This is a genomic window from Marinobacter sp. DUT-3 (genome assembly GCF_050379435.1).
Taxonomy (GTDB): Bacteria; Pseudomonadota; Gammaproteobacteria; order Pseudomonadales; family Oleiphilaceae; genus Marinobacter.
This window is the reverse complement of record NZ_JBNRMG010000004.1, coordinates 112197-169335: the sequence shown is the minus strand read 5'-3', so window position 1 is coordinate 169335 and position 57139 is coordinate 112197. Positions and strand designations below refer to the sequence as shown.

Annotated in this window: 49 protein-coding genes (2 of these 49 only partly in view); 28 read left to right on the top strand and 21 right to left on the bottom strand. The window is 59.1% G+C overall.

The window, feature by feature from the left end:
* The 3 genes from ACQUWM_RS09110 to ACQUWM_RS09100 form a co-directional block, all read left to right on the top strand.
* A protein-coding gene (locus ACQUWM_RS09110; protein ID WP_428921907.1) for a lysophospholipid acyltransferase family protein crosses the window boundary here: on the top strand, positions 1 to 322 show its final stretch. 380 nt of this gene lie to the left of the window's left edge; only the last 322 of its 702 coding nucleotides appear in the window; the start codon falls outside the window, past its left edge; it ends in the stop codon at positions 320 to 322.
* 96 nt (positions 323 to 418) lie between these two features.
* A complete protein-coding gene (locus ACQUWM_RS09105; protein WP_213477575.1) occupies positions 419 to 661 on the top strand; it encodes a GlsB/YeaQ/YmgE family stress response membrane protein in 243 nt (80 codons plus the stop codon).
* 2 nt (positions 662 to 663) lie between these two features.
* Positions 664 to 1065, top strand: a complete 402-nt coding sequence (locus ACQUWM_RS09100) for an MAPEG family protein (RefSeq protein WP_428921906.1) — start codon at positions 664 to 666, stop codon at positions 1063 to 1065.
* 60 nt (positions 1066 to 1125) lie between these two features.
* Here the strand turns inward: ACQUWM_RS09100 and ACQUWM_RS09095 are convergent, their stop codons facing one another.
* Positions 1126 to 1569, bottom strand: a complete 444-nt coding sequence (locus ACQUWM_RS09095) for an OmpA family protein (RefSeq protein WP_428921905.1) — start codon at positions 1567 to 1569, stop codon at positions 1126 to 1128.
* A 297-nt stretch (positions 1570 to 1866) separates the two neighbouring features.
* On the opposite strand from ACQUWM_RS09095, the gene ACQUWM_RS09090 reads away from it, so the two are divergent.
* A complete protein-coding gene (locus ACQUWM_RS09090; protein ID WP_428921904.1) occupies positions 1867 to 3315 on the top strand; it encodes a rhomboid family intramembrane serine protease in 1449 nt (482 codons plus the stop codon).
* A gap of 145 nt (positions 3316 to 3460) precedes the next feature.
* Here ACQUWM_RS09090 and ACQUWM_RS09085 read toward each other — a convergent pair whose 3' ends face one another.
* Positions 3461 to 4915 (bottom strand): hypothetical protein, encoded by a 1455-nt coding sequence (locus ACQUWM_RS09085; protein WP_428921903.1) that lies wholly within the window; start codon positions 4913 to 4915, stop codon positions 3461 to 3463.
* A 300-nt stretch (positions 4916 to 5215) separates the two neighbouring features.
* On the opposite strand from ACQUWM_RS09085, the gene acnA reads away from it, so the two are divergent.
* From acnA to ACQUWM_RS09065, 4 genes are all read left to right on the top strand, one after another.
* A complete protein-coding gene (gene acnA / locus ACQUWM_RS09080) occupies positions 5216 to 7972 on the top strand; it encodes an aconitate hydratase AcnA (protein WP_428921902.1) in 2757 nt (918 codons plus the stop codon).
* Positions 7973 to 8113: 141 nt separating this feature from the next.
* Entirely contained in the window at positions 8114 to 8440 is a 327-nt protein-coding gene (locus ACQUWM_RS09075) for a DUF2288 domain-containing protein (protein WP_428921901.1), read from the top strand.
* Between the two features lie 18 nt (positions 8441 to 8458).
* Positions 8459 to 8830 carry a hypothetical protein gene (locus ACQUWM_RS09070; protein ID WP_428921900.1) on the top strand — a complete coding sequence of 124 codons (372 nt, stop codon included), beginning with the start codon at positions 8459 to 8461 and terminating at the stop codon, positions 8828 to 8830.
* 31 nt (positions 8831 to 8861) lie between these two features.
* Positions 8862 to 9767 (top strand): lysine exporter LysO family protein, encoded by a 906-nt coding sequence (locus tag ACQUWM_RS09065; protein WP_428921899.1) that lies wholly within the window; start codon positions 8862 to 8864, stop codon positions 9765 to 9767.
* A 22-nt stretch (positions 9768 to 9789) separates the two neighbouring features.
* Here the strand turns inward: ACQUWM_RS09065 and ACQUWM_RS09060 are convergent, their stop codons facing one another.
* Complete coding sequence (locus ACQUWM_RS09060; RefSeq protein ID WP_428921898.1) at positions 9790 to 10599, bottom strand: TatD family hydrolase; 810 nt, start codon at positions 10597 to 10599, stop codon at positions 9790 to 9792.
* Positions 10600 to 10760: 161 nt separating this feature from the next.
* On the opposite strand from ACQUWM_RS09060, the gene ACQUWM_RS09055 reads away from it, so the two are divergent.
* Both ACQUWM_RS09055 and ACQUWM_RS09050 read left to right on the top strand, forming a co-directional pair.
* Positions 10761 to 12032: a D-amino acid dehydrogenase gene (locus ACQUWM_RS09055; protein ID WP_407002946.1), complete on the top strand. Its 1272-nt coding sequence runs from the start codon at positions 10761 to 10763 to the stop codon at positions 12030 to 12032.
* A complete protein-coding gene (locus ACQUWM_RS09050; protein WP_428921897.1) occupies positions 12029 to 13312 on the top strand; it encodes a methyltransferase in 1284 nt (427 codons plus the stop codon). The genes ACQUWM_RS09055 and ACQUWM_RS09050 overlap by 4 nt, the downstream gene beginning before the upstream one ends.
* Here the strand turns inward: ACQUWM_RS09050 and ACQUWM_RS09045 are convergent.
* From ACQUWM_RS09045 to ACQUWM_RS09035, 3 genes are all read right to left on the bottom strand, one after another.
* Positions 13269 to 13748, bottom strand: coding sequence for a DUF4124 domain-containing protein (locus ACQUWM_RS09045; protein WP_428921896.1), 480 nt, complete (start codon positions 13746 to 13748; stop codon positions 13269 to 13271). The genes ACQUWM_RS09050 and ACQUWM_RS09045 overlap by 44 nt on opposite strands.
* 70 nt (positions 13749 to 13818) lie before the next feature.
* Positions 13819 to 15012 (bottom strand): OmpA family protein, encoded by a 1194-nt coding sequence (locus ACQUWM_RS09040; protein WP_407002943.1) that lies wholly within the window; start codon positions 15010 to 15012, stop codon positions 13819 to 13821.
* A 152-nt stretch (positions 15013 to 15164) separates the two neighbouring features.
* Positions 15165 to 17438, bottom strand: a complete 2274-nt coding sequence (locus ACQUWM_RS09035; RefSeq protein WP_428921895.1) for an ATP-dependent helicase — start codon at positions 17436 to 17438, stop codon at positions 15165 to 15167.
* A 116-nt stretch (positions 17439 to 17554) separates the two neighbouring features.
* On the opposite strand from ACQUWM_RS09035, the gene ACQUWM_RS09030 reads away from it, so the two are divergent.
* The 3 genes from ACQUWM_RS09030 (at position 17555) to ACQUWM_RS09020 (ending at position 21150) form a co-directional block, all read left to right on the top strand.
* Positions 17555 to 18415 carry a patatin-like phospholipase family protein gene (locus ACQUWM_RS09030; protein WP_407002941.1) on the top strand — a complete coding sequence of 287 codons (861 nt, stop codon included), beginning with the start codon at positions 17555 to 17557 and terminating at the stop codon, positions 18413 to 18415.
* Positions 18406 to 20565 carry a tRNA(Met) cytidine acetyltransferase TmcA gene (locus tag ACQUWM_RS09025; protein ID WP_428921894.1) on the top strand — a complete coding sequence of 720 codons (2160 nt, stop codon included), beginning with the start codon at positions 18406 to 18408 and terminating at the stop codon, positions 20563 to 20565. The genes ACQUWM_RS09030 and ACQUWM_RS09025 overlap by 10 nt, the downstream gene beginning before the upstream one ends.
* Before the next feature lie 69 nt (positions 20566 to 20634).
* Positions 20635 to 21150, top strand: a complete 516-nt coding sequence (locus ACQUWM_RS09020) for an ankyrin repeat domain-containing protein (RefSeq protein WP_407002939.1) — start codon at positions 20635 to 20637, stop codon at positions 21148 to 21150.
* Between the two features lie 26 nt (positions 21151 to 21176).
* Here the strand turns inward: ACQUWM_RS09020 and ACQUWM_RS09015 are convergent, their stop codons facing one another.
* Together ACQUWM_RS09015 and ACQUWM_RS09010 are read right to left on the bottom strand one after the other, a co-directional pair.
* Positions 21177 to 22868: a SulP family inorganic anion transporter gene (locus ACQUWM_RS09015; protein WP_428921893.1), complete on the bottom strand. Its 1692-nt coding sequence runs from the start codon at positions 22866 to 22868 to the stop codon at positions 21177 to 21179.
* 47 nt (positions 22869 to 22915) lie between these two features.
* Complete coding sequence (locus ACQUWM_RS09010) at positions 22916 to 24019, bottom strand: enoyl-CoA hydratase/isomerase family protein (RefSeq protein WP_428921892.1); 1104 nt, start codon at positions 24017 to 24019, stop codon at positions 22916 to 22918.
* A 121-nt stretch (positions 24020 to 24140) separates the two neighbouring features.
* On the opposite strand from ACQUWM_RS09010, the gene ACQUWM_RS09005 reads away from it, so the two are divergent.
* Positions 24141 to 24473 (top strand): c-type cytochrome, encoded by a 333-nt coding sequence (locus ACQUWM_RS09005; protein WP_428921891.1) that lies wholly within the window; start codon positions 24141 to 24143, stop codon positions 24471 to 24473.
* A gap of 36 nt (positions 24474 to 24509) precedes the next feature.
* Here ACQUWM_RS09005 and ppnN read toward each other — a convergent pair whose 3' ends face one another.
* Positions 24510 to 25892, bottom strand: a complete 1383-nt coding sequence (ppnN, locus tag ACQUWM_RS09000; RefSeq protein ID WP_407002935.1) for a nucleotide 5'-monophosphate nucleosidase PpnN — start codon at positions 25890 to 25892, stop codon at positions 24510 to 24512.
* Positions 25893 to 26052: 160 nt separating this feature from the next.
* Here ppnN and thiI point away from each other — a divergent pair, with 160 nt between their 5' ends.
* Positions 26053 to 27507 carry a tRNA uracil 4-sulfurtransferase ThiI gene (thiI, locus tag ACQUWM_RS08995; RefSeq protein ID WP_407002934.1) on the top strand — a complete coding sequence of 485 codons (1455 nt, stop codon included), beginning with the start codon at positions 26053 to 26055 and terminating at the stop codon, positions 27505 to 27507.
* A gap of 3 nt (positions 27508 to 27510) precedes the next feature.
* Here the strand turns inward: thiI and ACQUWM_RS08990 are convergent, their stop codons facing one another.
* Entirely contained in the window at positions 27511 to 28527 is a 1017-nt protein-coding gene (locus ACQUWM_RS08990; RefSeq protein WP_428921890.1) for a histone deacetylase family protein, read from the bottom strand.
* 181 nt (positions 28528 to 28708) lie between these two features.
* Between ACQUWM_RS08990 and ACQUWM_RS08985 the strand changes: the two genes are divergently transcribed.
* Positions 28709 to 30163: an NAD-dependent succinate-semialdehyde dehydrogenase gene (locus tag ACQUWM_RS08985; RefSeq protein WP_407002932.1), complete on the top strand. Its 1455-nt coding sequence runs from the start codon at positions 28709 to 28711 to the stop codon at positions 30161 to 30163.
* Between the two features lie 65 nt (positions 30164 to 30228).
* On the opposite strand, the gene ACQUWM_RS08980 is transcribed toward ACQUWM_RS08985, so the two are convergent.
* From ACQUWM_RS08980 to ACQUWM_RS08970, 3 genes are read right to left on the bottom strand one after another with little or no spacing between them, the layout of a single operon-like run.
* Positions 30229 to 30642, bottom strand: a complete 414-nt coding sequence (locus tag ACQUWM_RS08980; RefSeq protein ID WP_407002931.1) for a phosphate ABC transporter substrate-binding protein — start codon at positions 30640 to 30642, stop codon at positions 30229 to 30231.
* A 9-nt stretch (positions 30643 to 30651) separates the two neighbouring features.
* Positions 30652 to 31860, bottom strand: a complete 1209-nt coding sequence (locus ACQUWM_RS08975; protein ID WP_428921889.1) for a hypothetical protein — start codon at positions 31858 to 31860, stop codon at positions 30652 to 30654.
* Positions 31861 to 31881: 21 nt separating this feature from the next.
* The gene (locus ACQUWM_RS08970; RefSeq protein ID WP_428921888.1) at positions 31882 to 33495 is read right to left on the bottom strand and encodes a methyl-accepting chemotaxis protein; all 1614 of its coding nucleotides are present in this window, start codon (positions 33493 to 33495) and stop codon (positions 31882 to 31884) included.
* 266 nt (positions 33496 to 33761) lie between these two features.
* On the opposite strand from ACQUWM_RS08970, the gene uvrD reads away from it, so the two are divergent.
* Positions 33762 to 35927 carry a DNA helicase II gene (gene uvrD / locus ACQUWM_RS08965; RefSeq protein ID WP_407002928.1) on the top strand — a complete coding sequence of 722 codons (2166 nt, stop codon included), beginning with the start codon at positions 33762 to 33764 and terminating at the stop codon, positions 35925 to 35927.
* Here uvrD and modA read toward each other — a convergent pair.
* Both modA and arsB read right to left on the bottom strand, forming a co-directional pair.
* Entirely contained in the window at positions 35924 to 36673 is a 750-nt protein-coding gene (gene modA / locus ACQUWM_RS08960) for a molybdate ABC transporter substrate-binding protein (protein ID WP_407002927.1), read from the bottom strand. The two genes, uvrD and modA, sit on opposite strands and share 4 nt — an antisense overlap.
* 124 nt (positions 36674 to 36797) lie before the next feature.
* On the bottom strand, positions 36798 to 37868 hold the full coding sequence (gene arsB, locus ACQUWM_RS08955) for an ACR3 family arsenite efflux transporter (protein WP_428921887.1): 1071 nt from the start codon (positions 37866 to 37868) through the stop codon (positions 36798 to 36800).
* Positions 37869 to 38086: 218 nt separating this feature from the next.
* On the opposite strand from arsB, the gene ACQUWM_RS08950 reads away from it, so the two are divergent.
* The 3 genes from ACQUWM_RS08950 to arsJ are packed head-to-tail and all read left to right on the top strand — an operon-like array spanning position 38087 to position 41099.
* Positions 38087 to 38851, top strand: coding sequence for a metalloregulator ArsR/SmtB family transcription factor (locus ACQUWM_RS08950; RefSeq protein ID WP_428921886.1), 765 nt, complete (start codon positions 38087 to 38089; stop codon positions 38849 to 38851).
* Positions 38852 to 38896: 45 nt separating this feature from the next.
* On the top strand, positions 38897 to 39901 hold the full coding sequence (locus ACQUWM_RS08945; protein ID WP_428921885.1) for an ArsJ-associated glyceraldehyde-3-phosphate dehydrogenase: 1005 nt from the start codon (positions 38897 to 38899) through the stop codon (positions 39899 to 39901).
* 1 nt (position 39902) lies between these two features.
* Complete coding sequence (gene arsJ / locus ACQUWM_RS08940) at positions 39903 to 41099, top strand: organoarsenical effux MFS transporter ArsJ (RefSeq protein ID WP_428921884.1); 1197 nt, start codon at positions 39903 to 39905, stop codon at positions 41097 to 41099.
* Between the two features lie 63 nt (positions 41100 to 41162).
* Here arsJ and ACQUWM_RS08935 read toward each other — a convergent pair whose 3' ends face one another.
* Complete coding sequence (locus tag ACQUWM_RS08935) at positions 41163 to 41567, bottom strand: acyl-CoA thioesterase (RefSeq protein ID WP_407002922.1); 405 nt, start codon at positions 41565 to 41567, stop codon at positions 41163 to 41165.
* Positions 41568 to 41761: 194 nt separating this feature from the next.
* Here ACQUWM_RS08935 and ACQUWM_RS08930 point away from each other — a divergent pair, with 194 nt between their 5' ends.
* The 5 genes from ACQUWM_RS08930 to phoU all read left to right on the top strand — a co-directional run bounded on the left by ACQUWM_RS08930 (position 41762) and on the right by phoU (position 47284).
* Entirely contained in the window at positions 41762 to 42811 is a 1050-nt protein-coding gene (locus ACQUWM_RS08930) for a substrate-binding domain-containing protein (protein WP_407002921.1), read from the top strand.
* A gap of 150 nt (positions 42812 to 42961) precedes the next feature.
* Positions 42962 to 44350: a phosphate ABC transporter permease subunit PstC gene (pstC, locus tag ACQUWM_RS08925; protein ID WP_428921883.1), complete on the top strand. Its 1389-nt coding sequence runs from the start codon at positions 42962 to 42964 to the stop codon at positions 44348 to 44350.
* Positions 44343 to 45620 carry a phosphate ABC transporter permease PstA gene (pstA, locus tag ACQUWM_RS08920; RefSeq protein WP_428921882.1) on the top strand — a complete coding sequence of 426 codons (1278 nt, stop codon included), beginning with the start codon at positions 44343 to 44345 and terminating at the stop codon, positions 45618 to 45620. Before pstC ends, pstA begins: the two co-directional genes overlap by 8 nt.
* 17 nt (positions 45621 to 45637) lie before the next feature.
* Positions 45638 to 46528 carry a phosphate ABC transporter ATP-binding protein PstB gene (gene pstB / locus ACQUWM_RS08915; protein ID WP_428922105.1) on the top strand — a complete coding sequence of 297 codons (891 nt, stop codon included), beginning with the start codon at positions 45638 to 45640 and terminating at the stop codon, positions 46526 to 46528.
* Between the two features lie 33 nt (positions 46529 to 46561).
* A complete protein-coding gene (gene phoU, locus ACQUWM_RS08910) occupies positions 46562 to 47284 on the top strand; it encodes a phosphate signaling complex protein PhoU (protein ID WP_428921881.1) in 723 nt (240 codons plus the stop codon).
* Between the two features lie 355 nt (positions 47285 to 47639).
* Here phoU and ACQUWM_RS08905 read toward each other — a convergent pair whose 3' ends face one another.
* The 5 genes from ACQUWM_RS08905 to mnmH all read right to left on the bottom strand — a co-directional run bounded on the left by ACQUWM_RS08905 (position 47640) and on the right by mnmH (position 52134).
* The gene (locus ACQUWM_RS08905) at positions 47640 to 48005 is read right to left on the bottom strand and encodes a histidine triad nucleotide-binding protein (protein ID WP_428921880.1); all 366 of its coding nucleotides are present in this window, start codon (positions 48003 to 48005) and stop codon (positions 47640 to 47642) included.
* Positions 48006 to 48034: 29 nt separating this feature from the next.
* A complete protein-coding gene (locus ACQUWM_RS08900; RefSeq protein WP_428921879.1) occupies positions 48035 to 49330 on the bottom strand; it encodes an FAD-dependent monooxygenase in 1296 nt (431 codons plus the stop codon).
* An 80-nt stretch (positions 49331 to 49410) separates the two neighbouring features.
* A complete protein-coding gene (locus ACQUWM_RS08895; RefSeq protein ID WP_407002912.1) occupies positions 49411 to 49968 on the bottom strand; it encodes an aminoacyl-tRNA deacylase in 558 nt (185 codons plus the stop codon).
* 154 nt (positions 49969 to 50122) lie between these two features.
* Complete coding sequence (locus ACQUWM_RS08890) at positions 50123 to 50980, bottom strand: mechanosensitive ion channel family protein (protein WP_428921878.1); 858 nt, start codon at positions 50978 to 50980, stop codon at positions 50123 to 50125.
* Positions 50981 to 51042: 62 nt separating this feature from the next.
* Complete coding sequence (gene mnmH, locus ACQUWM_RS08885; RefSeq protein WP_428921877.1) at positions 51043 to 52134, bottom strand: tRNA 2-selenouridine(34) synthase MnmH; 1092 nt, start codon at positions 52132 to 52134, stop codon at positions 51043 to 51045.
* Between the two features lie 136 nt (positions 52135 to 52270).
* Between mnmH and ACQUWM_RS08880 the strand changes: the two genes are divergently transcribed.
* From ACQUWM_RS08880 to rapA, 3 genes are all read left to right on the top strand, one after another.
* Complete coding sequence (locus ACQUWM_RS08880) at positions 52271 to 52936, top strand: class I SAM-dependent methyltransferase (RefSeq protein ID WP_428921876.1); 666 nt, start codon at positions 52271 to 52273, stop codon at positions 52934 to 52936.
* 536 nt (positions 52937 to 53472) lie between these two features.
* Positions 53473 to 54231 (top strand): sulfate transporter CysZ, encoded by a 759-nt coding sequence (gene cysZ, locus ACQUWM_RS08875; protein ID WP_407002908.1) that lies wholly within the window; start codon positions 53473 to 53475, stop codon positions 54229 to 54231.
* Positions 54232 to 54291: 60 nt separating this feature from the next.
* Positions 54292 to 57139: the 5' portion of an RNA polymerase-associated protein RapA gene (rapA, locus tag ACQUWM_RS08870; RefSeq protein ID WP_428921875.1), read on the top strand. 14 nt of this gene lie beyond the right edge of the window; 2848 of the gene's 2862 nt are visible here — the first part of the coding sequence; it begins with the start codon at positions 54292 to 54294; its stop codon lies beyond the right edge, outside the window.

Here is a 57139-nt window from a genome sequence, read left to right as displayed (position 1 = left end):
GATGCAGGCGACCAGCGACGCCATCGTACAGGAACACAAGAGCCTGTGGATCTTCCCGGAAGGCACCCGCAGCCGCGGGCGCGGGCTGCAAAAACTCAAGAAAGGCGCCTTCCACGCCGCCGTGGCGTCCGGTGCCCCGATCACCATGGTGTGTGCCAGTCAGTATGAGGATGGCACCCTTGGCTGGTCCGGTCGCCGCGAGCCGGTGTCGATCCGGATTCTTCCTCCCGTTGAAACCTCAGGTCTGACCAGCGAAGACATTCCCGAGCTGATGGCGCGTTGTCACCGCGAGATGGAAGCAGCCATCGCGTCGATGGCCTGACCGCGGCCTGGAGCGGAAGTGCTTGAAGCAGAACAGAAAACAGGGCAGTCTTTCGGAGTCTGAACAATTCGTCCGAAAGGCGGGGAGAAGCGTGTTATGAATCTGATTCTGTTTCTGATTATTGGTGGTGTTGCCGGCTGGCTTGCCGGCCTGATCATGAAGGGCCGCGGCTTTGGCGTTCTGGCCAATATCGGTATTGGTATCGTTGGCTCTTTTCTCGGCGGCTTTGTCTTTCGCCTGCTGGGCCTCGCAGCCCAGGGCGCGGTGGGAGAGCTGGTGACCGCCACGGTCGGTGCGGTTCTGCTTCTGGCCATCGTCAGCGCCATCAAGAAGGCCTGAGCATGATTGTACCTGTTACTGCGGTATTCGCAGCGGTTACCGGCCTGCTGTTGCTGGTGTTGTCCACCTACGTGGTGCGTTTCCGCCTACAGTATAGAAAAGGTATGGGCGTCACCGATGACCGGGATTTTGAAGCGGCTGTGCGCGCCCATGGCAACCTGGTGGAATATGCGCCGCTGGGTCTGCTCATGCTGGCGCTCGCCGAGCTCAATGGCGTGCCCGGGTACCTGGTCTACTGGGCCGGCATGGCGCTTGTTGTCGGGCGTATTCTGCACGCCTGGGGCATGATCAATGGTCGTGGGGGCACCCACAAAGCCAGGATGGCGGGCATCGCCCTGACCTGGCTGGCCATTCTGATGACGGCAGTGCTGTTATTGTGGAATGTGTATCGGGTCTATGGCTGAGGAAAGACTCAGGGTGAATATCACGTCCTGAGCCTCCCGGCTTTCACTTGTGTTAAGTCCTCAGAGCGCCCTGGCCATTTCCTGGGTCAGATACTCCAGTTCCAGGCGGCGGTTCGCCGCCCGATCTTCCGGTCGCGCGAGGGGGCGTGTACTGCCCCAGCCGCTGACCACAATCTGGGATTCCCTTACACCTTCCTGAACAAGTTGGCGGGCGACCGCGGTGGCCCTGAGTCGGGACAGGAAGCAGTTGTAATCCTCCGCTCCGAAATTGTCTGCGTGACCGTGGATATGAATACGCACGCCAGGCTGCTGGCGCAGATAAGCGGCATGTTGGCGCAGAATCTCCACATCCTGGTTGTCCAGGGTGTGCTTGTTGAAACCATAGTGGAAGCGCATCCGGTGAGGTTTGCGCGGGCTGCTTTCCGTGGCGGCAGACATCATCAGGCCCGCCTCTACAGCGGCTCTTGCCAGCATTTCCGGGTTGTCCAGTATGAGTACGGTCATGTCAGTGTCCTTGTTTCCGGTGTCCGGTTTTTTCTTGTTGTTCCCGGCTACTATTGGCGTAGCCGGGAACAACGGCAATTGGCGAATGGTCGATAACGGGTGTTTCACGCCTTACCGGTTGCCTGGGAGCTGTTCAGCGGCTCCCCTGATTGAATGGCATTTGTGTGAACCTGATGTGACAGCCATCCAATAACGGGGTTGTGAATTACCCTGACTTCCATTTGAACGCGAAAAACTGGCCTTGCTGTGGTAAAAAGCAGACTTTCAGGGACAGATTATGATGAATTGTGACCGCCTATGCTGATTATTCCTGCCGAGAACGCCGTTAACTGGCGCCGACCGCCCTGGGTAACCCTGGGGTTGATCCTTGCCTGCCTGCTTGTCTTCCTGTTCTATCAGGGTGGTGACAACCGATTGCTGGAAGGAGCCATTGACGAATATCTGGCCTCCGACCTGATCGAGCTTGAAGCGCCGGTCTACGAGGACTACCTGCAACGGGAGATCCGCTTTGAGGGTGAGTCTGAACGGATTCTGGAGTTGCAGGATTTTCAGCAGTTGCAGGAATCCGGTGAAGACGTCTGGGTAGCCGTCAGCCTGCTGGTCAACCCCGAGTTCTATCAGTACATGCGGGAAAACCGGGAGCTGCTGTGGGCGCCTGCTGAGAGGCAGCAGTGGCTTGAGCAACGCGAGGCCATCCAGACCCGCTATATCGATCGTCTCAGCTCCAATCAACTGGGTCTGGTGCCCTCGGAACTGTCGCTGTATACCCTGATCACCTATCAGTTCCTCCACGGTGGCTGGGGCCATATCATCGGTAACCTCGTGTTCCTTTTCCTGCTGGGATTCACCGTGGAAAAGGCGCTCGGGCCGGGGCGTTACCTGCTGGCGTACCTGTTGTGTGGCGCCCTGTCGGGCCTGGTGTTCACCGCCTTTTCCCTCGGCAGTCCGGTGCCCCTGGTCGGCGCCTCCGGTTCCATTTCGGGGTTGATGGGGATGTATGTGGCCATCTACGGCTTGCAGAAAATCCGCTTTTTCTACTTTATTGGCGTCTATTTCAATTATTTTCGGGCCCCGGCGCTGGCGATTTTGCCGGTCTGGATCGGTAAGGAAATCTATGACTACTGGTTCGCCGGCGCGACCGGGATAGCCTACATGGCCCACGCTGGAGGTCTGATTGGCGGGGCGGCCCTGGTGTGGCTGCTGGGGCGAAGCGTGCTGCAGGTTCGCGAGGCGTTTTTCGAACCGGAAGAGGAAGAACAGGACGAGCGCTTTACCACGGCCTACGCCCAGGCCATGGGTAGCCTGGGCCGTATGGAGTTCGAGGTGGCCCGCCGTCAGTTTGAAGCCTTGTGGGAGCGCTATCCCGACCGACCTATTCTGCTGGAGCACCTGTATCAGCTGGCAAAACTGCGACCAGACTTACCGGAGTACCGGGATCGAACCCGCGAACTGATGAACGAAACCATCAGCCGCCGCCAGCCGGAGCGGCTGGTGGAAATCTGGCAGGAGTACCTGAGTAAAGGCGAAGGGTATTCACCATTGGCCGCGGAGGACCACAACCGTGTGCTGTTCACCAGCCTGCGCCATGATGACCTGAAGGCGGCGGAAAAGGCATTCGAGCGTCTACGGAGTACCGGTGATGAGTTGCTGACCGGCGAGGCTTGCCGGTTACTGGTGGAGGAATTCGAGAAACGCCAGATGGGGCCAAAAGCCCGGCACTACAGGCAGTTGTTGCCGGCCAGCTGAGGGTGTACGGAAAGAGCAGGGTGGGGCTCTCCAAAACACGCTGTGAATACATCCCTGTACGCTCCGCTCCGCCATCCATGGCTCCGCAGGGTTTTGGAGAGCCCCACCCTGCTCTTTCCTATATCGGCCTTGTGAACGGGCCTGTTTACTCCTCAACCACAAACGAAGCCCTCGGGCCCTTCAGTGGCTCCCGTTTTTCTGCCTGTTCGAGATAAGTCGCGACTTGGTCGTGCAGCGGGTGATTCACGCAGCGCTTCTGGACGTAGTTGAGAAACGCGGTGGCTTTTTCCCATTGGTTCAGGCCGTTGGCCAGGGCTTGGGCCACCAGGATATAGGCGGGCGCCATTTCGTCGCTCTTGGGGAAGCGTTTGTGGAAATCTTGCATAAGTTTCAGAACGGCCTTGAAGTGGCCGCGCTGGTATAGCGCCCGTCCGCACCGCACGGAGAGTTCCGGGTCATCCAGGCGGAAGCCGGGTTCCGCTCTTTCCAGGGTTTCCAGCAACCGGGCGATGTCGTCTCCGTCATTGCGGGCGGCGAGCCATCCCAGCAGTCGCGGATGATAACGATACAGCTCGGCGCTGTCGTTGCGGGCGTCCAGTAGCTGGTAGAACTGGCCCAGGCGCTGGCTGTTATGGGGATCCTTCTTCAGGGCTTCCTTCAACATGGCGTGAACCCGGTCGTAATTACCGTCCTTGAGGTTCATGTCAATGTCGGCATCCAGGCGGACGCTCCGGTCCTTCTTATGGGAAGGTGTTTCAGCTTCTGTTTCCTGAAAGTCGCTGGCGAACCCCAGTTCTTCCTGATATTGGAACAGCAGGTAGCCAAGCATGTGGAACAGGATCAGGGTAAAGGTGCTGTTCAGGAAGCCGGCCAACGGCTGGGAAAACCAGAAGGGAAAGTGGTTGACCGCAAAGTCCTGGGCGGCGCCGGAGGCCAGGGTCAGCAGTATCAGGTAGCCGTAGAGCAGGAAGTAGGGGGTGCCGATACGGGAAATCAGCACCGCCAGGTTCATCGGATTCACCGCCGCGCCTACGGAATGCTCCATGGCCAGCACCATGATGCTGGCAGGTAGAGCGAGGACGACAAACGCCAGTACCAGCATCATCAGTAGCGGCCCGCCAACCATGGCGGCCGCGCCCACCAGCCCCCCCATCAGGGCGAAAACCAGCAACTGCAGTATGACTATGTCGAAACCGCCGCCGGTAAAGGCGACCGCCAGTGGTGGGGGCTTCATGTGGCCTTCGGCGGTGTGGTTGATGACAGCATAGGTATATTTCAGCAGCGCCACGGCCAGCAGCAGGGTGATGATGATCCCCACGATGTTGGGTGTGGTCAGCAATGGCACCAGGGTGCAGATGGCGATGACCAGCAAGGGGTCGGTGTGGAACGGGTAACGGAAAAACGCACCGAGCCGGTTCCAGAATGGCACCGCTTCGGTTGATGCACCGAGGTAGCGCATGACGCGGCTACAATGTGGGCAAAGGGCGTGACGTTTGCGGCTATCGGCGTCGGGCATGCAGCGGCTGCAGTAATGAATCTGACACTCACCGCAGTGCCACTTGGCGGGGTCGCCCGGGTGGTAATGACAATCGTGTTTCACAATCAACCTGGTTCTGGTCCATCAGAGAATCGGGGCTTAATAATGACAGAAGCCTGGCCTTCGTCACAATGGAACGGGTCGACAATTGTATGTTGGCGGCCCCGGAGTATTCACCGGAGTGATCCCGAACATTCATGCAACAGAGGTTGAAGTCTCGCCAATCGCTGCAATAGTTATAGGTGACTACTCATGCGGGCGCCTTTACCCCAATCTATTCCAGACCAGTTGGAGTACATTGGGGTAAGGGCGCTTGTATAGCCTTCCGGAATGCTCGGATAACGACGAAAAAGGAGGCATCTCATGTCGACTGACAGTCCTGGTAAAGACAGCCTGAATACCTTTTCCAGCCTCAAGGCTGGCGGTAAAACCTTCCATTATTACAGCCTGCCCAAGGCAGCGGAGACGCTAGGGGATCTCAACCGTTTACCTTTCTCCCTGAAAGTATTGCTGGAGAACCTGCTGCGCAACGAAGACGACACCACGGTGGATCGCAGTCACATCGACGCCATGGTGCAGTGGATGAAAGACCGCAAATCCGACACCGAGATCCAGTTCCGTCCCGCACGGGTGCTGATGCAGGACTTTACCGGCGTTCCGGGGGTGGTGGATCTGGCCGCCATGCGTGAGGCGGTGAAAGTGGCGGGTAAGGACCCGGCGATGATCAATCCACTGTCGCCGGTGGATCTGGTTATCGACCACTCGGTGATGGTGGACAACTTTGGTGATGCGTCGTCATTTAAAGACAACGTCACCATTGAGATGGAACGTAATCAGGAGCGGTACGAGTTTCTGCGCTGGGGCCAGCAGGCCTTCGACAATTTCCGCGTGGTACCCCCGGGTACCGGCATCTGCCACCAGGTGAACCTGGAGTACCTGGGCAAGACCGTGTGGCAGAAAGAACAGAATGGTAAGCACATTGCCTATCCGGACACCCTGGTGGGTACCGACTCCCACACCACCATGATCAACGGCCTGGGGATTCTTGGCTGGGGTGTCGGGGGTATTGAAGCCGAAGCCGCGATGCTGGGGCAGCCGGTGTCCATGCTGATTCCGGAAGTGGTGGGCTTCAAGGTCACCGGTAAGTTACGGGAAGGCATCACCGCTACTGACCTGGTGCTGACGGTCACCGAAATGCTGCGCAAGAAGGGCGTCGTCGGCAAGTTCGTCGAGTTCTACGGCGATGGCCTGAAGGACATGCCCGTGGCGGATCGGGCCACGATTGCAAATATGGCGCCGGAGTACGGTGCCACCTGTGGTTTCTTCCCCGTGGACGAGCAGACCATCAAGTACATGCGTCTGACCGGCCGGGAGGAAGAGCAGCTCGAACTGGTGGAAGCCTACGCCAAGGCGCAGGGGCTTTGGCGCGAGCCGGGCCATGAGCCGGTTTATACGGATAAGCTGGAACTGGACATGGGCGAAGTCGAGGCCAGCCTTGCGGGTCCCAAACGGCCCCAGGACCGGGTTGCTCTCAAGAACATGAAGGCGTCTTTCGAGTTGTTGATGGATACCGGGGAGGGGACCGGGAGCCGCGAAGCCAACCTCGAATCCGAAGGCGGGCAGACTGCAGTCGGTGTCGAAGACAGCTACGAACACCACGCCAGTCAGCCGCTGGAGATGAACGGCGAGAAAAGCCGGCTGGACCCGGGGGCCGTGGTCATTGCTGCCATTACCTCCTGCACCAACACCTCCAACCCCAGCGTGATGATGGCCGCCGGCCTGATGGCCCAGAAAGCGGTGGCCAAGGGGCTGCAAACCAAGCCCTGGGTGAAGACCTCCCTGGCACCGGGTTCCAAGGTGGTGACCGATTACCTGAGAGTGGGCGGTTTCCAGGACGATCTGGACAAACTGGGCTTCAACCTGGTGGGTTATGGCTGCACGACCTGTATCGGCAACTCCGGCCCGCTGCCGGAGGCGGTTGAGAAAGCGATTAACGAGGGCGACCTGACGGTGGCCTCGGTGCTTTCAGGTAACCGTAACTTTGAAGGTCGGGTGCATCCGCTGGTGAAAACCAACTGGCTGGCTTCACCGCCTCTTGTGGTGGCCTATGCGCTCGCGGGTAATGTCCGTCTGGACCTGTTCAATGATCCCCTGGGTACCGACAAGGATGGCAACCCGGTGTACCTGAAAGACCTGTGGCCCAGCCAGCAGGAAATCGCCGAAGCGGTTGAGAAGGTGAAAACCGACATGTTCCGCAAGGAATACGCGGAGGTCTTTGACGGTGACGACACCTGGAAAGCCATCAAGTTTCCGGAGAGCAAGGTGTATGAGTGGTCCGACACGTCCACCTACATCCAGCACCCGCCGTTCTTTGAGGGCATGGGCCCGGAGCCGGACCCCATTGAGGACATAAAGGAGGCCAATATCCTGGCCTTGCTGGGAGATTCGGTGACTACCGACCATATCTCCCCGGCCGGTTCTTTCAAGCCGGATACACCGGCTGGCAAGTACCTGCAGGAGCACGGGGTTGAGCCCCATGATTTCAACTCCTACGGCTCCCGTCGGGGTAACCATCAGGTCATGATGCGCGGCACCTTTGCCAACGTCCGCATCAGGAATGAGATGCTCGACGACGTGGAAGGCGGGTACACCAAATTTGTTCCGACCGGCGAACAAATGGCCATCTACGATGCCGCCATGAAGTACCAGGAGCAGGGCACACCGCTGGTGGTCATCGCCGGCAAGGAATACGGCACCGGCTCCAGCCGTGACTGGGCGGCCAAAGGCACCCGCCTGCTGGGTGTGAAAGCCGTGGTGGCGGAATCCTATGAACGGATTCACCGTTCCAACCTGATTGGTATGGGCGTCATGCCGCTGCAGTTCCCGGAAGGTGTGGATCGCAAGAGCCTGAAGCTGACGGGTGAGGAAACCATCAGTATTGAGGGCCTGTCCGGTGACATCAATCCGGGTCAGAGCCTGAAAATGACGGTGAAATACAAAGATGGTTCAACCGAAAGCTGTGACCTGAAATCCCGGATCGATACGGCGAACGAAGCGGTGTACTTCAAACACGGCGGTATCCTGCACTATGTGGTGCGGGAGATGCTGAAGTCGGCCTGACAGGCGAGCGGCCACCACTGTCTTTGCGGCGTGGTGGCCGTTGTTTTCCTTTCATTTCCCCGCCGGGAGCAGATGCCTCCAATCAGGATTTCAGGTAAGCTGGAAACAACACAGAAAGTCTGAAGTTGCCGAGGCCTCGCCATGTCATCTACCCCGTCCCGGGACGAACTGCTTGCCAAACTGAACCTGGAAACCTCCCTGATAAACTGGCATGACCTGCAAACCTACTATGCCCGTGGTCATGTAGTCCGTGTCGCGTCCGACCTTGATTTGCTGGATGTTGCTGCAGAGCTTGCCGCCGACAACAAGGAACGTTTTGAACAATGGATGAACGAAGAGCGGATCGGCGATGTGCCGCCGGACATGGCCCGGGCCTGGTATGACCGCAACGCCGAGTTATGGGCGGTGGTTGTCGCACCTTGGGTACTGGTGCAGGATCAGGACCAGTCCAGCCATGCGCTCCACTGACTGGAGCGGGTGGACACAGTGAAGCTTCACTACTTTCATGGTCGCGGGCCCCTGCGGGCGTTGGTGATGGTTCGCGATGGGCGACGGGTAGAGCTGTTTATAAAGCCTGTGGGTGAGGATATATGGGCACTGGTTGCCCTGAGTGGCGCCCAGTCCGGCCAACCGGAAAAACACCGCTGCCAGGGACCCTATCGCAGTATCGGCCAGGCCGAAGCTGTATTACGGGCGGTGGCCGGGGCGTTGCTGGAAAGCGATTATCAACCGCGACCGGAGGATCATGTGGTCTGGTCGGTTCCGGCCCAGCGCCTGGCCCGCACCATTCGCACAGACAGGGCGGCCAGTGACGGCAGCTGCCTGTTTGATCCCGACCAGTACGAACCCATCGGCTGAATCTCTCCATTTCTTCTGTTTCGAGGACGTCATGCTAACCGGCGCATTGCTGATTCTTGCCCCGTTGTTTCTGGGCTTTGCCCTGGCCCTGGATAACCGCCGGTTAATGACCGCGATTCACTACACCGTGGAAGGTCTGGTGTATTTCATCCTCGCGTTGCTGGGGCTTGGCCTGGGGCAAATGGAGGGGCTTGCCCTGCAACTGGGTAACATGGCGGTCCAGGTGGCTGCTCTGGTGGTCGTGCTGTTGCTGGCGAATATGGCGGGGCTGTGGCTCTTCCATCGCTGGCAACCGATGGAAGTGGAGACAGACGATGCGCCCCGACCGGGCTATCAGCGCCTGTTCCTGGCTGGCCTCAAGCCCCTGGCTGCCGTTGCTGTGGGTGTGCTGGCGGGATACTTTGTTTTGCCCGACCTGCCGATGGCCGAAGATCTGGCGACCTGGTCACTGATGTTGCTGCTGTTTTTGATCGGGCTGCAGTTGCGCAATGCCGGGTTGTCGCTGCGCAAGTTACTGATGAACAGGCAGGGGCTGGGCATCGCCCTTGCCATGGCGGGCAGCTCTTTGTTGGCCGGGTTGGCGCTGGCGCCCTGGATGGATCTGGCCTGGCATGAGTCCCTGGCGCTGGCTTCCGGCTTTGGCTGGTATTCGCTGTCGGGCATTGTGGTGGGCGATGCCCTGGGCCCGGCCTGGGGCGGGGTGGCTTTCCTCAACGATGTGATCCGCGAAATCATCGCCCTGGCCATCATTCCACTGCTGATTGTCAGGCGACCGGCCATGGCGATTGGCTACGGTGGCGCCACCGCCATGGATTTCACCCTTCCGGTCATACGCAGCAGCGGCGGGCTGACCTGCGTGCCGGTGGCCATCGCCTCCGGCTTCGTGCTGTCCTTCCTGTCTCCGGTACTGATGGGAGTGTTCCTCTCCCTGGGCTGATATAGGGAGGGGCGCACGGTCATCAATGCCCGGGGAAGAACGTCCTCAGGCTGTTTTGATAGGTGTGGGCCAGTACCTCCGAAAGCGGCAAATCCTTCACTTCGGCGATTTTCTCCGCCACAAACGGGATATAAAACGGTGCGTTCTCCCGTCCGCGATAGGGCACCGGTGTCAGGAACGGCGCGTCGGTTTCCAGCAGGATCTGCTCAATGGGCGCCATACGTACGATGTCCCGCACATTTTCCGCCTTGTTGAAGGTGGTAATACCGTTGAATCCCAGGCACCAGCCCTGATCCAGCGCGTACTGGGCAAGCCCCGGCCCCGAGGTGAAGCTGTGAATGACGCCGCGACGAGTCAGGGTGTCCTCGAATTCGCCCAGGATGGCAATGGTGTCTTCGTCCGCTTCCCGGCTATGGATGACCACCGGCCTGTCCGTATCACAGGCGATCTGGAGCTGACGGCGGAACACCTGCCGCTGAACCTCCCGGTCGGCGTTGTCATAGAAGTAATCCAGTCCGATTTCGCCGACCGCAACGATCTTCTCGTCCCCGGCGTGGGCCCGGATTTCGGCTTCCGCCGCATCGGAGTAGCTTTCTGCATCATGTGGGTGAATGCCCTGTGTGCCATAGACCCAGGGGGCAACCTGACTGAGCTCTCGGACCCGGGCAAGGTTGTCCGGTGACACTGCAATGGTGATCACCTTCTCAATGTTGACCCGCTGCGCCTGCTCCAGGGTTTCCTCCAGGGGGCGGTCCTTGAGGTAATCCAGGTGGCAGTGGGTCTCAATGATCGGATGATCAAATACGGGAATCTCGCGACGTTTCTTACTCATTGCCAGCTACTACACTCCATCGCAACCAGGCATTTGGCTGCTATTCTGAAAGTTTGGTCAGGCAAGTTTAACAGCTTGTACGATTGTTGACCTGTATAGCATTGATAGGAAACTGCAGGGCGCCCTGGAACAGGGCTCCAAGTTAACGAAACGGAGAGCGCATGCATATTGTCGTCGTTGGTGGCGGTGTGGTGGGTATGACCACGGCTTATGAGCTGAATCGCAGGGGCCACCAGGTCACGGTGCTGGAGCGCCACGGAGTAGCGGGAAACGAAACCAGCAAGGGCAATGCAGCCCAGCGCTCCTACGGCGTGGTCTACCCCTGGGCCGATCCGGCCATGGTGTTCAAGGCGCTGCCCTGGCTGTTCAAGCAGGATGGCCCCCTGAAATTGCGGGTGCCGCCCTCTGTGGAAACACTCAAGTTCATGTTTGCGACCCTGCGTTATGCCTGGTCCCCGGGTCTGTTCGGCCTGAACCGTCGTGCGATGTTACGGCTGGGCATGCACAGCCGGGAGCGATTTCTGACCCTTGAAAAAGAGCTGGATCTGGCGTTCGATGGCGCCCACCAGGGCTTGCTCCATCTGGCCAGTACGCCGGAAGCACTGGAAGGCTACCGCGCCACGCACGAACTGCTGAATGAGTTGGGCATCCCCTCCCGTCTGCTGACACCGGAGGAAGTCCGGGAAGTCGAGCCGGGCATGGTGGGCGACGGTCCACTATACGGCGCACTGCGCTACGACACCGATGGCACCGGCGACTGCCACCTGTTCTCCCGGGAACTGGCGAAAGCCTGTGAGGAAAACGGCGTGACGATCCGCTACAACATTGAGGCGGAAGAGTTGATTGCCGGCGATAACAAAGTCAGGGCCGTCACCCTGCGAAGAGCCGGCGGCTTGCTGGAGACCCTCGAAGCTGATGCATTCGTGATCAGTGCCGGCTGCTGGTCAAACCACCTGGTGAAACCCTTGGGGCTCGACCTGCCGATATACCCGGTCAAGGGGTATAGCCTGACCGTACCTTTGAAAGATCCGGCCCGCGCTCCGGTCTCTACCATCCATGATGATAACTTCAAGGTTGTCTCCACCCGCCTTGGCAATCGCCTGCGAGCCACCGGATTCGTGGAACTGGCCGACTTCAACCGCGACATCCCCGAGGCAAGGCTGGCGACGATTCGCAAATCCGTGGAATCCAGATTCCCGGACTGCGCCGATCTCGACGCCGCCGAGAGCTGGACCGGTTTCCGCCCCATGACTCCGGACGGCCCAGCTATCATCGGCCGGGGTCCCAGAGAGAACCTGTACCTCAACACCGGCCACGGCACCTTCGGCTGGACGCTGTCGGCTGGCAGCGCGGATGTGATTGCTCAGGTGATCGACGGAAAGGAGCCAGCGGTTTGTCTGGATGCTTTCAGGCCCGGACGATTCAGGGAATGATTCGACAAGCCAGTGCCTTGGCGGCAAATTTACACGACCCGGCAGAAAGTGTTTACAGCCGGTGGCAGCGACTCAACCAGTGGTTGTCAGCGCACCAGATACTGTGGCGACCGACACCGTATACGGATCCCCGACCGGCCTGGACGGTACAACACCGTGATCTTGCCTGTGACATCGAAGGACTCAGTGACAGTGCCTGTGAAGCCTTCGACGACTCCCCCGAACAGCTGGCGGAGCGGCTGGCGAGGTTTTTGCCATCCCTCGGTGAAAGACAATCGCTGGTGGCACTGCCCGCCATGGCGGATCAGCAGGCAACCGTTGCGGCGAGCACGCTGCCGGAAACCCGCGCCACCGATATGCCGGGTCGCAAGCGCCTGCAGGCCGGCGCATTCGCTGCCGCAGTCTCACCGCTGACAGAGTCCGTCGTGGACTGGTGTTGCGGCAAGGGGCATCTGGCCCGCACACTTGCGGCGCAGTGTCCCACACCGGTTACAGGGTGGGAGTGGGATGATGCACTGGTGGCCGATGGTAATCGCCTGGCCCGCCACTTCAATGACGACGTTACCCTGCACCGGCAGGATGTCATGGCCCCGGATCTCACCCTGTCTGAGGGGGCTCACGGCGTGGCGCTTCACGCCTGTGGGGACCTGCATCGCAGGCTGATTCGCAAGGTTTGCGAGGGCGGCGCGGCCCGAGTGAGTTTCTCGCCTTGTTGCTATCACCTGACCGCCACTGCGGACTACCGGCCGCTGGCGGAGCGGGTCAACGGCTGCAAGGATACGTTGGCGCTGAGCCGCAGTGAATTGAGGCTGGCGGTTAGGGAAACGGTCACGGCGCCGGCCCGGGTAAGGGCGGAAAGATCGCGTATCAGAAGCTGGCGCCTGGGCTTTGATGGCTTGCAGCGCGCCCTGCGCGGGATCGATGATTACCTGCCTGTGCCTTCCCATCCGGCGTGGCTGGCGGGTGAGGATTTCGAGGCATTCTGTCGCTGGGCTGCGGAAAAGAAAGGGCTGGTATTGCCGGCAGGGATCGACTTTCACTATTGGCTGACCTTCGGCGAGCAGCGATTCTCTCAGGTTCGTCGCCATGAACTGGTGCGCCACCTGTTCCGCCGGCCACTGGAACTCTGGATGGTGCTGGATTACGCGCTGTTTCTGGAAGAGCAGGGATACCAGGTCAGGCTGGGTACCTTTTGTGACCGTGCGCTGACGCCCCGCAATATTCTGGTCGATGCCGTCAGGGCTTGCGGTAGTCCACCCGTTCCACACAGCCGTCCTTGAAGTACACGTAAGTCAACTCGTACAGCGCCCCGTAGTATTTGGTGTGGTACACCCAGGTTTCCTGGGGTGTCGGATAGGTTTCGGGCGGGCGTCCAAAGGCCCTCAGGACATGGTCTTTAGTCATGCCTTTCACCACCTGATTGCGGGTCAGATAGGTGCGCAGATCGGTCGAGTTGATGAAACGGCAGGTGCCTTCACTCTCCTGGCGGGCTGACTGTCTCTCCTCCTCGTCGGTTTCCGTTGGGGCCGATGCTTCTGGCAGGTTATCGCCAAAACTGCCGCCAATGCGATTGTCCCGAATGGTGACGGTTTCGGAGTTCTCTCCGCAGGGCTGATCCGAGAAGCTGGTGCCGGTGTCGGTCTTGCAGCGGTAAACCTGCGCCGGGGCAGCGATCGGCAAGGCCATCAACACCAGCAGTGACATCAGACGGATCATCACATTCCCCCGACACAGACAGAAAAGGCGCCCGAAGGCGCCTTCACGTAGAGGATAGCTTACTGGTTAATCAGCGGCTAACCTGGATACGGGCCTCAACCCGACGGTTCTGGGCGCGGCCTGCCGGCGTATCGTTGCTGGCAATCGGCTCTGCCTCACCGTACCCGGTGGCACTGACGCGGTCTTCATCCACACCCAGTGACTGGGTCAGACGATCGGCAACCGCCTCAGCACGACGCTGGGACAGGTCGCGGTTGTAGGCTGCATCACCAGTGCTGTCGGAGTGACCGGCAATTTCCACGGACGTTTCCGGATGCTCGGCCATGAAATCGGCGACCTTGCGGATTTCCGAATCGTAGGTGTTGTCGATCACCGAGCTGTTGTTGGGGAACTGAACGCGAAGCTCAATGGTTTCCACGGTTTCAGTCACGCCTTCGCAACCGGTTGAATCAACCTCGGCGCCGGCTGTGGTGCCCGGGCACTGGTCTTTACTGTCAACCACGCCATCGTTGTCGCTGTCCAGTTCGCAGCCCTTGCTGTTGACGCTGGCACCGGCCGGAGTATTCGGGCATTCGTCGCGGCTGTCCGCAACACCGTCGTTGTCACCGTCCAGTTCGCATCCGGCGCTGTCCACAGAGGCCCCTGCAGGGGTACCCGGGCACTGGTCGCGATTATCCGCTACGCCATCGTTATCGGCATCAGCAGGCTTCGGCTCCGACGTGGTGCGGTGAAAGGCCAGGCTCAGGCCCAGGGATACCTGGGTATCGAATGTACTTTCATCGATGCCGTGGAATTCGCGCAGGTCGCCGCGAATGGATACCAGATCGCTGACGTTATAACGAACGCCTGCACCCACGTTGACGCGGGTCTCGTCGTGGTCGGAACCGGCGGTTTGCACTGCGAGCACGTCATCACCGAAATCGGCGTGGCCGGCACCCAGAGAAACATATGGGTTCCAGGCTTCGTCCTGACCGGCAAAGTAGTAGGTGCCGTCGAGACGGATTTCGTCGAAGTCGGAAGAGCCGGGGCGGTATTTACGATCGGCATCGGCACGGGAGTAAACCGCTTCGACCGCCCAGTTCGGAAGGAACCGGTACTCTACACCGACACCAAAGGTGCCGGTCTCACTCAGGTCGCGCTTGTCATCAAACAGCTGGTAAGCGGCGAACGGGTTGAGATAGAGAGATTGCTGATCGTCGGCCAGAGCCGGAGTTGCAAGGGATGCAGCCAGAGTGGCCACGGCAAGTGGGCGCATGATGTTCATGCAGAACCTCCTGTTCAGTTATCGTTAACAGCGACTTGTGAGAGTTGCTTCAAGTTTCCTGACGTTGAATTTACGTGACAGGTTTCAAAAAAACAAAAAAAGTTACACGACCGTCATTGTACGCATGGCCTGCCACAAACGGATCTGGCTGATCAGGCCACGACAGTGAAGTACAGATGCGCGCTTTTTTTGCTGAAGTTCAGGGTTTCGCCGGAATCGAAGCGTACTTCAAACGCGCTGTCGTCTTCCGAGATAACCGCCCCCTCACCGAATATGGCGTGGCTCAGCCGCTCCCGGGCCCACAGTGGTGCACCACTGGCTTTGGGATCCTGCTGCGTCCCTTCGAGTGTCACCGCTTCGCGGTCCGCATAACGATTGGCAACCGGCGTCAGCGGTGAGCTCGCCCGGAAGGCATCGGTGTTGTCGTCAGACCTCTGGTCAAGCCAGGCGCCAAACGCCGCGGACAACGGGAAGCACAGTTCGTTGATGAACCGGCTGGGGCCCAGGTCGCCATCCAGGTGAGGTTGGGTGCTGGCCGGACGGGTGATCAGGTGCAGCTGTTCCCGTGTCCGGGTCATGGCTACGTACAGCAGTCTGCGTTCGCTCTCCATAAAGGCGCGGGGATCATCTTCGGCCCGGGGACTGTAGGGCAGGTATTTTTCCTGGAGTCCGGGGAGGATGACGATGGGCCACTCCAACCCCTTGGTGCGATGGATGGTGGATAGCAGTACCCCGTGGCTGGTGGTCTCGCTGGCCTGTTTTTTCAGGGCCTTGAGGTGTTGCAGGGCGCCGCTGGCATCCACGTCGAGACCTTTCAGGTAGTCGCGGAAGCCGTGGATGGTATCGATACGCTCATCCGCAGCTTCGTGGGTCAGTGCCAGGCTGCGGATGCCCTCGTACAGATCCGTGTGTTCGGCGTAGACCGCAATTGCATTGGACACCGGTCCTCGGTAGCCCTGCAGACGGGCCAGCACCTCGCCCAGTTTACGCAGTTTTTTTGCCGCCATGGGTGCCAGTGCATCGAAGTCCAGCGCCAGCAGCCGTTCGTGCCAGCCGGTGCCGAAACCGGACAGGAAGCTGGCGAGCTGCTCCAGTTCCGGCTCCTTCAGGCCAACATGGGGAAAGCGCAGGAGTTGCCGTGCCACGGTCAGGCGATCCTCCGGCGGCAGTTTTTCCAGCTTTCCGGCAATAACCGTCAGCAGTGCGCCGACCGCCTGAATTTCACGGCTGAACAGGGCGCCCTTGCCAGCGTCGATACGGTAAGGGATCTGTCGGGCCAACAGTTTCAGCTCAATGGGTACGCTCTGGCTCCAGACCCGGAACAGAATGGCGGTGTCTGCCCGTTGCTCGGCAGCCTGCTGCTGGAGGATCTCCAACACGGTGTCGATGTCACTGCCGGACTCGTGCAGGGCGATACCGGTGTCCGGCGTGGAGGGGTGGGAGTGGCAGAGCACGTCCTTGCGACCGGTATTGTGGCAGATCAGGTGGTTGGCCAGCAGGGCCACCTGATGACCGTAACGGAAGCTGTAGCTCAGGGTCTGTTCCAGCGGGCTTTCGAATTCGTCGCTGAAGCGTTTGAGGATGAACTCCGGTTTGGCGCCGCGAAATTCGTAGATGGTCTGGTCCGGGTCCCCGACCACGGTGACGCGGGCCCGTTCGCCGGCGACGTAACGCAGCAGCAGGTGTTGGATTTCGTTGGTGTCCTGGTATTCGTCCACCAGGATCAGGTCCATCTTGTTGCCCACCAGGCGTTGCAACGGCGGGTTCTGGTGAATGGCCATCACCGGTTCATACAGCATGTCAGCGTAACTGATGCGACTCTGGCCTTTGCGCCACTGCTCAAAGCTGTGGAACAGGTCGATCAGGTAGCGATGCTTGTCGGAATACCCCAGCTCCTCAAAGACCACATCCACCGGTGACAGGGTGGTTTTCACCAGATCGATGAAACTGGTGGCGGTTTCCACAAAGTCTTTCTTGTTGCGACGGATGTCATCGGCCAGGTCTTCCGGTGCCAGTCGCCGGGTCAGTTGCCAGGCCTGATAGCTGATTTCCTGCTCACTCAGGATCTTGTCGGAGAACCCCGGCAGATAGCCCTCCCGCACGAACCGCTTGTACAGTCGCAGGCCCATGGCGTGGTAGGTGCGGATTTCCGGCGTCGCCAGGCCCTGATGCCTGGTGACTTCCTGCAGCTTGTGCTCGAAATCCGCCCGCGCGCTGCGGTTGAACATCAGCACCAGCATGCGGTCGGGATCGTGGCCCTGTTCCAGCAGGTAGCGAATGCGCCAGGCCAGGGTGGAGGTCTTGCCGCTGCCGGCCACGGCGGTAATCACCGAATGCTCATAGCCTGCAGTGATGATGGCGCGCTGCTCGTCGGTGAGGAAGTCCGGCAAGCGGGTAGTTTCGGGTATGTCGGGTCGGGTTGGCATGGTGCGTATTGTACCGGCCTTTTCCTGTTCTGATAGCGTAAAGGCGGACGTTATCACGGTCATTTCTGATAAAATGCATCGCTATGATGACATCCGACCGACCTGCCACACATGCCATGAGTGAAACCGAAACATCGCCGGCTCTGGTGGTCGAAGGTGGCGCCATGCGGGGTATCTTCGCTGCCGGTGTCCTTGACGCCTTCCTCGAGCATGAATTTCAGCCCTTTGCACGGGCATATGGCGTTTCTGCGGGCTCCACCAACCTGATCAGCTACCTGTCGGGTGATCACGGCCGCAGCCGGAAAGTTATTACGGGCCATGCCTGCCAGCGCGAATTCATTGACTGGGCGCGGTTTATCCGCGGTGGGCATTTGTGCGACGTACACTGGCTGTGGCACCAGTCCTTTTCAGACGTGCCGCTGAACCTTCGGAAATATCTGGAGGGGGACACCGAGCTGTGGGTGACGACGACCTCGATCCGCACGGGCGAAGCCTGTTATTTCCGGATTGATGAACACAACCTGCACGATGTGTTCACCGCCTCCTGCTCGATACCCATTGCTTTTCGTGATTACCCAACCGTCAATGGCGAACCCATGACCGATGGCGGTCTGGCGGATTCCATTCCGGTCATCAAGGCCTACGAGGATGGTGCCAGGGACATTACCGTGGTGCTGTCCCGGCCCCTTGGCTACCGCAAGAAACCGTCCAGGTTCCCGTCTGTTTCCCAGCGGATTTTCCGTGATTATCCGGCACTGGCGGAAGCCTCACTCCATCGTGCGGAGCGATACAACGCCACCCTGACCTTCATTCTCAACCCGCCCGAAGATTGTCGTATTAGGGTGATTGCACCCCCTGAAGACTTCCCCGTGGGCCGACTGACCCGAAAGCAGGCGTACCTGGATACCGGTTACCGGCAGGGGCATGAGGCGGGCCTGAGTTATCTGGAGTCCGCTAAGCAGAGGTTGTGTCATTGATTCAGACATCAGAACCCGTGGATGGAGCTGCCTGGCTGCGTCTTCGCAAGCAGTTGATGGCGGCCGGCCACCGTCGCCTGGTATTGATTGAGGGCGACCGTCAGGCCGCCGTGGCCTGGTTGCGGGCCCTGTTTGACCGGTGGCCGGAAGGTGACGCTCTGGCTGGCGTCTGGAGCGGCCCTGCCGACGAGTCCCCCTGTAGCGAGTTGTGTGCTATCCGCCCGGTTGAAGGCCGGCAATGGCTCGGGGGGGAGCTGGATTTAGTGGTGTGGGATGGCTGGCACGGCAATCCGCCGGACAGTCTCGCCGCGCTGGCGGGCACCCTGAAAGCGGGTGGCTTGCTGTTCTGGTTGATGCCGCCCCTGGCTCAATGGGCCGGTTTTGACGATCCGGATTATCGCCGTACCGGACTGGATGGCGCGGATGATCACCCCTTTGCAGCCCGGATGTCCGAACTTCTGGCGAGCTCACCCGATGTCATCCGCGTAGATCCGCAGCAGGGTGGAGTAGTTGATTTACCGGCGGTGCCGGTGCCGCAAACCCCGTTTGAAATCATGGAATCCGGGGATCAACGACGCCTCGTTGATAATCTGGTGCAGACCGGGCAGGGGCGCCGGCGGCGCCCGCTGGTGATTACCGCGGATCGGGGGCGGGGCAAGTCTGCCGCGCTGGGCATGGCGGCCATCAAGTTATTGGAACAGGGGCGGCGTCAGGTGATGGTGACGGCGCCAACGGAGGAATCCGTGGCAACCCTGTTCCGCCATGCCCGCCTGGCTGCGGGTGATTCCGGTTATACGGACACCCCGGAAGGGGATGTTGTTCTCGCCAATGGTGGCCGGCTCAGTTACCTGACACCGGATCAATTGCTGGACGGGAAGCCAGACGCGGAATTGGTGATGGTCGACGAAGCCGCCGCCATTCCCGCCAACCGCCTGGCGCGGATACTGCTGGGCTGGCCTCGTGTGGTGTTTGCGTCGACCGTTCACGGCTATGAAGGGGCAGGCCGGGGCTTTGCCATCCGCTTCCGCAAGGTGCTCGACACACAAACGCCCCAGTGGCGGAAGACCACCCTCAAAACCCCGATACGCTGGTCCGGTTCCGACCCCCTGGAACCGTTGATTGCCAGACTTTTCCTGCTGGACGCGGATGCCCCGGCCGAGGTGCCGGAGTCCGGGGAGGTCAGCATTGAGCGCTGGTCACCGGCCCACGCCAGCGAGCAGGATCTGGCGGAAGCCTTTGGCCTGCTGATCAATGCCCACTATCGGACCACACCCGCTGATTTGCGCCAGTGGGTGGATGATCCGGACGCTATCAGTTGGCGACTGACGATCAACGGCCAGCTGGCGGGAGTGCTTTGGGCCGCCCGTGAGGGTGGCTTGTCTCCGGAACTGGCCGGACAGGTGATGCGCGGCAGCCGTCGTCTGCGGGGGCACCTGTTGCCGCAGTCCCTGGCCAATCACAGTGGCTTTGCGGAAGCGGCGTCCCGCTCCTGGTTGCGTGTGGTGCGGATCGCGGTGAGCGAACAGTGCCGGTTCCGTGGCCTTGGCAAGCAACTGGTGGCCAGGGCCGCCGAGTATGCCGAGGCTGCCGGTTACGATGGTCTGGGCACCAGTTTCGGGGGCAGTGAGGCATTGATCCGTTTCTGGCAACGAGCCGGACTGACCCTTGTCCGCGCCGGCATGAAGCGCGAAGCCAGCAGCGGCGAGTATCCGGTCCAGATGCTGGTTGGCACCTCGGATGGCGCCCGGGCGCTGGTATCAAAGCTCAACGACCGGCTGTCGGAACACTGGCCGACGCTGGTTCCCCTGAACTGGCGGGATATGGAGCCAGGGGTGTTGCGGCTGATGACGGCCGAGCTGGCGACCAGCGTCGCATTGAGTGAGGACGATGTTCGGGACCTCCATAGCTTTGCCGACGGCTATCGTGGCTTTGAACTGACGGTTCCGGTTTTGCGGAAAGTCAGTCTGACGCAGGGCTTTTCCAGCATTCTGGCCGTGAGTGACGATGCGGATCTGTGGTGTCGTCGGGTGACTCAGGGCTGGTCCTGGCCCGAACTCCAGCACGCCGGTTTGTGTCGTGGACAGAAGGACGGTGAGACCCGGTTACGCCAATTGACGGGCAAACTCCTGCAACAGTCACGGAACTTGTGACCGGCTCGATTTAATTGCCCGCCAGAGCTGCCCAGAATACGGACCATAATAACCAACAGAGACCCTATCATGGCCAAGGAAGCTGGCGCCGTTCATCCCGTATTCATTCTATCCCTTGTTTTCAGCCTGTTTGCTGCCGGCTGTGCCTCCGATCCCGAGACGGGCATCAGCCCGGAGGTCAGGGCAGCGATGGCAACGGATGACGGCGGTGAGACGCCGTTGATGGTCGCTGCACAGAACGGCAACCGTCGGCTGGTTGAGTTATTCCTGTCCGCCGGAGCCAAAGTGAATGCCACGGATGCGGACGGCTCCACGGCGGTGATCCGGGCTGCCAGAAATGGCCATCTGTCGGTGGTGAGGGTGCTGCTGGCGGCCGGCGCCAATGTCAACGTCAGCCAGGGCGGCCGCTCCTTGCTGATGCACGTGGTCGACAGTGGCGACATGCTCACGGCGGAAATGTTGCTGGCGGCAGGGGCTGACGTGAACTACCGGTCCGGGGATGGCATGACTGCCCTGGATGTGGCCCGGGAAAATGGCAACCGTGACCTGGAGATGCTGTTGATCCAGGCGGGTGCAACGTTATAGATCGGCCTTACTCGGGTTCACCGGGCTCAGGTCAGTGAGTCAATGGCCTTCTCATCAGTGGCATAGATATGTTCTTCCCTGATCAGTTGTGAGAGCCCTGACCGTGAAAGCGCTTCCCGGACGGCAAGTTTGGGGCCGGACAGGCAAAGCGTGATGCCTCTTGAGTCAAGGAAAGACCAGATATCCCGTAGCGTGTCGAGCCCCGTGGAATCCACCTGGTTCAGTGACGATGCCGAGATCAGCAGCACTCGAATGTCCGGATCGGCGTCTACTTTTTTGCGGATGTAGCGCTCGAGCATCGGGGCGGTCAGATAGGTCAGTGATGCGTCCATGCGCACGCCCAGCACCCCCTCGGCAATGGGCGGAAGCTCGTAGAGTTTTCGGTCGCGAAAACCGCCGCTCTCATGGACACCCAATTCAATAATGCGGGGCATGGCGTGGTGGTGGAGGAATGCCAGCAGGGAGGCGCCCATTCCCGCCAGGATTCCCCAATACAGATTGGGTACGGTCGCCAGGGTCACGATCAGTGTGACCAGCGCAACAAAGCCGTCCTTGGGGTTGTCCCGGCAGAGTCGGGTCAGTGACCGGATATCGATCAGTTGGGTGACCGGCACGATAATGATGGCGGCCAGGACCGCCGTGGGCAGGTGATACAACAGCTCCGTCAGTCCGAACAGGGAAATCAGCACGATCAGCGATGCCAGGAGGGTTGCCCTGGCGGTTTTGGCGCCGCTGTAGGCGTTCAGTGCGGTGCGTGAAAAGGAGCCGCTGACCGGAAAGGCGCCGCTGAAGCCACTGGCTATTTTTGCCAGGCCCTGGCCGATGAGCTCCTGATTGCGGTTCCAGGATTCGCCTGTTATCCGGGACATGGTACGGCAACTCGACATCGCCTCGGTAAAGCTGATCAGGGCGATAATGGCAGCTGGCAGCAACAGAGCCAGATGCTGATCCAGTGAAAGGGTGAAAGGCAGTGTCAGCGCCGGCAGGCCACTGTCGATGGAGCCGACGATGGCGCCACCCAGTCCGTCAAACCCTGCCAGCAGGCTCGCTGCGACCCCAATCAGGCACACGATCATCACACCGGGCAGCCGTGAAGAAAACCGTTTGAGTGCAACCAGGGCCAGCACAGTACCCACGCCGAAACCGGCGGTCACCGCCAGGCGCACAGGTTCATCCCGCCACGCTTGGGTGATGTGTGACAACCAGTGGCCATCAGCGCCGGAGGCAAAGCCCAATAGCGCCGGCAACTGGGAAATAATAATGATAACCGCGGCGGCATTGACGAAACCCTGGACGACCGCGTTTGATACCAGATTGGCGAGAATGCCCATCCGGAAGGCGCCCATGAAAAACTGCATCAGACCGGAATAGACGGCGAGCCATATCGCCATGGCGATCCACTCTGGCGAGCCTGCGGCGGCCAATGGTTGCAGGGCGGCGAAGGTCAGCAGGCTTGTCAGTGCAACCGGCCCTACCGCGAGCAGAGAGGACGATCCGAACAGCGCTCCGACAATGCCGGGCAGCAAGGCAGCGTAGAGGCCGGTGACCGGAGGCATGCCGGCGAGCTGGGCATAGGCCAGTGCCTGGGGCACCAATACCAGGCCAACGGTTATGCCCGCAATGGCATCTGCTCTTATCTGGCCTTTGGTGGGCGCGGGCCATGCCAGGAACGGGAAGAGTCTGAGCAACAGGCCGCCAAGAGGCGTCTTTGGATTCATTACGTCTCCATTCAGAGAATGACCGCACGAAGGTGGCTGGTTGGCGATTATCCCAACGTCATCGGATCGGTCTCGTCATCCCACTCCGGGTGGAAGTGTGCGTCGATCACTTCCTCCGGCACCTCCTGAAGCGTGTTGAATGACCATCTGGGGTTGTGGTCCTTGTCCACCATCCGTGCCCGTATGCCCTCCGCCAGATCCGGGCGACGGGTGCATTCGGCGGCCATCGCCAGTTCCATCCGGAAGACGTCCTTGAGCGGCATCTGTTGCGCGCGTTTGAGCTGGTGCCACACCAGCCACATAGACACCGGGCATCCGGTTCTCAGGTTGTGGACAGCGCTTTCCCACCAGTCGCTGTTGATGTCCGCCGAGATCAGGCGGTCGACAATGGCGGCCAGGTCGTCACCCGCACCCAGTCTGGCGATGGCCTGTTCATGGTTCGCCAGTTCGCCGGAGCCGAGGGACCGGTAATCCACACCATCCAACTGGTTAAGCAAGCGGAACAGCCGGTTGTCGTCCGCTGCCGACTCCCCGGTCCAGCGTTCGTTCTGCAAGCGCTCCAGCAGGGACGTTTGCTCTTCCGGACGAACCACCATGTCCGCCAGGCCGACCCGTATGGCATCGGAGGCGTTCAGCCGGCATCCGGTCAGCCCCATGAACAGCCCCAGTCGCCCGGGCAGACGATTGAGGAACCAGCTTGCGCCCACATCGGGGAACAGACCAATGGCTATTTCCGGCATCGCCATGGTGACGTCCGGAGTGATCAGCCGGTAACGGCAGCCGCTCAGAAGGCCCAGGCCTCCGCCCATAATCACCCCATGGCCGATGCCGATCACCGGTTTCGGGAAGCGATGAAGGGTATAGTCCAGCCGGTATTCACGGGCGAAGAAGTCCGCAGCGGGAACGGACTCATCGGTGCTGGTCATGGCGTCGTATAACTGGCGGATGTCACCGCCTGCGCAAAAAGCCCGGCTCCCCGCGCCCTGCAAGGCTACCAGTGCAATCCGGTCATCGTCGGCCCAACGGTCAAGAGTGGTCTGGGCGGCATCGATCATGTCTCCGGAAAGCGCGTTCAGGGTGGCGGGTGAATCCAGGGTGATCAGGCCGATGCGGCCTTCCAGGCATTCGAGTTCTTGGGCCTTTATGGGCATTTTCAGGTCTCCGCATTGCCTTGACATAACGCATTTGAGGTTTGAAGGCTCTGTGCTATAAGTTCACGCAGTTTGATGTTCTTCGGACGCCGTATATAAAAACGATGAGAGGGTAAAATTAATGAGCTTGAAACACTATACCATTGCCGGTTTGTTTGTACTTGGCGCCATGGCTCCGGCCCTGGTTGCCGCTGCCGATGCGGAAGCGGGCAAGGCCAAGGCTGCTGTCTGTGCCGCGTGTCACGGGAAAAACGGTATTGCTGCCATTCCGGGGTATCCGAACCTGGCGGGTCAGAACGAGCAGTACCTGGTGTCAGCCCTCAAAGCCTATAAAAACAAGCAGCGTTCCGGTGGTCAGGCAGCCATCATGCAGGGCCAGGCGACGGGCCTGAGCGATGAGGACATCGCCAATCTGGCGGCTTATTACGCCAGCTTGCCCGCAGGTGGCCAGTAATCACGGGCAATACCTTAGGGGGCTCAGCGGGCCGGTTCAGGCCGCCCCGCTGACAATCCGGTAGCTGGGTTTGTAGCAACTGGAACCGGGCAGTTTCATCCGGTCCTGGGCCACGAACTGCTCAAGCATGGCCTCCAGGGGCTTGATCAGATTGGGGTCACCGGAAATTTCAAACGGCCCCTTTTGCTGCACCTGTCTGATACCGCTTTCCTTGACGTTCCCCGCCACAATACCGCTGAAGGCCTTGCGCAGGTTGGCGGCTATCATGTGCACCGGCTGGTCCCGGTGCAGTTCCAGTGCCAGCATGTTTTCATGATTGGGTTCGAAGGGTAGCTGGAACACCGGATCGATTTTCAGCATCCAGTTGAAGTAATAGGCGTCCTGCATGGCGCGGCGGAAGGTTTCCACTTCTTTCATGCCGTCCTTCATGGTTTGCGCCACCCGCCCCGGATCATCAATGATGATTTCATACTTGCTGGCGGCCTCGTCACCCAGGGCATTGCGGATGAACTGGTCGATCATCTCGAAGTATTCGGCGTTTTCCTGCTGGCCGGTGAAAACCACCGGGAAGGGCAGGTCGGCATTGTCCGGATGCAGGAGAATGCCCAGCAGATAGAGAATCTCCTCGGCGGTACCGACGCCGCCAGGGAAGACAATGACGCCATGACCGGTACGCACGAAAGCTTCAAGGCGCTTTTCAATATCCGGCATGATCACCAGTTCGTTGACGATCGGGTTGGGCGCCTCGGCGCCGATAATACCCGGCTCGGTCAGACCGATGTAGCGACCGTTCTTCACCCGCTGCTTGGCGTGACCAATGGTGGCGCCCTTCATCGGGCCTTTCATGGCGCCCGGGCCGCAACCGGTGCAGATGCTCAGCGCCCGCAGGCCGAGTTGATGTCCTACTTCCTTGCTGTACTGATATTCCTGCTGGTTGATGGAGTGACCGCCCCAGCACACCACCAGATCCGGGAGGCGGCCGGCCTGCAGGACCCGCGCATTGCGCAGAATGTGAAAAATCAGGTTGGTGATGTCTTCGGGATCGTCCCGCCGAAAGCCGGCCGCGGACTGCGGAATCGAGTAGGAATAGATAATGTCCCGCAACACTGAGAACAGGTGCTCGCGAATGGCCCTCAGCATTTCGCCATCCACGAAGGCATGGGCCGGGGCGTTCACCAGTTCCAGTTTCAGGCCCCGTGGCTGTGGTACCAGGCGCACATCAAAGTCCGCGTGAGCTTCCATCAGGGTCTTACAGTCATCGGTTTCAACGCCGGTGTTCAGAACCGCCAGGGCACACTGACGGAAGAGTCGGTAAAGACCACCTTCACTCCTGTCTTTCAGTCGGTTGACTTCGTGGTTGGAAAGAATCTCAAGGCTGCCCTCGGGTGATACCAGGGCATTGATGGTCGGTTCTGTCATGAACAGTATGGCTCCTGAACATTGTACGGAGTGGGTGTAATGGTCGGCCCTGCGGGTCGTTGATTATGGTGTTACGGCAATGCCTGATTTTGAGGCATCCGTCAAAACCGTTAGACTAGGCCTATTCTTTCCAATACGCCACCCGACAAAATTCTGATATATGAAACTCCTGATTCGTCCTGCGGCGGAAGTCGCCATTAAAAGCAAACCTGTACGTCGCCAGCAAATGCGGCACCTGCGCCAGAACATCCGCAAGGTGCTGTCGCGTCAGGACAGCGACATCCAGGTGGATGGCAGTTGGGACCGTGTGACCGTGGAAGTCCCTGATGGCCGGGGACTCTCCAGCGTGGTCCTTGACGAATTGATGCGCATCCCGGGTATCTCCACGATCCAGGAAATAGCCGTGTTCCCGTTTGTCAGTATGGACGATGTGGCGGACAAGGCCGTAGAGGCGTTTGCCGAGCGCATCAACGGCAAGACCTTTGCAGTGCGGGTGCGGCGTCATGGAAAGCACGACTTTCGCTCCATTGATCTTGAGCGGCACGTGGGCGGCGCACTGGTGCAGGCCTCCAGTCCGCAGGGGGTGAATCTGAAGGCTCCCCAGGTAGAGGTCCGTATCGAGATTCAGGACGACCGCTATCACATCGCTCACCGCAAACACCGGGGCCTGGGTGGCTATCCCCTGGGTAGCGTGGAAACCGTGATGACGCTGGTCTCCGGCGGGTATGACTCATCGGTGGCCGCCTATCTGATGATGCGCCGGGGCCTTCGCAGCCACTTCCTGTTCTTTAATCTGGGCGGTACGGCCCATGAAGTGGGCGTTCGCCAGGTGACGCATTACATCTGGGAGCGCTACGGTTCATCCCATGGCGCCAAGTTCATTTCCGTGCCCTTCGATGGCGTTATTGGCGAAATCATGCGGTCGGTCAATCACCGCCACTGGGGCGTGGTGCTCAAGCGCCAGATGCTGAAGGCGGCATCGGACATCGCCCGGCAGAGCAATGCCGTGGGTCTGGTGACCGGTGATGCGGTCGCCCAGGTCTCCAGCCAGACCCTGACCAATCTCAATGTGGTGGATCGCGCCAGTGACGAGGTGGTGCTCAGGCCCCTGGTCTCCATGGACAAGGAAAGCATCATCCGGATCGCGAAGGAGATCGGCACCGAGCCCTACGCCCGTACCATGCCGGAGTATTGTGGCGTGATTTCCCAGAAGCCGGCTACCCGGGCGAAACTGCACCGGGTGGAGGAAGACGAGGCTGAAATGGATGCGACGGTGCTGCAGCAGGCGATCGACAACCGTGAAGAAACACCGGTTGCCCGTCTGCTGGAAACCACCACCACGCCGGAAGAGGTGGAGCTGGTGCATACCCCGGACGTCAACGATGTCATCATCGATGTACGCCATCCGTCCGAGGGAGAGCAGTCACCCCTGACGATGACCAACAACGAAGTGCTGCAGATTCCTTTCTACGAGCTGAATCAGCAGATCGAATCGTTGCCTCAGGGGAAGCAGTACCTGCTGTACTGTGACCGTGGCACCATGAGTCGCATGCACGCCGGCCACCTGAAGGCTGAGGGGCATACCAACATAAAGGTGTATGCCCCGGCGTCCTGATCGTTACCCTTCGATGCCCTTGAAGAACTGCTGAACGTTGGCGCTCAGGGTATCCAGGTCATAACCGCCTTCCTGCACCACCAGGGTGGGGAGGCCGGTCTGGCGGACATGGGTGCCGATGCGGGAAAAGCCTTCGGAGGAGACCGACACCTTGGCCTGTGGGTCGTCCTTGTAGATATCAAAGCCCAGGGTCAGTACCAGTGCATCCGGCTGGAATAGACGGATGGCCGCCAGGGCCTCGTCCAGTTTGTCGAAGAAATCCTCTTCCAACGAACCATGGGGCATCGGCATATTGATGTTGTAGCCGTAGCCTTCACCTTCCCCCCGCTCGTTCTCGAACCCGCTGACCACTGGATAGAAATTGGTCGGGTCGCCGTGAATCGAGATGTAGAGCACGTCACTGCGGTCGTAGAAGATTTCCTGAATGCCCTGGCCGTGGTGCATGTCCGTATCGAGTATCACCAGGCGCGGGAACCGGCTTTTCATGTGTTCGGCGGCAATAGCGGCATTGTTGAGGTAACAGAAGCCGCCGGCAGCATCCTTGCGGGCATGATGGCCCGGTGGGCGACACACCGCGTAGGAGATCCGCTCACCGGCGATCAGGGCATCGGCAGCGCCCAGCGCGGTTTGCGCTGACCAATAGGCAGCCTCCCAGGTATTGGCGCCGATCGGACAGCTGCCATCCGCCATGTAACGGGCCGCCTCGGCAAGAATGCCCTTCATGGCGTTGGGTGAACGCACAAAGATATTGGACATCACCTCGTCGCCCCAGTCATCGGGAATCTCCATCCAGCGGCGGTGGGCAGATTCCAGGAATCGCAGGTAGCCGAGATCGTGCACTTTGGAGATCGGCCCTGCACCCTGGTCCGCCGGCTGCAGTACTGGAACTCCCATGGCCTTCAGACCATCCAGCATCTGACCAGTGCGGTCGGGCACTTCCTGAGGCTGGCGCATCTGACCGCGGGTAAAGTAAGTCTTGGGAATATGCTGGTCCTGAGCAGGGTGGAAAAATGCTTTCATTTGCCGGCCTCCTGAATTGATCGTTCTTCGAGTATAGGCGCAGAAATCACGTGGTCAAAACACCTTAGTCTTACTTTACAGCCCGTGTTTCTGCATCCACTATGAGAGTCATGCTGCTGTGATGCAAACACCAACGGAACCCTGCTTTTCGACCGTTAATCATTGAATGAAAGGAGCCGAGATGATCGAGTCACCCCTGCTTGAAAAGTTGACTGGCTATATCGGCGGTCGCTGGTCTGATGCTGCCGAAGGCCAAACGTTTGACGTCTACAACCCCGCAACGGGAAAGGTCATTGCCAGCCTACCCTCCATGCCGGAGTCTGATGTGGTGGCGGCGGTGGAAGCGGGTAAATCCGCGCTTCGGCTGACCAATCCTTACACCCTGGAAACCCGCCGCCGTTGGCTGGAGGGCATCCGCGATGCGCTCAGGGAAAACAAGGAAGAAGTGGGCCGCATCCTGTGTATGGAACACGGCAAGCCGCTGAAGGAAGCTCAGGGCGAAGTGGATTACGCTGCCGGCTTCTTTGATTACTGCTCCAAACACATCCAGGCGCTGGACGCCCACACCCTGGCCGAAAAGCCCAAGGACTGCACCTGGACCGTTCACTACCGGCCCATTGGCGTGGCCGGGCTGATCACGCCGTGGAACTTCCCCATCGGCATGATCGCCAAGAAGCTGTCCGCCGCCCTGGCCGCCGGCTGCCCGTCGGTGATCAAGCCCGCCAGTGAAACCCCGTTGACGATGATTGCCCTGTTCAGTCTGATGGACAAGCACGTGGACCTGCCTGACGGCATGGTCAACCTGGTGATGGGCAAGGCCAGCGTGATTGGCAAGGTACTGTGCGAAAGTCCCGATGTGCCGATGCTGAGCTTCACCGGTTCCACCGAGGTTGGTCGCAAACTGGTGGTGGATACTGCGGAGCAGGTGAAGAAACTGGCCCTGGAGCTGGGTGGCAATGCGCCGTTCATCGTATTCGATGACGCCGACCTGGATGCCGCTGCCGACAACCTGATTGCCAACAAGTTCCGCGGTGGCGGCCAGACCTGCGTCTGTGCCAACCGCATTTTCATCCATGAGAAAGTGGCTGATGCGTTTGGTGAAAAGCTGGCGGAGCGGGTCAACAAAATGACCGTGGGCGACGGCCTGACCGAAGACGTGGACCTCGGCCCGCTGATCAACAAGGCCGGGTTCGACAAGGTCAAACGCCATCTGGAGGATGCCCTCGAGAAAGGCGCAGGTCTTGTGGCCGGTAAGAAGCCGGAGGAACTGGGTGAAGGCCATCTGTTCTTCCCGCCGACCGTGATAACCGACGTTAACCGGGACATGTGCTGCTACCGGGAAGAAACCTTCGGCCCACTGGTACCGATGGCGCTGTTCCGCACTGAGGAGGAAGTGATCGAAGCGGGTAACGACACCGAGTTCGGTCTGGCCTCTTATGTGTTCACCAACGACGCCGAACGCGCCCAGCGGGTGGCGGCCGGTTTGCGTTTCGGTCACGTGGGTTGGAACACCGGTACCGGCCCGACACCGGAAGCGCCGTTCGGCGGTATGAAAGCGTCCGGCATTGGTCGTGAAGGTGGTTTGGAAGGTCTGTTTGAATTCGTGGAAGCCCAGACAGTTCCCAGAGGCTTCTGATCGCCCAATGATGGACACAGAAAAGGCGAGCCGTGGCTCGCCTTTTCTTGTTTCGGGGCCGGCCCTCAGGGTTTCAGGAGAACCTTGACCGTATCGTCCACTTCGGCATCGTCGATGTATCCGATTCCGCCAGGCGTGGAAGATACCTGAGCTTTCATCGCCGCCGTACTGCCAGCTTCCTCAGGTGGCTGACCGCGCCCGGTAAACACCTGCTTGGACCAGAAGGCCTTGAGCTGGGCGTCGTTCCGACCGGTCACTTTCTGGTGAAATTCAGCACGGGCCGTGTTGCCTTCGGGAAGTTCGAACGGCTGGGCGCTTTGGCCATTCGGCAAGGCTTTGCTGCGGTTCAGGTACAGATCGCGCACTTCATTGGAGCTGATGCTGTCAGGACCGGCCGGGTGACCAATGATCACAACCTCTGCAAGCACCAGAGGGCTGGCCAGCAAGCTGGCCGCAAATAACAGGCTTAGCTTTTTCATGGGGCCTCCTCAGAATGCCGAGTCAATTTTGATGGTGTAGACGTTGGTGCTGTTGGTGCCCGATGCCAGAATATAGGCCGGGTCCAGGTTGCCAGTGCCCTTGTCAAAGCCGCGGGAATGGGTGATGTCCGCTTTGATCGCTACGCCAGGGGTGATATCCCATCGAGCGCCCACGCTGTAATCTTCGCGTTGAAAGTTAAGGATTGATTCCGGAGCCAGTACGGTTCCGCCGGCGGTGGTGACGAACCCGGCACGCTCATTGTCATCCTTGCTCTCAACCCACCCAAATGCCACGTAGGGTGTCCAGCTGCCAAAACGGTGACCGACAGAAAGGTAGGCAGAGTCCGTGTCCGCAAATCGACCGTCCAGCTCTACGCGGGTCACTTCACTGATGATTTGCCAATTGCCATCATCGTAGCTGGCGCCAATGCCGTAAAAGTTGCCACGGTCATTATCGGCCAGGACGGTGTTGACGTTTGCTCCGGGGGGCGCCTGGGCTGCCAGCCTGGTCGCATCAATATCTGCCTCAGCGGTCGCGGCTACACCTCGAATGCTCCAGACATAGTCAGTCCAGGTCAGGTTCAGGCCGGCAATATTGCGAAGCTGTACATCACCGGAGTTGCCATCTTCATCCGTAAAGCCGGTAAAGAAGTTGGCTGTCAGCGATGAATTTTCAAAATTGAAGTTGTAACTGGCATCTGCTCCCACGTAGCTGGTCACAGCAATCGGACCGTATACGCTCTGGGGCGGGCGAGCCCAAGGTTGGGCGTAGCCGACTTCCAGTGAGTCCGAGTACATGAAGAACGGAATACGCATCTTGCCGGCACGCAGTTGCAGGTTATTGGTCGGTCGATGGCTCAGGTAGGCCCATTCAACCTGGGGGTCCCAGTCGTCGGCGCCGCGACCAACCAGCTGCATGACGATGTCGCTTTTTGGGGTCACTTCGAAAGTGCCCTGAAGCGCAAACAGGCTGAGGTCATTCACTTCAGATTCTTCAGTGATGCCGGCGTAACCGGCATCATTACTGGCGCGAGCGTAGCCGGTACTGAAGAACCCGTTAAAGCGAACGCCGGTATCCCGGGCGGAGTTCAGTTGCTGCTGCATGGAATTGAGCTGCTGCTGCATGCGCGCCAGGGCATCGTCTGTGTTGTCGTTTGCCGATGCCGGAGCGACGGCAATAGCGGACGCGAGACACAATGCTCTCGAATAGAGTTTCATCTGTAGGTTCCTTTGCTGGAGTTAAACTCGAAACTGGCTGGCGACGGACTGAAGGCCATGGCTGACTTTCTGGATATCTTCACTGACGGTATCCAGCTCATCCGTGCTCTCCATGACTGATTCGGCATTTCGGTGCATATCGGTCATGTAGCTGGTGATCTGATTGAAAGTGGTGCTTTGCTCGTAGGTCGCCGCGGCGATTTGCTCGTTGAGCCCGCTTATCTGCTGAACGCTGGTGAGTATTTGGTTCAGGATTTCGCCTGATTCCGTCGTTGCCTGGACGCCCTCGTGGGCGCGGCCAACACTGTTGTTCATGGACTCAACAGCGGCTGTTGAGAGTTTTGACAGCTCTGAAATCACACCCTGAATTTCTTCCGTGGACTTGTGGGTGCGAACGGCAAGCCCCCTGACCTCGTCTGCAACAACGGCAAAGCCGCGACCGTGCTCGCCTGCTCTCGCTGCTTCTATCGCTGCGTTCAGAGCCAACAGGTTCGTTTGTTCGGCAACCGCCTGAATAGTTTCCAGGAGCCCGCCTACCTTCGTGGAGAATTCGTCGAACTGATTGACCAGTTCTGAGGTGGATTCGATTTCGCTGACCAGCAAGCGAATGGACGTGGCATTACGTTCAACTTTCTCTTGTCCCGAGGTCGCAAAATTGGCGGCGTCTCTGGTTTGCTCAGAGGCGCTGGCGGCGAAACCGGCGACCTCCTCAACGCTGATCACCAGTTCATCTACAGAGTTGCGGGTGGAAGAAATGGATTGGGACTGGTGGCTGATGAGTTCCAGATTCCTGCTGCTGGTACTTCCCAGCTGGCCGGATACCGTGTTGAGCTTCGCCACGTCATTGCGAATAGTGCCGAAGGATGTGTGAAGCTTCTCAACGAAAAGATTGAAGTGATCGACCAGCTCTCTCAATTCATCACGTCCCTGGTACTCAATTCGTGATGTGAGATCGCCTTCCCCTGAGGCCATGTTGCGGAGAGAGCCGATGATGCGTGACAGGCTCGCGCTGATCGAACGACCGATCACCAGACTCAACGTAATCATGACGACCAGTGCGGTGACCAGAATGCCGACAGCGACCGTACCGGCATCAGCGGAAGCTTGCAGCGTATGGTTGATTTCAGCTTCGAATCGGGCGCGTGTTTCTTGCTGCATCCGGGAGAAAGTGTCTTGCAGCGTTTTCAGTCGCTTTGCATTTTCCGATGCTTCACGGCCAATGCTCGAGAAATCCGCGGTTCCCTCGATCATCGCGCTGGCTATCCGCGTTGCTTCGGAATAATAGGTGTCGAGCAATTGACTGACTTGGCGAACGTCCCGGGACAGCCCCTGGTTCAGGACGGAAAGCTTTTTCAGGTTTTCGGATATGGTCGTTTTAAATCTGGCCGTTTCATTCAGTTGCTGATCATCGCCAGTGGCGACGGATCCGTTGATCTGCTGCTCCATAAGCCGCAACTGACCGAGATTGATGGTGGTCAATTCCAGGGTTGGGTACAGGCGGTCTTTAACCTCTGAAAGTCGTGACGAGTTTTTCCGGTCAGTGATAATCGAAAAGGTCAGGCTGATCAGAAAGGCGAGGATTGCCACTGTTACCAACAAGCCGAGCTTATGTGAAATCTTCAGGGCAGAGAGCATGGGGTCCATTTCCTTGGCGCGGTAAGCCGGGTAAAAGTGGCGTGGATTGTAGGTTTGTGAGTCACCTGTTTAAAACACTTGTTTGTATCCTGGTGTTTCAAAGTGTTTCAGGCGGGCCGTTGCGCGCGTTTATCCCTTGCCATGACCTGCTCTGGCCTGTTTGAAAAATGTTGTTAAATGCAGAATTCCCCTTGGGGTGAGGTCTCTCGAAACTGTCCCTGTTATACTTCTGCGTCTCGAATCACCGGATATAGCGGACTTTTTCAATGGATGTCTCCCACATAATCGACGCCCTCAACGACGCCCAACGCGAGGCCGTGACCGCCCAGAACGACCACCTGCTGGTGCTGGCGGGTGCCGGCAGTGGCAAGACGCGGGTGCTGGTGCACCGGATGGCGTGGCTGATGCAGGTGGATCGGGTGCCGCCAACCGGGATTCTGGCAGTGACGTTCACCAACAAGGCCGCCAGGGAGATGCGTTACCGCATTGAACAGATGATGGATATCCCGGCCCGTGGCCTGTGGTTCGGTACCTTTCACGGCATTGCCCATCGCCTGTTGCGCTCGCACTGGCAGGACGCCGGGTTGCCAGAGAATTTCCAGGTGTTGGACAGCGACGATCAGCTGCGGCTGGTCAAGCGGGTGATGCGGGAGATGCGGATTGATGAGAGCCGCTGGCCGCCGAAACAGGCCCAGTGGTTCATCAACAGCCATAAGGATGAGGGCTTGCGGGCGGATCACATCCAGGAGAATCCCGGCGATCACTTCACCTCCACCATGCTGGTTGTCTATCGTCAGTATGAAAAGCTGTGCCAGCAAAGCGGTCTGGTGGATTTCGGCGAACTGCTGCTGCGCTCCCACGAGCTGTGGCTGCACCGGCCGGAATTGCTGGCCCATTACCAGAGCCGTTTCCAGCACATTCTGGTGGACGAGTTCCAGGACACCAACACCATTCAATACGCCTGGCTGCAGGTGCTGGCCAGCAACCGGGTGCCGTTGACCGTGGTGGGGGATGACGACCAGTCCATCTACGGCTGGCGGGGCGCCAAGATCGAGAACATCCAGCAGTATCAGCGGGATTTCCCCAACGCCCGGCTGATCAAGCTGGAGCAGAATTACCGGTCCACGCAACTGATTCTGAAAGCGGCCAACTCGGTGATTGCCAACAACCAGGGCCGCCTGGGCAAGGAGTTGTGGACCGACGGGCCGGACGGCGAGCCGATCAGCCTGTACGCCGCCTTCAACGAGCAGGATGAAGCCAACTACATTGCCGACACCATTTCCGGCTGGGCGCTGGACGGCAACCTGCGCAGTGAATCCGCGATTCTCTATCGCTCCAACGCCCAGTCCCGGGTGCTTGAAGAAGCACTGATGCGCCAGGGCATTCCCTACCGGGTCTACGGTGGTTTGCGGTTCTACGACCGCCAGGAAATCCGCAACGCCCTGGCATACCTGCGTCTGGTGCACTACCGCCGTGACGATGCCGCCTTTGAGCGGGTGGTGAATGTGCCGGCGCGGGGGATCGGAGCGAAAAGCCTGGCGGAATTGCGGGAAGTGGCCACGGGCCAGAGTATTTCCCTGTGGGAGGCCGCCGAGCGGCTGCTGGAAGCTGGGCTGATGAAAGGTCGCGCCAAGACCGGGTTACAGTCGTTTATGCAGATCATCAACGACCTGTCAGAGATGGTGGACGACGCCTCCCTGCATGGCCTGATGAAACAGACCATTGAGGCCAGTGGGCTGAAAGATTACCACGCCAGTGAAAAGGGCGAGAAAGGGCAGGCCCGGGTGGAGAACCTGGAAGAACTGGTCAACGCGCTGTCGGATTTTGAGGTGGAAGACGGCGTCGATCCGTTGGCGGAATTCATCGCCCAGGCGGCGCTGGACGCGGGTGAATCCCAGGCGGAGTCCCATGAGGACAGTGTCCAGCTGATGACGCTGCACTCCGCCAAAGGGCTGGAGTTCCCGCTGGTGTTCCTGGCCGGTGTGGAAGAGGGCCTGTTTCCCCACAGCATGTCCCTGGAAGAGCCGGGGCGCATGGAGGAGGAACGCCGCCTTGCCTACGTGGGTATTACCCGGGCCATGAAAAAGCTGGTGCTTACTTACGCGGAATCCCGCCGTTTGTACGGGCAGGAGAAGTTTAACGCCCTGTCACGGTTTGTGCGGGAGATTCCGGGTGACTGCATCCAGGAAGTGCGGTTGCGCAATACCGTCAGCCGACCGGCGATGCTGGAGCGCCCCAACGAAAGCCTGTTCAGTCAGGATTCCGCGGCGCAATCCGGCTTCAGCCTGGGGCAGCGGGTGCGTCATCCGAAGTTCGGGGAAGGGATCGTGATGAACAGCGAAGGTACGGGGCATCACACCCGGGTGCAGGTGAATTTCGACGAAGGCGCCAAGTGGCTGGTGCTGGCCTACGCGCCCCTGGAGGCTTGTTAAGGGTTCTCGGGCAACTCGAATCCGTAACGATCCATTATCGCCCGGGCCTGGTCGCTGTTGATAAAATCGGCAAAGCGCCAGGCCAGCTCATTGTCCGCAGCCCGACGCGTAATGATGAAGCCCTGCTTCAGCGGTGAGTGCAGGGTGCCTGGCACCAGGGAATAGCGCCCCACCTCCGCCAGTGACGGGCTCAACACCAGCGACAGCGCCACGATGCCAGCATCGGCATTACCGGTTTCAACAAACTGTGCCGTCTGGGCAATGTTGCTCCCCAGCACCAGGCGCTCTTCGACTTTATCCCAGATTCCTGCAGATTCCATGGCTTCCTGCGCGCGTTGTCCGTAAGGAGCGTGCCTGGGGTTGGCGATGGCTATTCGCTTGATATCAGCTCGGGGCAGGTCTGCCAGCGACAGCGGCTCACCCTCTGCGCTGGACCAGACGACCAGTCGGCCAACAGCGTAGGGATAAACCGGAGACGCTGCCAGCCCTGCCTCCTCAAGTCGTTCCGGATAGGCGATGTCCGCCGAGAAATAAAGGTCGTACGGGGCGCCGTGTTTAATCTGTGCATGAAATCTGCCGGAAGAACCATAAACGACCTTAACGGTCTGGTTGGCGTTCTGCAGGTGAAATTCGTCCAGTATCTCATCCATTGCGAACTTCAAATCCGAAGCGGCGGCCACCGTCAGGTTCTCTGCCCAGGCTGGGGCAATGGTGAATAAGGTCAGTAGTAGTGTGCGGATCATCATTGAACTAACACCCCAGAGATAATGACTGCGAGAAGAATCCCGTAAAACGGAAGGTCGCCGTATTGGCCGGCGCAGACAGGTTAGCGCCGGCTCTCGAATACTTCCAGTAACCGGTTTCGGCCATTCAGGTCGGGAACCGGTCCCGGGTGTTGTTGGCAATACGCACCAGCATCAGCATCAGCGGGACTTCCACCAGCACGCCAACCACCGTCGCCAAGGCGGCGCCGGATTGCAGACCGAACAGGGCGATGGCGGCGGCCACGGCCAGTTCGAAGAAGTTGCTGGCACCGATCATGGCGCCCGGCGCGGCGATGCAGTGGCGAACCTTCCATAGCCGGGCCCAGCCATAGGCAATGAAGAAAATCAGCACGGTCTGAATGATCAGCGGCACCGCGATCAGGGCAATGTGCAGGGGATTTTCCAGAATCACCTCACCCTGGAAAGCAAACAGCAGCACCAGAGTAACGATCAGCGCCGCCGGTGTGATCGGCCCCAGGCGTTTCATAAACACGTCGTCATACCAACTCTGGCCGCGCCGGGCAATCAGTGTGCGGCGGGTCATGTAACCGGCGACCAGGGGGATTACGATGTACAACACGACAGACAGAATGACGGTGTCCCAAGGCACTTGAATATCGGAAATGCCCAGCAGGAACACCACAATGGGCGCGAAAGCGAACAGCATGATGATGTCGTTCAGGGACACCTGCACCAGGGTGTAGGCGGCATCGCCCCTGGTCAGGTAGCTCCAGACAAACACCATGGCGGTGCAGGGCGCAGCGCCCAGCAGAATCGCACCGGCCAGGTATTCGCTGGCCAGTTGCGGTGCAATAAACGGCTCGAACACTACCATCAGGAAGAACCAGGCGATGGCAAACATGGTGAAAGGCTTGATCAGCCAGTTCACCACCGTGGTGATGGCCAACCCTTTGGGCTCTTTTCTCACGTCCAGGATCGCACCGAAATCGATCTGGGCCATCATCGGAAAGATCATGGCCCAGATCAGAATGGCAATGGGGATCGAAACCTGGGCATATTCGAAGTGGGACAGTGTTTCGGGAATCGAGGGCGCCAACTGACCCAGGGTCACGCCGGCGATGATGGCCAGAGCTACCCAGACCGACAGGTACTTCCCGAACAGATCCATGCCGCCTCTGGCGTCTTCAGCTGAGGTGACTTCTATATTGCTGTTCATTGCTTACCTCTCACATGGACTGCTGATGGACGCGTTTTGATGCTTCTTCATAGTACTCCTTAATTCACTCTGCAGAATTCATGGATCTGGATTGCGTTTCGAAGCTTGGCTGTTCGGCTGGATCAGCCCTGGTCGGAAAAGGGTTTACTTTACCGTTTTGCCTGCTTAATATCCAAAACATCAGATATCCATTAATCAATATATACGGATAGACAGATATGAAGCGTCGGGTTTTGTTTGTCTGCAGCGCCAACAGCGCCCGCTCCCTGATGGCAGAGGCCCTGCTTAAAGACATGGCGGGGGATCGTTTTGAGGTGGCCAGTGCCGGCACCGAGCCAACCCATCCGAATCCCATGGCATTGCAGGTTCTGGAGGAGTCCGGGATTGCGGTGGCGGGGTTGCACAGCAAACGACTGGCGGATCTGCAGGAGGAATCCTGGGATTACGTGATTACCCTGTGCGAGAAAGCGGCCAACGAGTGTGGAGCCGTTTGCCAGCCGGCCCAGCAAATTGCCTGGGACTTTCCGGACCCGGCGCTCAGCAACCGCCACGCGACTTTTGCTCTGACACTCAAGGAGCTTAAGGAACGGATCGGGCTGTTTACCCTGGTGCATCAGAAGGAAACGGGTCTGAAACCCCTGGAATACAACCCGGTAACCGTATTTCGGGCGTTCGGGGACGAATTGCGGCTGACTATGCTGATGCTGATTCGTGACCAGAAAAAACTCTGCGTGTATGAGCTGACCAAGGCACTGGATGTGTCACAGCCAAAGGTCAGCCGGCATTTGGCGACCCTGAAAGATGCTGGATTGCTTGAGACGGAACGTCAGGGCCAGTGGGTCTATTACTACCTTCATCCCCAGTTGCCCCAGTGGGTGTTACGGGTGCTGGATGAGACCTCGGGTGGTCATACGAAACTGATAGAACGGGAAAAAGAGCGGTTGAAGGCCATGCCCGACCGTCCGGTTATCCGGTTTCTCTGAATTCAGCGTGACTCATCGGATTACAGAGCATTCAAGGAGCGCATCATGAGCAAGATCAAAGTCGGTATTAACGGGTTCGGCCGTATCGGTCGCCTCGCCCTCAGGGCCGCCTGGGAGTGGCCGGAGATGGAGTTTGTCGCTATCAACGATCCAGGCGCCGACGCTGGCACCCTGGCCCATCTGCTGAACTTTGATAGCGTGCATGGCCGCTGGAACCACGAAGCGATTGCCGATGGCGCGGACATTGTCATTGGCGACCAGCGCATGCGCGTGACCCACAACAAAACCATCGGGGAGACCGACTGGTCTGGCTGTGATCTGGTGATCGAAGCCAGTGGCAAGATGAAGAAAGTGGATGTACTGAACACCTATCTGGACCAGGGGGTGAAGCGGGTGGTTGTCACCGCACCGGTTAAGGAAGCCGGAGCGAAGAATATCGTGGTGGGGGTGAATGACGAGATTTTTGATCCGGCCAATGACCGTATTGTTACCGCCGCCTCCTGCACCACCAACTGCCTGGCGCCAGTGGTGAAAGTGATCCACCAAAAACTGGGCATCAAGCACGGTTCCATTACCACTATCCACAGTCTGACCAACACCCAGACCATTATCGATGCGCCCCATAAAGATCTGCGGCGGGCAAGGGCCTGCGGCAGCTCGCTGATCCCGACCACCACCGGCTCGGCCACCGCCATTATCGAGATCTTCCCGGAACTGAAAGGCCGGCTGGATGGCCACGCGGTTCGTATTCCGCTGACCAACGCTTCACTGACCGATTGTGTGTTTGAAGTAGAAACGCCGACGGATCGTGACACCGTAAACCAGTTGTTGAAAGAAGCTGCCGAGGGTGAGCTGAAAGATATTCTGGGGTATGAGGAGCGCCCGCTGGTGTCCATCGACTACAAGACCGATCCGCGCTCGTCCATCGTCGATGCCCTGTCCACCATGGTGGTTAACGGCACCCAGGTGAAAATCTACGCCTGGTACGACAACGAGTGGGGCTACGCTAACCGCACCGCCGAACTGGCGCGCAAGGTAGGTTCTGCCTGACATGAGCGCCGCCATCCGACAGTACCTGGTCATCACCGGCAACTACTGGGCCTTTACCCTGACGGATGGCGCCCTGCGGATGCTGGTGGTGCTGCATTTCCACCAGTTGGGCTATTCGCCGCTGGAGATCGCCCTGTTGTTCATCTTCTACGAGTTCTTCGGGGTGGTGACCAACCTGGTGGGCGGCTATCTGGGCGCCCGCATGGGCCTGAACCGCACCATGAATATCGGGCTGTTCCTGCAGATTGTGGCACTGGCCATGCTGGCGGTACCGACGGCCATGCTCACTGTGCCCTGGGTCATGGCGGCGCAGGCCATGTCCGGTGTTGCCAAGGATCTGAACAAGATGTCCGCCAAGAGTGGCATCAAGCTGCTGGTGCCGGATGAGCAGCAGGGCACCTTGTACAAATGGGTCGCCATCCTCACCGGTTCCAAGAACACCCTCAAGGGTGTGGGTTTCTTCCTGGGTGGCGTATTGCTGATGACAGCCGGCTTCACGGGCGCGGTGATCCTCATGGCTGTGGCTCTGGGCCTGGTTTGGCTGGCGAGCCTGTTTCTGCTCAAACAGGAGTTGGGCAAGAGCAAGGCGAAACCGAAGTTCAGTGAGATCCTGTCGAAGAGCCGGGCCATTAACGTGCTCTCAGCGGCGCGTATGTTCCTGTTCGGTGCCCGGGATGTGTGGTTCGTGGTGGCGCTGCCGGTCTACTTGCATACGGTGTTCGGCTGGGATTTCTGGAAGGTGGGCGGCTTCATGGCCACCTGGGTCATCGGTTATGGCTTCATCCAGACCATTGCACCGCGTATTACCGGTAATCAGGAGGGCAAGCAACCGGCGGTGCTCTGGGCTACAGCCCTGGCGCTGATCCCTGCGGCGATTGCCGTTGGCCTGATGGCGGACTGGTCACCACAGGTGGTGGTGATCGGAGGCCTGCTGCTGTTTGGCGTACTGTTTGCCATCAACTCCTCCCTGCACAGCTATCTGATCGTCAGCTATGCGCGGGGCGATGGCGTATCCCTCGATGTGGGCTTCTATTACATGTCCAACGCCGCCGGCCGGCTTCTTGGCACCATCCTGTCGGGCTGGGTGTACCAGGCCTATGGGCTGGAAGTTTGCCTGTGGATATCCACCGGGCTGGTGGCGACGGCGGCGTTGCTCTCACTGTTGTTGCCAGAGAAGCGACCGGTGATTGTGGGGTAGTGATAAATCACGGGCTATCGAGGCAATAGCGCCTGCGATAACCGTTGGCACAGTACCGGCTGTTCAACCGTTCTGGTCGGGCACTTCACGAATACGGCCCTGCTCATCAATCGCAACATACACGAATCGCCCTTCGGTAACCTTGCGGGGATGTTTGGCCGTGCGATCCAGTGTCCAGACTTCGACCTCAATTTTCATGGAGCTGCGGCCAATGTCGACCAGTTCGCAGTAGCAACCGACCTGGGAGCCAACTCTCAGCGGGGAAAGAAACTCCATCCGGTCCATTGCGACAGTGGCGTTGCGGCCCTGGGAGATCCGCCCGGCGATAGTGGCCGCGGCAATGTCCATTTGCTTGACCAGCCAGCCGGCAAAGACATCGCCGTTGGCATTGGTGTCCGAGGGTAACGGAACAATCTGGAGAATCAGCTCGCCTTTCGGCGTGGGTTTGTCATCATCGAGCGCTGTCATGGAGCCTGCCTTATATATTGCTGAGTATTGTTTTACACGCATGTTAACGGCCTGCGGGCAGTCTGCAAGAAAAATTGAGCGCCGTGATCTATATTTCAGTAGCTGTAACAAAGTTGTCACAGAGCCCCGTTAGTCTTCACTCATCGGTAAAGCAAATCCGACTATAAAGTCCAAATGAAAAATGGAGACTCAGCGTGATTAAACTGAAAACCGCCCTTACAACTGTGGCACTGGCAGGCAGCATTGCCGCCGTATCCACTCCGGCCATGGCTCGCGATACCATCAACATCGTGGGTTCTTCAACGGTTTACCCGTTTGCCACCGTGGTTGCCGAGCGTTTTGGTCGTAACACTGACTTTCCGACTCCGAAGCTGGAATCCACCGGTTCCGGCGGCGGCCTGAAGCTGTTCTGTGAAGGTGTAGGCACCCAGCACCCGGACATCACCAACGCTTCCCGCCGCATGAAGAAGAGCGAGTTTGATAACTGCCAGGCCAACGGCGTTAAGGAAATCACCGAAGTACGTATCGGCGCTGACGGTATTGTTATTGCCAATTCCAATGATGCCGAGAAGCTGGACCTGAGCCTGGAGCAGGTGTTCCTGGCCCTGGCCAAGGATGTTCCGAACCCTGACGGTGGTGACGAGCTGGTCGCCAACCCGTACCAGAAGTGGAGCGAAATCGACTCCAGCCTGCCGGATATGGACATCAGCGTGATGGGCCCCCCTCCGACTTCCGGTACCCGTGACGCCTTTGTTGAGATCGCAATGGAAGGTGGCTGTAAGCAATACGACTTCATCAAGAAGATGGAGAAGAGCCAGATGAAGTCCGTCTGCCACAGCATGCGTGAAGACGGTCCGTTCGTTGAAGCAGGCGAGAACGACAACCTGATCGTTCAGCGTCTGGCCCAGGATCCGGAAACCCTTGGCATCTTCGGCTACAGCTTCCTGATGGAAAACGAAGGTCAGATTCAGGCGTCCACCATTAACGGTGTTGAGCCGACGCCTGAGTCCATCGCGGCTGAAGAGTATCCGGTCGCCCGTTCACTGTTCTTCTACATCAAGAAGGCGCACGTTGGCGTGGTTCCGGGTATCCAGGAATACGTAGCTGAGTTCACCAGCGAAAGTACCTGGGGCGACAACGGTTACCTGGTTGATGTGGGCCTTATCCCGAACCCGCGTGATCAGCGCATGAAGACTGCCAAGGCGGTCAAGGCACTGAAGCCGATGACCGGTAACGAGCTGTAAGGTTCGGCAGAGACACGTCAGGGATGACAAAAAGGAACGCGGGCCTGCAGGTCCGCGTTCCTTTATTACGTTCAGATGAATATTTCTGGCCAGCTTGCTGGCAAAATAGACGCCTTAGCTAACTAATACGCCAACACGACAGAGACTGTTATGCAGACGGCTAACCTTTTGCCCCTTGTTCTGGTTCTCGCGGTTGCTGCCTATGGACTCGCATTCATGCGTTCCAGGGCGGTAGCGGCGCCGCTTGGCGGAATCCGGAACCTCAAGGCGCTTCCTTTCTATTACGCGGCGCGGGCCGCCCTCTGGTGCGCGATTCCCGCCCTTGTTGTTCTGGCAATCTGGACCGGCTTTGAGGGCAAAGTCATTCAGGGCATTGTCATCGCGTCATTGCCACAGGATGTGTGGCCCAAATCACCGGGGCAGGCCAGCCTGGTGATTTCCCAGATCGGTAACGTGGCTGCAGGTAAACTGAATCCGGATTTCGTGCCGGAACACATCGCTGGTGCTGCGGGGCTGCTGGAAACACTCCGGGATCAGAGCAGGCTGTTCAAGGCGATTCTGGTGGTGCTGATCGCGGTGCTGGGCGCCGCTTTCGCGTGGACCCGCGTGGCGCCCCATATCAATGCCCGCGAAAGCGTGGAAAAAACCCTCCGCCGGATCTTCTTTGTGTGTGCGGCGGTTGCCGTGCTGACCACCGTTGGCATCGTATTCTCGGTGATTTTCGAAACTGTGCGATTTTTCGGCAAGGTACCGATCACCGAATTCCTGTTTGGTACCTCATGGAGCCCGCAAACCGCGTTGCGTGCGGATCAGGTCGGCTCCGATGGCGCCTTCGGCATGATCCCGCTGTTCACCGGCACGCTGTTGATTTCAGCAATCGCTCTTTTTGTCGCGGTGCCGATCGGTTTGCTGTCGGCCATTTACCTGTCGGAATACGCCAGCAAGCGCATTCGCTCCACGGTCAAGCCGCTGCTGGAAATGCTGGCTGGCGTGCCTACGGTTGTTTATGGCTTTTTCGCGGCACTGACGGTCGCGCCGTTCATTCGTGATCTGGCGGAGCTGGTCGGGCTGGAGGCGTCCTCCCAGAGCGCTCTTGCGGCGGGGCTGGTGATGGGCATCATGATCATTCCTTTTGTCTCATCCCTGTCGGACGACGTTATCAACGCGGTCCCCCAGACTCTGCGGGACGGTTCCCTGGCCCTGGGCGCGACCCAGTCAGAAACCATGAAGAACGTGATTTTCCCGGCGGCGTTGCCGGGCATCATCGGCGGCATCCTGCTGGCGGCATCGCGGGCCATTGGTGAAACCATGATCGTGGTGATGGCGGCAGGCCTGGCCGCCAACCTGACCGCCAACCCACTGGATTCGGTAACCACGGTGACCGTTCAGATTGCCACGTTGCTGGTAGGTGACCAGGAGTTCGACAGTGCCAAGACCCTGTCGGCATTTGCCCTGGGCATGATGCTGTTCATTGTGACGCTGGCGCTCAACGTGGTTGCACTCAAGATTGTACGCAAATATAGGGAACAGTATGACTGATCAACGTTCTCAAGCGGAGTTAGTCCGTCAGTCACTGGCGCGCCGGTACCGTAAGGAGCGCCGTTTCCGTCTGTACGGCATTCTGGCCATTTCCATCGCGCTGGCGTCTCTGTTCATCCTGTTTGCCGACATCATCGGCAAGGGCCACACCGGGTTTGTGAAGACAACGATTACCCTCGATGTGACGCTGGATTCCGAAGCCATGTACCTGGATGATCCGACTGATGAAGATCAGATCTCCATGGCGGATTTCGCTGCGCCGATTATTGCGGCGCTGCAAGAGCATTTTCCGAATGCCGAAGGTGCGTCGGCGAGGCGCGAACTGGGCCGGATGGTTGGCAGCTACGCAGCCAGCGATATTCGCGATTTCCTCGAGAACAATCCGGATTTGCTGAATACCACGCAAACCATGGAGTTCCTCGCGCACGACACGGTGTCGGTGTATGTGAAGCATGCTGACAATCCCAGCTACAGTATCCGCCTGTCGGAGCGACAGCAGGGATGGGTTGATGAACTGCTGGAGAAGGGCGTTATTGATACCGGTTTCAATGATGTACTGTTCAGCCGGGGTGACTCGCGGGAGCCCGGCAACGCCGGCATTCTGGGCGCCATCGTAGGATCGTTGCTGACGATGCTGGTTACCCTGGCGATCTCGTTTCCGATGGGGATTGCGGCAGCCATCTACCTGGAAGAGTTCGCACCCCAGAACAGGATCACTGACTTCATCGAGGTCAACATCAACAACCTGGCGGCGGTGCCCTCAATCATCTTTGGTCTGTTGGGCCTGGCGGTGTTTATCGGGCTGTTCGGCATGCCACGTTCGGTGCCGGTGGTGGGTGGTCTGGTGTTGGCACTGATGACCCTGCCAACCATCATCATTTCCAGTCGTGCGGCCATCAAGAGCGTGCCGCCGTCGATCCGGGAAGCGGCCGAAGGTATTGGCGCGTCGAAAATGCAGGTGGTGCTTCATCATGTGGTGCCGCTGGCCATGCCCGGCATGCTGACCGGCTCCATCATCGGTATGGCGCAGGCACTGGGTGAAACCGCGCCGCTGCTGTTGATTGGCATGGTGGCCTTCATTGTCGAAGTGCCTGACGGTTTCTTCAGTTCCGCAACGGTACTGCCGGTACAGATTTACCTTTGGGCAAGCAGCTCCGAGCAAGGCTTTGTCGAGCTGGCTTCTGCCGGCATCATGGTGCTGCTTGCTTTTATGATCAGTATGAATGCATTGGCCATCTGGCTCCGTAAGCGTCTTGAGCGCCGGTGGTAAAGGAGAAAGCTATGAATATGAACGAATCGATTACCAGCGTAGCTGAAACATCGGATGACAGCGTGAAGGTCCCTCAGGAGCCCACCACCGCCACAAAGCGGGAAGACATTGCGGTTGAAGAAGGCAAAACCGTCGGCGTTCCCTACGCTGACGATCCCAAGTTCAAGCTTCGCAACGTCGAGGTGTTCTACGGTGAGGATCGCGCCATCAAGGACATCAGCCTGGACATCGCCCGTAACGAGGTGATCTCTTTCATCGGCCCGTCCGGCTGCGGCAAGTCCACGTTCCTGCGCTGCCTGAACCGCATGAACGACAGCATTGATATCTGTAAGGTCAAAGGGCAGCTGATGCTGGATGACGAGGATATCTACCACTCCAGGAAAGACGTGGTGGAGTTGCGTGCCCGCGTGGGCATGGTGTTCCAGAAGCCGAACCCGTTTCCCAAGTCGATCTACGACAACGTGGCTTATGGCCCGCGCATTCACGGCCTCGCCAACCGCAAATCGGAACTGGATGAGATCGTTGAAAACAGCTTGCGCAAGGCCGGCCTCTGGAGCGAGGTGAAAGACCGCCTGGACGCCACGGCAACCGGTATGTCCGGTGGTCAGCAGCAGCGCCTGTGTATCGCCCGCGCCATCGCCGTCAGCCCGGAAGTGATCCTGATGGACGAACCGTGTTCAGCGCTGGACCCCATCGCAACCGCTCGGGTGGAAGAACTGATCTCCGAAATGTCGGAAAGCTACACCATCGTGATCGTGACCCACTCCATGCAGCAGGCGGCCAGGGTGTCTCACCGCACCGCGTATTTCCATCTGGGGCATCTGGTGGAAGTCAACGAAACCTCCAAGGTCTTTACCGCACCCGAGCATGAACTGACCGAATCCTACATCACTGGCCGTTTCGGCTAATCCGGTCATTGTTGAACATTGGAGAACAGAGCTATGCCAAATAAAAAGGACGACGTATACGGCGATCACATATCGCACAAGTTCAACGATGAACTGCTGGAGCTCAAGACCGAGTTCCTGAAAATGGGCGGTATGGTCGAATCCCAGGTGGAACGCGCCATCCAGGCCTTGGTGGATAACGATGGCCACCTGGCGGATGAAGTGCGCGCCGGCGACAAGAAGGTCGACCAGATGGAGATCGACATCGATGAAGAGGCGACTTTGATCATCGCCCGCCGTCAGCCCACCGCGCGGGATCTGCGCCTGGTGATTTCGGTGATCAAAATGGTCGCGGACCTTGAGCGGGTAGGGGATGAAGCGAAGAAGATCGCCAAGTTCGCTATCAAGCTTAATGAAGAAGGCCAGGCTCCCCGCGGCTACGTGGAAGTCCGTCACATTGGCAACCACGTACTGGCTATGCTGCACGATGCCCTTGATGCCTTCGCCCGCCTGGATTCACAGCAGGCGCTGCGGATCATGAAAGAGGACAAGCGGGTTGATGAGGAGTACCAGGCAGCCACGCGAACGTTGCTGACGTTCATGATGGAAGACACGCGCAACATCTCACGCTGCATGTCGGTGATGTGGGTGCTTCGTGCCCTGGAGCGGGTGGGTGATCACGCCTGCAATATTGCCGAGAATGTGATTTTCATGGTCAAGGGCGAGGATGTTCGCCATACGCCGGTGGAAGAGGCCGAGAAGGTCGTCGGTCGCTGACTTGGTTCTTTTGGGCCGGGCTTTATAAGGCTTGGCGGGAGGGCCGGTGTGTGGTTCGGCTTTCCGGGACACGCTCAAGCCGTCCGTGGGCGCTTAGCTTTCGCCATCCATGGCGAAAGATAGTCCCGGAAAGCCGAACCACACACCGGCCAACCGGGGCTGGGAGAAGCCCGGATTTACTATCACCGAAGTGCGCTCAAGTCTTTTCGAAGCATTGGCACCAAGGTACGAGCAAGTGGGCCGGTAATGCTGTTTGGGACTATCTTTGGCCATGGATGGCCAAAGCTAAGCGCGCATGGATGCCTTGAGCGTGTCCCAAACAGCATTACCGGCCCGCTTGCCTACTCCCAAAGCCTCAGGCCTGCTTCATCTTGTCAGTATACGGAGGCCAACCCAGTGGCTTGCCGGCCAGTACATGCAGGTGGATGTGGAACACTGTCTGCCCGGAGTTTTCGCCGCAGTTCATCACCACCCGATAGCCATCGTCTGCTACCCCCTTTTCCCGGGCAACCTGCGCTGCTACCAGATACAGATGTCCGACCAGCTCGCGGTCGGCTTCGGTGATGTCATTGATGGTGGCGATGGGCTTTTTCGGGATCACCAGAAAATGCACCGGCGCCTGTGGATTGATGTCGCTGAACGCCAGGCTGATGTCGTCCTCGTAGAGAATGTCTGCCGGAATTTCCCGGTTGATGATCTTGGTGAAAATCGTTTCTGACATGTAGGGCTCCTTGGTTTTTTATACCGGTTTCAGAACTGATTCAGCCCCGGTAAACGGGCAGTGATCTGTTTGAGAACCGCCGGCAGCTCTTCGTCGATCCCCATGGCGTAGCGGGCAACCTGGTTGCGGGCGAAGGGCAGGGCGCGGGCCGCCCCCAGACCGAGGTTGCGTAACAGGTGAACCGGCGGGATACGGTTGCTGAACAGGTGGTAGAAGGCGTCCATCGCCAGCATCATACGGCGGTTGGCGGGGCGTCGTTGCTGCTCGTAGCGTGCAAGCCACTGTGGGTCAGCGAGATCGCAGCCGGCCCGTCGGGCCTCGCGAATCAGGGATTGCAGACAGGCGGCGTCCTGGAAGCCGAGGTTGACGCCCTGTCCAGCCAATGGGTTGATGGTATGGGCGGCGTCGCCGACCAGAACTACTCGCCCATTGCTGTACTGTTTCGCGTGTTGCCGGGCGATGGGGAAGCTGGCCCGGGCATCGACGTGTGTCAGTGGTGGCAGGTCAGTGGGGAAGCCCTTCTGGATCTCCTCCATCAGTGATTCGGTGTCCAGCGACTTCAGTCGGGCGAGTTCCCCGGGAGCGTCGTACCAAACCAGTGATGCCCAGCTTTCTCCTGGGTGCTGATCGCCCGCGCTGTGCAGCGGCAGGAAGGCCCGGGGGCCGGACGGGTGGAAGGCTTGCCAGGTGATGTCTTCCACCGGCCCCAGGTAACGCACCGAGACGACCATGGCCTGCTGGGCATACTGGTCACGGGTGACGCCGATACCCGCCATGTCCCGTATCCGTGACAGGGCACCGTCGGCGCCAATCACCAGTTCACAGGTCAGTTCGCTACCATCTTCCAGGGTCACGGTTGCCCGGTCGTTGCCGTTATCCACGGCGGTCACGCCGTTGCCGGAGAGAACGGTCACGGAGGGCTGCTCTTCGGCACATTGCCACAGCGCCTGCTGGGTGATCCGATTCTCAACAATGTGGCCCAGATGGGTGGCCGAGAGGCTGGCAGCGTCAAAGACGACCTCGCCCAGTTTGCGGGGGATGAGGCTGCTGAGGGGGTGTTGCGTCTGGTCCCAGACCGCAAGACGGCGGTAGACCGTGGTTCGCATGGCCAACATCCGTGGCCAGGCGCCGAGTTGCTGCAGGTAGCGTTCACTCCCGGCGCTGAGGGCGGAAACACGAATGTCGGGAGGCGAGCTGGTGTCGAAGGATGGAGCGCCGGCTTTGTCGACCAGAGCCACGCGGAAACCGCTCTGGCCCAGGCCCGTGGCCAGGGCTGCACCCACCATGCCGGCACCGGCAACAACTATGTCAAAAGCTTGAGTCATAACGGGTTCCTGTCTGAGGCTTCCAGTTTACGCGATGGAAGATTTCAGACAAGCGACCCGACACTGTCCGGCACCGTCGGTCAGTAGCCGGCGGCCCTTGGTACCCGAGATCTGGATAGATGTTCCGGGCGACGACGGCCTTTTGCCAGCCAGGCTGGTTTCTGGGCACCCGGCTTGGTGAACCCCTGGTTGAGCACCATCGGCTGTACCAGTTCCAGAAAATCGGTGGTTTTCATGTGTACCGATTCGGTATGCGTGCCTGCGGCAAACGCCAGTTCCTGCTGTTCCGTCAGGGCTTCGGCGCAATAGACTGACATTTCGAACAGATTGCCGAAGGGAGGCATGGCGCCGACTTCGCACTCGGGAAAGCGGTCCTGGAATTCCTGCTCGTCGGCAAGGTCGACAAAATCGGTATCAAGGATGCCGGAGAGGCGGTCCCAGCGAATACGCCAGGTGGCGGGCATGACCAGCATGGCCATTTTTCCATCGAGCTCTATGATGACGGTTTTGACAACCCGGTCACCAGCAATTTTTACGTGGTGGGCCAGTTCCTGGGCGGTGAACGCTGGAGGGTGGGACAGGCACATGTATTCCACGTTGGCCTGATCGAGGAAATCCTTCAATTGCTGTACCGGCATAGTGACAACCTCCTACCAGCAATGACAGCGAACTGGGGCCGGTGGTTGTTCTATGCCTGACCCCGGTGGCCTGTCGCTGGCTCCCCTGGTGGAGAACCAGCGCCATTATCGTCAGCTTAGTTGAGGCTGAGCAGAATGCGAGTAACCGGATGTATTATTGAGACACCTGTCCCGATTCCCCTGAGTGGGTGTAAACGTGTACATCGCGCTGTGGGAATGGAATAGTGATGCCTTCTTCATCGAACGCTTTCTTCACCTTTTCCTGCATATCCCAGTAGTACGGCCAGAGATTGTCAGTGGCTACCCAGGCTCGGAACATGATGTCGACGGAGTTGTCACCAAGCCCGCCCACGCAGATTCTTGGCGGCGGATCCATCAGCGAGCGATCGTCTTCCTCGAACAGGCGCTGGCAGATGGCCTTGGCCTTGTCGATGTCATCGTCATAGCCAATGCCGAACGTCATGTCGCAGCGGCGCTTGTCATAAATGCTGACATTCACCAGGGTTGCATTGGACAGGCTGCCGTTGGGGATGACGACGCGGCGGTTGTCGAAGGTGTTGACGATGGTATACAGGATGCTGATCTCGTCGACCGCACCGAGGAAGCCCTGGGCCTCGATGGTGTCACCCACCTTGAATGGCTTGAAGATCAGGATCAGCACCCCACCGGCAAAGTTGCCCAGGCTGCCTTGCAGGGCCAGGCCGATGGCCAGGCCGGCAGCACCGAGGACGGCAATGAATGAGGTGGTGGCAATGCCGACCATGGAGGCGACGGAAATCAGCAGCAGGATCTTGAGGATTGTACCGATCAGGCCGCACAGGAACTTGTTCAGTGTCGGGTCTTTCTGGCTCAACTTGGCATCGAGGACGGCAACAAATCGCTTGATCAGCCAGAGGCCGACAATCAGGGTGATAATCGCAAGAACGACTTTAGGCGCGTAGCTCATGATCAGGGTGATACCCTGATCGACAATCTCAGAGGCTTTTCCGTCTGCACCAAACAGATCTTCCATCAGGCGACTCCTTGTTCTTCGTTAGTTTTCAGGTGAATATTCAGGTTTTCCTACGAAACTGTTTAGCGATTGGCCCAGTCAATGATGGTAGCCGGAGGGCCCTGGACCACAATTCGCCCCTTCTTCTGATTCAGTTGATAGTCGTACATCGGGTCGTAATAGTCTTCCAGCAGTGTCTGGATCCATCGATTGTGACCGCCCGGATCGCCCTGGTCCCGCTGTTGATCCAGAGCTTCGGTCATCAACTCCCGAAGGTGTTTGTGCCTTTCTCCGCCCAGTCGCTTGCGGATCCGGTCCAGTGCGCTGAGCAGGTAGTCATGGAAGTTCAGCCAGCCGGCCTCGGAGCCGTCCCGGGCAGTATAGTCGGCAAGCATGTTTTCGACATAATCTTCGCGGATAATAGCAACTCGCTCCGACATTGGCTGCTCCAGCACCATCAGGGGAGCTTCGGACATTTGCTCCTTCAGGCTGTCCGGCAGCGCACAGCGTCCCACAAGCCGACTTTCATCCTCCAGGTAAATCGGGCCACCGATACGATGTTTGGCTTTGAGCATGGCCACCGCCAGACGGTTCTCGAAATCGATTTGCGAAGGTTGGGGCGTTACCTTCCGGCCGAAACTGGAACCCCGATGATTGGCCAGTCCTTCCAGATCCACCGGGTTGGGCAGCTGTTGCAGCACCCGGGTTTTCCCGGTGCCAGTACGGCCGCTCAGGATGATGAACCCGGAAGACGCTGCCACGGATTCCAGGCTGTCGATCAGGAAACGTCGAAGCGCCTTGTAACCGCCCTTGATCAGCGGGTAATCGATGCCTGAATCGCGGATCCACTGTTGCGTTAACCGCGACCTCAGCCCGCCCCTGAAACAGAACAGGTAGCCGTCGGGATGATTGGCAATGAAGCGCTTCCAGGCCTCAATGCGCTGGCCCTTGATGTCACCGGAAACCAGTTGGTGGCCGAGTTCAATGGCCTTGTCCTGGCCCTTTTCCTTATAGCAGATGCCGACCCGGTGACGTTCCTCGTCATTCATCAGCGGGGCATTCTCCGCGCACGGGAAGCTGCCCCTGTTGAACTCCGTCGGGGCGCGGACGTCCATCATCGGCGTGTCATTCAGAAACAGGGAGAGGTAATCGTCGGTATCGGGTCTGGAGGCCATTTCAGTGGTTTGGGTCGTAGGAAAAATGTCGCTGCAGTATAACGGAGACGGTGGTTTTTTGCTCGCCTGCAGGTATGGCTGTCCGCTGGCACAAGCTACAATGCAGCGCTTTCATAACCAGTGATCCGGAGCCGAGATGAACGAGGACGTACTCAACCACCACCTGCAGAAGACCCTCAGCCGTGGGCGGGTTGCGGTTACCCGACCGGCCGGGTGTCCGCAAATTGCCCTCTATCTGTTTGACCCCACGGTACTGGAAGGGCCGCTGAGTCATGAGGAAGCGCAGGCTGTGGTGGCGGAACCCGCCTACTGGTCCTTTTGCTGGGCAAGCGGGCAGGTGTTGGCGGCCTGGATCCTGGCGAACCCACAACGGGTGGCAGGCAAGCGGGTGCTGGACTTCGGTTCCGGCTCCGGTGTGGTGGCGATTGCCGCAGCGATGGCGGGTGCAGCTGAAGCCATCGTCTGTGATATTGATCCGGCTGCGCTCGACGCCGCTACTGCCAATGCGCGGCTAAACAACGTTGCGGTGACTCTGTGTGAAGACTGGCATGCCAAGCCGGAAGGTATCGACGTGGTGACGGCGGCGGATGTGCTCTATGATCCGGAGAACAAGCCGTTGCTACAGGCATTTCATAGCGTCGCCCCCCAGGTGCTGCTTGCGGATTCCCGGGTCAGGAATCTGGGTGACGAGCGGTACCAGCGTCAAACGGTGATTGAAGGCAGGACCTGGCCGGACCTCAACGAGTTCGAAGAATTCAATCAGGTCAGGATTTATCTGGTGGAAGGGTTACCGGGAGCATAGAAAAAGAAAGGGCAACCCTCAGGCTGCCCTTTTCGGAACAGGTCGTCGCGTCCTTGCGAAATTTGCAACAGCCTTGTTGCGTTATCCTTGAGCCACTCCGTGGTGCCAGCGTCCGAGCCAGCTATCCAGAAAGATTTCCCTTAAGCGAGGCGTCCATGTATCCCTGCCTCTCCCTGCATCCAGTTGCCGGGGTGCGTCCTGTGCGTCTTCCGTTTCCCTGTCATCCCTGACGAATCCACTATAGCAACCCTGGTCTGACAAACGTGTGACATACGCAGGTCCTTACGCCGTCATTTGTATGACGCCTTTGGTTAGTTTAGGTAAAACAGTAAGTTAGTTGAGCTGCGGTTTTATGTGATCGGAGTGCCTACGCAATGTTTCCGCAAGGGCTTACGAGCTTGTAGGAAATATCGCACAAGAGAACTGGAGAAATTCTCACATCCGTGAATCCGGGATCTCATCGGGCTGTGGTGAGTGTGGCAACATGGTATGCTTTGCGCCCCGTCACTGTCATTGAAGCGGAGGTAATGCCACCTATGTTGAAGGGAAACTTTTTTCGTGGCCTGGGCTACCTCGGTGAAGGTTTCAGGTTGATTCGCCAGCCTGGCCTGCGCTTGTTCGTGGTTATTCCCCTGATTATCAACATCCTGCTGTTCGGTTTGCTGTTCTATTTTCTCGCTGAACTGTTCGCCGCCATGATCGCTGCCGCCATGGGCTGGTTGCCTGACTGGGCCTGGCTGCAGAGCCTGGACTGGTTGTTCTGGATTCTGTACGGCGTGGTGATTCTGCTGATGCTGGCCTACGGGTTTGTCATTCTGGCGAACCTGATCGGGTCGCCCTTCTATGGCTACCTGGCGGAGCTGACCGAGAAGCACCTTACCGGCCAGGAGGTCAGCACCGACGATGGCTGGGGCGAGATCATCCGGGACATTCCCCGCGCCCTGTGGCGTGAAGTGCAGAAAATTCTCTATTACCTGCCGCGGGCCATCGGCCTGTTGATCATTGGGCTGATTCCGGTGGTTAACCTGGTGGCTGCCGTGCTGTGGTTCCTCTTTAACTGCTGGATGATGTCGCTGCAGTACGTGGATTACCCGGCGGACAATCATAAGGTCAGTTTCCCCGCATTGCGCAAGCTATTGGGAGATACCCGGCTGTCTGCCTTCGGTTTTGGTCTGCCGGTGGCGCTGGCCGCCATGGTGCCGGTGTTGAACCTGGTGGTGGTACCGGCGGCGGTGTGTGGCGCGGCGGCTTACTGGGTGCGTGAGAGCGGCGCAGACTACAAACAGCTGAATTAATGACACTGACGGAAACAACGACTTAACAGACACCCTGAATTGAAACGCGACGGAGGTTTCTTGGACGCATCGGATTTTGTCATCGGCCAGCGCTGGGTCAGCCACAGCGACACCGGTCTCGGGCTTGGAATTGTCACCGACATCTCGGGACGTCGGGTCACCCTCGGGTTCCCGGCAGCCGACGAAGAGCGCACCTACGCTATTGATAACGCCCCCCTGTCCCGCATCATTTACCAGATCGGTGAAGAGATCGAGACCTTCGATGGCGATCGCTATACCGTGCGTGCGGTGGAAGAGTTGGGTGGCGTGCTGATGTACCACGCCGATGATGGCGAAGACATCCAGCAGATCTCCGAAGTCAAGTTGAGCAGTTCGGTGAATTTCTCTGCGCCCCATCAGCGCCTGTTTGCCGGCCAGTTTGACCGCAACGGCGCCTTCCGACTTCGCGTTGCGACCCTGCAGCACCAGGAGCGTTTGCGGGCATCCTCCGCCCAGGGCCTGATCGGTGCCCGTACCCAGCACCTGCCTCACCAGATCTACATTGCCCACGAAGTGGCCAGCCGCCATGCGCCAAGGGTGTTGCTGGCCGACGAAGTGGGCCTCGGCAAAACCATTGAAGCGGGCCTGATCCTTCACTATCAGCTGCACACCGGTCGCGCGAAACGGGCGTTGATCGTGGTGCCGGATTCGCTGATTCACCAGTGGCTGGTGGAAATGCTGCGGCGTTTCAACCTGCGCTTCTCCATTATCGATCAGGGACGTTACGATGCGCTGTCCGACAGTGAGGACGACGTCGACGCCTTGGTCAACAAGGTGTTCGGAGATGCGTTCTCGGTCAATCCGTTTGAAAGCGATCAACTGGTTCTGTGCAGCCTCGACTTCCTGAAGTCCAGCCCGCAGGCCCAGAAGGACGCCGTGGCGGCCGGCTGGGACCTGATGGTGGTGGACGAGGCCCATCATCTGGCCTGGAGTCCGGAGCAGGTAAGCCCGGAATACCAGTTGGTGGAAGACCTGTCGGCGGCGAGCCGGGGCTTGTTGTTGCTGACCGCAACGCCGGAACAGGTAGGCGTGGCCAGCCACTTTGCCCGCCTGAGGCTACTGGACCCTGCCCGTTTCCACGATCTTGAGGCCTTCCGTGAGGAAGAGCAGCAGTACGAAGCCATCAATGAGGTGGTGCGCCGCCTGCAGGACAACGGTGACAGCCTGACGCCGGAAGACCGGGCGGCCCTGGAGAACTGGCTGGGTGACGAGCTGGCTGTGCTGGAAGAGTCCCCCGAGCCGCAACAGGCCATCATCGATGCCCTGCTGGATCGCCACGGTACCGGGCGCGTGCTGTTCCGTAACACCCGGGCTGCGATTCAGGGCTTCCCGGAACGTCGTGTCCTGCCGGTCCCCCTGCCGTGTCCCGACAGCTATCAGCCCCACCGGTTTGGCCTCGAAAATCTGGCGCCGGAACGTGCACTGGACGAAGAGCAGTGGCTGGCGGACGACCCCCGCGTGGCCTGGCTCGAGAAAACCCTGACCAGCCTGAAGCCGGCCAAGGTGGTGGTTATCTGTGCCCACGCCAGCACTGCCATGGCGCTGGAGCATTATCTGCAGCTGCGGGCCGGTATCCGCAGTGCGGCGTTCCACGAGCACCTGAGTCTGATCGAGCGGGACCGGGCGGCGGCCTATTTCTCCGACACCGAACAGGGTGCCCAGGCGCTGATCTGTTCCGAGATTGGCAGCGAGGGGCGCAACTTCCAGTTCGCCCACCACCTGGTGCTGTTTGACCTGCCAGCCAACCCGGACTTGCTGGAGCAGCGTATCGGCCGTCTCGATCGCATTGGCCAGTCCGACACCATCGATATTCATATTCCATACCTGGAAGGCACGGTTCAGGAAGCCCAGTTCCGCTGGTTCCATGAGGGGCTCAATGCCTTTGGTGAGAGCTGTTCCGTTGGCGTTGCAGTGCAGGACAAGGTCCAGGCCGAATGGCAGCGCGTGGTGGATGGCGAATTTTCAGAACTGGACACCGTGCTGGCGGATTCCAGCGCGGAGGCCGAACGCCTGCGTACGCTGCTACAGAATGGGCGCGATGCACTGATCGAAATGAATTCCTGTCGCCGCGACGTGGCGAATGACCTGATTGGGCAGATCGAAGAGGAAGAGGGCTCCGCTGAGGTGCGGGATTATATGGTCGACGCGTTCGATATCCTCGGCGTGGATATCGAAGATCATTCCGAGCACGCCGATGTGCTCAAGCCTGGCGAGCACTATCACGCCGGGCATGTGTCCGAGTTGCCGGAAGATGGTCTGACCGTCACCTGGAGCCGGCAGCAGGCGCTGGAGCGCGAAGACATGGCGTTCATGAGCTGGGAGCACCCGCTGGTGACCGGCGTGATGGACTCGGTGACCAGTTCCGGCCTCGGCAAGGCCGCGCTCGCCAGTCTGTCGGTCAAGGCTCTGCCTGCAGGTACTTTATTGCTGGAAGCTTTGTTCACGGTGCACTGCCCGGCACCCGAATCATTGCAGTTGTCACGCTATCTGCCGGTGTCGCCGCTGCGTTTGCTGGTGGATGTCAATGGTCGCGATCTGTCCGCCGCCTTGCCCCATGACCGCCTGAACGATCTCTGCTCCAATATCCGTCGGCGCACTGCGCAGGCGATCGTGCCGCAGATCCGGCCACAGGTGGAAACCATGGTTGATCACGCCGAGGGGCTGGCGGCCCCTCATCTGGAACCGATGCGTGAAAAGGCACTGGAACAGTTAAACCAGGTGTTTGAGCCGGAAATCCGTCGTCTTGAGGCGCTGAAGAAAGTGAACCCGGCCATCCGGGACGAAGAGATCGGATTTTTCCAGGACCAGTTCGAGGCGGCAAAATCGGCGCTCACGCAGGCCAGCCTGTCCCTGGAAGGCATTCGGGTGA

Bases quoted from the DNA above. Each gene is read 5' to 3' on its own strand.
- ACQUWM_RS08890 (WP_428921878.1), bottom strand. From the start codon at position 50,980: ATGGAAGATCTGTTTGGTGCAGACGGAAAAGCCTCTGAGATTGTCGAT.
- pstA (WP_428921882.1), top strand. From the start codon at position 44,343: ATGACTGATCAACGTTCTCAAGCGGAGTTAGTCCGTCAGTCACTGGCG.
- ACQUWM_RS09015 (WP_428921893.1), bottom strand. From the start codon at position 22,868: ATGAATCCAAAGACGCCTCTTGGCGGCCTGTTGCTCAGACTCTTCCCG.
- ACQUWM_RS08985 (WP_407002932.1), top strand. From the start codon at position 28,709: ATGATCGAGTCACCCCTGCTTGAAAAGTTGACTGGCTATATCGGCGGT.
- thiI (WP_407002934.1), top strand. From the start codon at position 26,053: ATGAAACTCCTGATTCGTCCTGCGGCGGAAGTCGCCATTAAAAGCAAA.
- ACQUWM_RS09020 (WP_407002939.1), top strand. From the start codon at position 20,635: ATGGCCAAGGAAGCTGGCGCCGTTCATCCCGTATTCATTCTATCCCTT.
- ACQUWM_RS08905 (WP_428921880.1), bottom strand. From the start codon at position 48,005: ATGTCAGAAACGATTTTCACCAAGATCATCAACCGGGAAATTCCGGCA.
- ACQUWM_RS09030 (WP_407002941.1), top strand. From the start codon at position 17,555: ATGAGTGAAACCGAAACATCGCCGGCTCTGGTGGTCGAAGGTGGCGCC.
- mnmH (WP_428921877.1), bottom strand. From the start codon at position 52,134: ATGGCCTCCAGACCCGATACCGACGATTACCTCTCCCTGTTTCTGAAT.
- ppnN (WP_407002935.1), bottom strand. From the start codon at position 25,892: ATGACAGAACCGACCATCAATGCCCTGGTATCACCCGAGGGCAGCCTT.
- uvrD (WP_407002928.1), top strand. From the start codon at position 33,762: ATGGATGTCTCCCACATAATCGACGCCCTCAACGACGCCCAACGCGAG.
- ACQUWM_RS09090 (WP_428921904.1), top strand. From the start codon at position 1,867: ATGCTGATTATTCCTGCCGAGAACGCCGTTAACTGGCGCCGACCGCCC.
- arsJ (WP_428921884.1), top strand. From the start codon at position 39,903: ATGAGCGCCGCCATCCGACAGTACCTGGTCATCACCGGCAACTACTGG.
- ACQUWM_RS08975 (WP_428921889.1), bottom strand. From the start codon at position 31,860: ATGAAACTCTATTCGAGAGCATTGTGTCTCGCGTCCGCTATTGCCGTC.
- cysZ (WP_407002908.1), top strand. From the start codon at position 53,473: ATGTTGAAGGGAAACTTTTTTCGTGGCCTGGGCTACCTCGGTGAAGGT.
- ACQUWM_RS09060 (WP_428921898.1), bottom strand. From the start codon at position 10,599: ATGAGTAAGAAACGTCGCGAGATTCCCGTATTTGATCATCCGATCATT.
- ACQUWM_RS09065 (WP_428921899.1), top strand. From the start codon at position 8,862: ATGCTAACCGGCGCATTGCTGATTCTTGCCCCGTTGTTTCTGGGCTTT.
- ACQUWM_RS09055 (WP_407002946.1), top strand. From the start codon at position 10,761: ATGCATATTGTCGTCGTTGGTGGCGGTGTGGTGGGTATGACCACGGCT.
- ACQUWM_RS08900 (WP_428921879.1), bottom strand. From the start codon at position 49,330: ATGACTCAAGCTTTTGACATAGTTGTTGCCGGTGCCGGCATGGTGGGT.
- modA (WP_407002927.1), bottom strand. From the start codon at position 36,673: ATGATGATCCGCACACTACTACTGACCTTATTCACCATTGCCCCAGCC.
- ACQUWM_RS09045 (WP_428921896.1), bottom strand. From the start codon at position 13,748: ATGATCCGTCTGATGTCACTGCTGGTGTTGATGGCCTTGCCGATCGCT.
- ACQUWM_RS08935 (WP_407002922.1), bottom strand. From the start codon at position 41,567: ATGACAGCGCTCGATGATGACAAACCCACGCCGAAAGGCGAGCTGATT.
- acnA (WP_428921902.1), top strand. From the start codon at position 5,216: ATGTCGACTGACAGTCCTGGTAAAGACAGCCTGAATACCTTTTCCAGC.
- ACQUWM_RS09035 (WP_428921895.1), bottom strand. From the start codon at position 17,438: ATGCCAACCCGACCCGACATACCCGAAACTACCCGCTTGCCGGACTTC.
- ACQUWM_RS08950 (WP_428921886.1), top strand. From the start codon at position 38,087: ATGAAGCGTCGGGTTTTGTTTGTCTGCAGCGCCAACAGCGCCCGCTCC.
- ACQUWM_RS09100 (WP_428921906.1), top strand. From the start codon at position 664: ATGATTGTACCTGTTACTGCGGTATTCGCAGCGGTTACCGGCCTGCTG.
- arsB (WP_428921887.1), bottom strand. From the start codon at position 37,868: ATGAACAGCAATATAGAAGTCACCTCAGCTGAAGACGCCAGAGGCGGC.
- ACQUWM_RS08895 (WP_407002912.1), bottom strand. From the start codon at position 49,968: ATGCCGGTACAGCAATTGAAGGATTTCCTCGATCAGGCCAACGTGGAA.
- pstB (WP_428922105.1), top strand. From the start codon at position 45,638: ATGAACGAATCGATTACCAGCGTAGCTGAAACATCGGATGACAGCGTG.
- ACQUWM_RS09050 (WP_428921897.1), top strand. From the start codon at position 12,029: ATGATTCGACAAGCCAGTGCCTTGGCGGCAAATTTACACGACCCGGCA.
- ACQUWM_RS09040 (WP_407002943.1), bottom strand. From the start codon at position 15,012: ATGAACATCATGCGCCCACTTGCCGTGGCCACTCTGGCTGCATCCCTT.
- ACQUWM_RS08970 (WP_428921888.1), bottom strand. From the start codon at position 33,495: ATGCTCTCTGCCCTGAAGATTTCACATAAGCTCGGCTTGTTGGTAACA.
- ACQUWM_RS09005 (WP_428921891.1), top strand. From the start codon at position 24,141: ATGAGCTTGAAACACTATACCATTGCCGGTTTGTTTGTACTTGGCGCC.
- ACQUWM_RS08990 (WP_428921890.1), bottom strand. From the start codon at position 28,527: ATGAAAGCATTTTTCCACCCTGCTCAGGACCAGCATATTCCCAAGACT.
- ACQUWM_RS08945 (WP_428921885.1), top strand. From the start codon at position 38,897: ATGAGCAAGATCAAAGTCGGTATTAACGGGTTCGGCCGTATCGGTCGC.
- ACQUWM_RS08880 (WP_428921876.1), top strand. From the start codon at position 52,271: ATGAACGAGGACGTACTCAACCACCACCTGCAGAAGACCCTCAGCCGT.
- ACQUWM_RS08980 (WP_407002931.1), bottom strand. From the start codon at position 30,642: ATGAAAAAGCTAAGCCTGTTATTTGCGGCCAGCTTGCTGGCCAGCCCT.
- ACQUWM_RS09095 (WP_428921905.1), bottom strand. From the start codon at position 1,569: ATGACCGTACTCATACTGGACAACCCGGAAATGCTGGCAAGAGCCGCT.
- ACQUWM_RS09105 (WP_213477575.1), top strand. From the start codon at position 419: ATGAATCTGATTCTGTTTCTGATTATTGGTGGTGTTGCCGGCTGGCTT.
- phoU (WP_428921881.1), top strand. From the start codon at position 46,562: ATGCCAAATAAAAAGGACGACGTATACGGCGATCACATATCGCACAAG.
- pstC (WP_428921883.1), top strand. From the start codon at position 42,962: ATGCAGACGGCTAACCTTTTGCCCCTTGTTCTGGTTCTCGCGGTTGCT.
- ACQUWM_RS09075 (WP_428921901.1), top strand. From the start codon at position 8,114: ATGTCATCTACCCCGTCCCGGGACGAACTGCTTGCCAAACTGAACCTG.
- ACQUWM_RS09010 (WP_428921892.1), bottom strand. From the start codon at position 24,019: ATGCCCATAAAGGCCCAAGAACTCGAATGCCTGGAAGGCCGCATCGGC.